This window comes from Streptomyces sp. NPDC046859, from assembly GCF_040645135.1.
In the GTDB taxonomy this organism is placed as follows: domain Bacteria; phylum Actinomycetota; class Actinomycetes; order Streptomycetales; family Streptomycetaceae; genus Streptomyces.
The window spans coordinates 168,505-223,793 of record NZ_JBEYXR010000009.1 but is presented as its reverse complement, the minus strand read 5'-3'; the positions used below and the strand labels follow the sequence as shown (position 1 = coordinate 223,793).

52 protein-coding genes, 2 pseudogenes and 1 riboswitch (2 of these 55 only partly in view) are annotated in these 55,289 nt (G+C 74.2%); of the genes and pseudogenes, 24 read left to right on the top strand and 30 right to left on the bottom strand.

All coding sequences use genetic code 11. From position 1 onward, the window contains the following. Nucleotides 1–28, top strand: partial view of an XRE family transcriptional regulator gene (locus tag ABZ899_RS16665; protein ID WP_361346174.1) — the final stretch only. Its footprint begins 545 nt before the window's first position; 28 of the gene's 573 nt are visible here — the last part of the coding sequence; its start codon lies off the left edge, out of view; the stop codon is at nt 26–28. Nucleotides 29–71: 43 nt separating this feature from the next. Further along, nucleotides 72–635 carry a YbaK/EbsC family protein gene (locus ABZ899_RS16660; protein ID WP_361346172.1) on the top strand — a complete coding sequence of 188 codons (564 nt, stop codon included), beginning with the start codon at nt 72–74 and terminating at the stop codon, nt 633–635. 23 nt (nt 636–658) lie between these two features. Here ABZ899_RS16660 and ABZ899_RS16655 read toward each other — a convergent pair whose 3' ends face one another. After that, nucleotides 659–1,756, bottom strand: coding sequence for a cation diffusion facilitator family transporter (locus ABZ899_RS16655; RefSeq protein ID WP_361346170.1), 1,098 nt, complete (start codon nt 1,754–1,756; stop codon nt 659–661). A gap of 87 nt (nt 1,757–1,843) precedes the next feature. Between ABZ899_RS16655 and ABZ899_RS16650 the strand changes: the two genes are divergently transcribed. Continuing rightward, nucleotides 1,844–2,203, top strand: a complete 360-nt coding sequence (locus ABZ899_RS16650) for a metalloregulator ArsR/SmtB family transcription factor (RefSeq protein WP_361346168.1) — start codon at nt 1,844–1,846, stop codon at nt 2,201–2,203. 16 nt (nt 2,204–2,219) lie between these two features. Here the strand turns inward: ABZ899_RS16650 and ABZ899_RS16645 are convergent, their stop codons facing one another. Both ABZ899_RS16645 and ABZ899_RS16640 read right to left on the bottom strand, forming a co-directional pair. Beyond that, a complete protein-coding gene (locus ABZ899_RS16645) occupies nt 2,220–3,443 on the bottom strand; it encodes a 4-hydroxybenzoate 3-monooxygenase (RefSeq protein ID WP_361346166.1) in 1,224 nt (407 codons plus the stop codon). 59 nt (nt 3,444–3,502) lie between these two features. After that, nucleotides 3,503–3,910 carry a CoA-binding protein gene (locus tag ABZ899_RS16640; RefSeq protein ID WP_361346164.1) on the bottom strand — a complete coding sequence of 136 codons (408 nt, stop codon included), beginning with the start codon at nt 3,908–3,910 and terminating at the stop codon, nt 3,503–3,505. Nucleotides 3,911–4,229: 319 nt separating this feature from the next. On the opposite strand from ABZ899_RS16640, the gene ABZ899_RS16635 reads away from it, so the two are divergent. The 6 genes from ABZ899_RS16635 to ABZ899_RS16610 all read left to right on the top strand — a co-directional run bounded on the left by ABZ899_RS16635 (nt 4,230) and on the right by ABZ899_RS16610 (nt 11,773). Further along, the gene (locus ABZ899_RS16635) at nt 4,230–4,946 is read left to right on the top strand and encodes a hypothetical protein (protein ID WP_361346162.1); all 717 of its coding nucleotides are present in this window, start codon (nt 4,230–4,232) and stop codon (nt 4,944–4,946) included. Next, nucleotides 4,943–5,503 (top strand): histidine phosphatase family protein, encoded by a 561-nt coding sequence (locus ABZ899_RS16630; protein ID WP_361346160.1) that lies wholly within the window; start codon nt 4,943–4,945, stop codon nt 5,501–5,503. Before ABZ899_RS16635 ends, ABZ899_RS16630 begins: the two co-directional genes overlap by 4 nt. A 70-nt stretch (nt 5,504–5,573) precedes the next feature. Then, nucleotides 5,574–6,200, top strand: coding sequence for a YigZ family protein (locus ABZ899_RS16625; RefSeq protein WP_361346158.1), 627 nt, complete (start codon nt 5,574–5,576; stop codon nt 6,198–6,200). Between the two features lie 102 nt (nt 6,201–6,302). Continuing rightward, nucleotides 6,303–7,460: an aromatic acid exporter family protein gene (locus ABZ899_RS16620; RefSeq protein WP_361346157.1), complete on the top strand. Its 1,158-nt coding sequence runs from the start codon at nt 6,303–6,305 to the stop codon at nt 7,458–7,460. A 132-nt stretch (nt 7,461–7,592) separates the two neighbouring features. After that, nucleotides 7,593–8,756, top strand: coding sequence for an exonuclease SbcCD subunit D (locus ABZ899_RS16615; RefSeq protein WP_361346155.1), 1,164 nt, complete (start codon nt 7,593–7,595; stop codon nt 8,754–8,756). After that, entirely contained in the window at nt 8,753–11,773 is a 3,021-nt protein-coding gene (locus ABZ899_RS16610) for an SMC family ATPase (RefSeq protein ID WP_361346153.1), read from the top strand. The genes ABZ899_RS16615 and ABZ899_RS16610 overlap by 4 nt, the downstream gene beginning before the upstream one ends. Here ABZ899_RS16610 and ABZ899_RS16605 read toward each other — a convergent pair. Continuing rightward, complete coding sequence (locus tag ABZ899_RS16605; RefSeq protein WP_361346151.1) at nt 11,767–12,213, bottom strand: Lrp/AsnC family transcriptional regulator; 447 nt, start codon at nt 12,211–12,213, stop codon at nt 11,767–11,769. The genes ABZ899_RS16610 and ABZ899_RS16605 overlap by 7 nt on opposite strands. Nucleotides 12,214–12,346: 133 nt before the next feature. Here ABZ899_RS16605 and ABZ899_RS16600 point away from each other — a divergent pair, with 133 nt between their 5' ends. From ABZ899_RS16600 to ABZ899_RS16590, 3 genes are read left to right on the top strand one after another with little or no spacing between them, the layout of a single operon-like run. Continuing rightward, nucleotides 12,347–12,829, top strand: coding sequence for a rhodanese-like domain-containing protein (locus tag ABZ899_RS16600; RefSeq protein ID WP_361346149.1), 483 nt, complete (start codon nt 12,347–12,349; stop codon nt 12,827–12,829). A 56-nt stretch (nt 12,830–12,885) separates the two neighbouring features. Next, nucleotides 12,886–13,416, top strand: coding sequence for an immunity 21 family protein (locus ABZ899_RS16595; protein ID WP_361346147.1), 531 nt, complete (start codon nt 12,886–12,888; stop codon nt 13,414–13,416). 41 nt (nt 13,417–13,457) lie between these two features. Then, complete coding sequence (locus ABZ899_RS16590; RefSeq protein ID WP_361346146.1) at nt 13,458–14,291, top strand: SDR family oxidoreductase; 834 nt, start codon at nt 13,458–13,460, stop codon at nt 14,289–14,291. A gap of 9 nt (nt 14,292–14,300) precedes the next feature. Here ABZ899_RS16590 and ABZ899_RS16585 read toward each other — a convergent pair whose 3' ends face one another. Together ABZ899_RS16585 and ABZ899_RS16580 are read right to left on the bottom strand one after the other, a co-directional pair. Further along, nucleotides 14,301–15,989 (bottom strand): DUF885 domain-containing protein, encoded by a 1,689-nt coding sequence (locus ABZ899_RS16585; RefSeq protein WP_361346144.1) that lies wholly within the window; start codon nt 15,987–15,989, stop codon nt 14,301–14,303. A 77-nt stretch (nt 15,990–16,066) separates the two neighbouring features. Beyond that, a complete protein-coding gene (locus tag ABZ899_RS16580; RefSeq protein ID WP_062668111.1) occupies nt 16,067–16,558 on the bottom strand; it encodes an Lrp/AsnC family transcriptional regulator in 492 nt (163 codons plus the stop codon). A 93-nt stretch (nt 16,559–16,651) separates the two neighbouring features. Between ABZ899_RS16580 and ABZ899_RS16575 the strand changes: the two genes are divergently transcribed. Then, nucleotides 16,652–17,866 carry a PLP-dependent transferase gene (locus ABZ899_RS16575; RefSeq protein WP_361346293.1) on the top strand — a complete coding sequence of 405 codons (1,215 nt, stop codon included), beginning with the start codon at nt 16,652–16,654 and terminating at the stop codon, nt 17,864–17,866. 73 nt (nt 17,867–17,939) lie between these two features. Here the strand turns inward: ABZ899_RS16575 and ABZ899_RS16570 are convergent, their stop codons facing one another. The 5 genes and pseudogenes from ABZ899_RS16570 to ABZ899_RS16550 form a co-directional block, all read right to left on the bottom strand. After that, nucleotides 17,940–19,400 (bottom strand): GNAT family N-acetyltransferase, encoded by a 1,461-nt coding sequence (locus tag ABZ899_RS16570; protein WP_361346142.1) that lies wholly within the window; start codon nt 19,398–19,400, stop codon nt 17,940–17,942. Nucleotides 19,401–19,520: 120 nt separating this feature from the next. After that, nucleotides 19,521–22,175, bottom strand: coding sequence for a DUF6493 family protein (locus ABZ899_RS16565; protein WP_361346140.1), 2,655 nt, complete (start codon nt 22,173–22,175; stop codon nt 19,521–19,523). After that, nucleotides 22,172–23,569: an SWIM zinc finger family protein gene (locus ABZ899_RS16560; protein ID WP_361346138.1), complete on the bottom strand. Its 1,398-nt coding sequence runs from the start codon at nt 23,567–23,569 to the stop codon at nt 22,172–22,174. Before ABZ899_RS16560 ends, ABZ899_RS16565 begins: the two co-directional genes overlap by 4 nt. Nucleotides 23,570–23,711: 142 nt before the next feature. Beyond that, a pseudogene (locus tag ABZ899_RS16555) lies at nt 23,712–25,282 on the bottom strand (alkaline phosphatase D family protein). A gap of 221 nt (nt 25,283–25,503) precedes the next feature. Beyond that, nucleotides 25,504–26,994 carry a PLP-dependent aminotransferase family protein gene (locus ABZ899_RS16550; RefSeq protein ID WP_361346137.1) on the bottom strand — a complete coding sequence of 497 codons (1,491 nt, stop codon included), beginning with the start codon at nt 26,992–26,994 and terminating at the stop codon, nt 25,504–25,506. Between ABZ899_RS16550 and ABZ899_RS16545 the strand changes: the two are divergent. Then, a pseudogene (locus tag ABZ899_RS16545) lies at nt 26,985–27,878 on the top strand (DMT family transporter); the annotation flags it as partial. The gene ABZ899_RS16550 and the pseudogene ABZ899_RS16545 overlap by 10 nt on opposite strands. Nucleotides 27,879–27,920: 42 nt before the next feature. On the opposite strand, the gene ABZ899_RS16540 reads toward ABZ899_RS16545, so the two are convergent. Then, a complete protein-coding gene (locus tag ABZ899_RS16540) occupies nt 27,921–28,751 on the bottom strand; it encodes an alpha/beta fold hydrolase (protein WP_361346135.1) in 831 nt (276 codons plus the stop codon). A gap of 191 nt (nt 28,752–28,942) precedes the next feature. Between ABZ899_RS16540 and ABZ899_RS16535 the strand changes: the two genes are divergently transcribed. After that, on the top strand, nt 28,943–29,827 hold the full coding sequence (locus ABZ899_RS16535) for an RNA polymerase sigma-70 factor (protein WP_361346133.1): 885 nt from the start codon (nt 28,943–28,945) through the stop codon (nt 29,825–29,827). A 166-nt stretch (nt 29,828–29,993) separates the two neighbouring features. Continuing rightward, a complete protein-coding gene (locus ABZ899_RS16530; protein ID WP_361346131.1) occupies nt 29,994–30,755 on the top strand; it encodes a GntR family transcriptional regulator in 762 nt (253 codons plus the stop codon). A 64-nt stretch (nt 30,756–30,819) separates the two neighbouring features. Here ABZ899_RS16530 and ABZ899_RS16525 read toward each other — a convergent pair whose 3' ends face one another. From ABZ899_RS16525 to ABZ899_RS16515, 3 genes are all read right to left on the bottom strand, one after another. After that, the gene (locus ABZ899_RS16525; RefSeq protein WP_361346130.1) at nt 30,820–31,977 is read right to left on the bottom strand and encodes an ROK family protein; all 1,158 of its coding nucleotides are present in this window, start codon (nt 31,975–31,977) and stop codon (nt 30,820–30,822) included. Nucleotides 31,978–32,088: 111 nt separating this feature from the next. After that, on the bottom strand, nt 32,089–32,751 hold the full coding sequence (locus ABZ899_RS16520) for a response regulator transcription factor (RefSeq protein ID WP_361346128.1): 663 nt from the start codon (nt 32,749–32,751) through the stop codon (nt 32,089–32,091). Between the two features lie 14 nt (nt 32,752–32,765). Then, a complete protein-coding gene (locus ABZ899_RS16515; RefSeq protein WP_361346126.1) occupies nt 32,766–33,935 on the bottom strand; it encodes a histidine kinase in 1,170 nt (389 codons plus the stop codon). Between the two features lie 108 nt (nt 33,936–34,043). On the opposite strand from ABZ899_RS16515, the gene ABZ899_RS16510 reads away from it, so the two are divergent. Genes ABZ899_RS16510 through ABZ899_RS16500 form a run of 3 tightly spaced genes read left to right on the top strand, consistent with a single transcriptional unit; the run spans nt 34,044 to nt 36,129 of the window. Beyond that, the gene (locus tag ABZ899_RS16510; RefSeq protein WP_361346124.1) at nt 34,044–34,964 is read left to right on the top strand and encodes an ATP-binding cassette domain-containing protein; all 921 of its coding nucleotides are present in this window, start codon (nt 34,044–34,046) and stop codon (nt 34,962–34,964) included. A gap of 2 nt (nt 34,965–34,966) precedes the next feature. Then, nucleotides 34,967–35,674, top strand: coding sequence for an ABC transporter permease (locus ABZ899_RS16505; RefSeq protein ID WP_361346122.1), 708 nt, complete (start codon nt 34,967–34,969; stop codon nt 35,672–35,674). Between the two features lie 41 nt (nt 35,675–35,715). Next, nucleotides 35,716–36,129 (top strand): hypothetical protein, encoded by a 414-nt coding sequence (locus ABZ899_RS16500; protein ID WP_361346120.1) that lies wholly within the window; start codon nt 35,716–35,718, stop codon nt 36,127–36,129. Nucleotides 36,130–36,133: 4 nt separating this feature from the next. Here the strand turns inward: ABZ899_RS16500 and mug are convergent, their stop codons facing one another. After that, on the bottom strand, nt 36,134–36,679 hold the full coding sequence (gene mug / locus ABZ899_RS16495) for a G/U mismatch-specific DNA glycosylase (RefSeq protein ID WP_361346118.1): 546 nt from the start codon (nt 36,677–36,679) through the stop codon (nt 36,134–36,136). A gap of 13 nt (nt 36,680–36,692) precedes the next feature. Then, a complete protein-coding gene (purB, locus tag ABZ899_RS16490; RefSeq protein ID WP_361346117.1) occupies nt 36,693–38,135 on the bottom strand; it encodes an adenylosuccinate lyase in 1,443 nt (480 codons plus the stop codon). A 308-nt stretch (nt 38,136–38,443) separates the two neighbouring features. Between purB and ABZ899_RS16485 the strand changes: the two genes are divergently transcribed. Then, nucleotides 38,444–39,226, top strand: coding sequence for a hypothetical protein (locus tag ABZ899_RS16485; RefSeq protein ID WP_361346115.1), 783 nt, complete (start codon nt 38,444–38,446; stop codon nt 39,224–39,226). Nucleotides 39,227–39,279: 53 nt separating this feature from the next. Here the strand turns inward: ABZ899_RS16485 and ABZ899_RS16480 are convergent, their stop codons facing one another. The 6 genes from ABZ899_RS16480 to ABZ899_RS16455 form a co-directional block, all read right to left on the bottom strand. Beyond that, nucleotides 39,280–40,062 carry an SGNH/GDSL hydrolase family protein gene (locus tag ABZ899_RS16480; RefSeq protein ID WP_361346113.1) on the bottom strand — a complete coding sequence of 261 codons (783 nt, stop codon included), beginning with the start codon at nt 40,060–40,062 and terminating at the stop codon, nt 39,280–39,282. Between the two features lie 70 nt (nt 40,063–40,132). Next, nucleotides 40,133–41,146 (bottom strand): hemolysin family protein, encoded by a 1,014-nt coding sequence (locus ABZ899_RS16475; RefSeq protein WP_361346111.1) that lies wholly within the window; start codon nt 41,144–41,146, stop codon nt 40,133–40,135. Beyond that, nucleotides 41,143–42,486: a hemolysin family protein gene (locus ABZ899_RS16470; RefSeq protein ID WP_361346109.1), complete on the bottom strand. Its 1,344-nt coding sequence runs from the start codon at nt 42,484–42,486 to the stop codon at nt 41,143–41,145. Before ABZ899_RS16470 ends, ABZ899_RS16475 begins: the two co-directional genes overlap by 4 nt. A gap of 144 nt (nt 42,487–42,630) precedes the next feature. Beyond that, nucleotides 42,631–43,056, bottom strand: coding sequence for a GNAT family N-acetyltransferase (locus ABZ899_RS16465; RefSeq protein ID WP_361346108.1), 426 nt, complete (start codon nt 43,054–43,056; stop codon nt 42,631–42,633). 71 nt (nt 43,057–43,127) lie between these two features. Continuing rightward, nucleotides 43,128–45,701: an ABC transporter permease gene (locus ABZ899_RS16460; RefSeq protein ID WP_361346106.1), complete on the bottom strand. Its 2,574-nt coding sequence runs from the start codon at nt 45,699–45,701 to the stop codon at nt 43,128–43,130. Nucleotides 45,702–45,704: 3 nt separating this feature from the next. Then, nucleotides 45,705–46,550 carry an ABC transporter ATP-binding protein gene (locus tag ABZ899_RS16455; protein ID WP_361346291.1) on the bottom strand — a complete coding sequence of 282 codons (846 nt, stop codon included), beginning with the start codon at nt 46,548–46,550 and terminating at the stop codon, nt 45,705–45,707. Between the two features lie 211 nt (nt 46,551–46,761). Between ABZ899_RS16455 and ABZ899_RS16450 the strand changes: the two genes are divergently transcribed. Beyond that, entirely contained in the window at nt 46,762–47,001 is a 240-nt protein-coding gene (locus tag ABZ899_RS16450; protein ID WP_062668086.1) for a hypothetical protein, read from the top strand. A 4-nt stretch (nt 47,002–47,005) separates the two neighbouring features. Then, complete coding sequence (locus ABZ899_RS16445; protein WP_361346105.1) at nt 47,006–47,380, top strand: fic family toxin-antitoxin system, toxin component; 375 nt, start codon at nt 47,006–47,008, stop codon at nt 47,378–47,380. A gap of 5 nt (nt 47,381–47,385) precedes the next feature. Here ABZ899_RS16445 and ABZ899_RS16440 read toward each other — a convergent pair whose 3' ends face one another. The 4 genes from ABZ899_RS16440 to bioB all read right to left on the bottom strand — a co-directional run bounded on the left by ABZ899_RS16440 (nt 47,386) and on the right by bioB (nt 51,391). After that, nucleotides 47,386–48,087, bottom strand: a complete 702-nt coding sequence (locus ABZ899_RS16440) for a class I SAM-dependent methyltransferase (RefSeq protein WP_361346103.1) — start codon at nt 48,085–48,087, stop codon at nt 47,386–47,388. A 92-nt stretch (nt 48,088–48,179) separates the two neighbouring features. Then, entirely contained in the window at nt 48,180–48,896 is a 717-nt protein-coding gene (gene bioD / locus ABZ899_RS16435; RefSeq protein ID WP_361346101.1) for a dethiobiotin synthase, read from the bottom strand. A gap of 1 nt (nt 48,897) precedes the next feature. Then, nucleotides 48,898–50,187, bottom strand: a complete 1,290-nt coding sequence (locus ABZ899_RS16430; protein ID WP_361346099.1) for an adenosylmethionine--8-amino-7-oxononanoate transaminase — start codon at nt 50,185–50,187, stop codon at nt 48,898–48,900. Then, on the bottom strand, nt 50,180–51,391 hold the full coding sequence (gene bioB, locus ABZ899_RS16425; RefSeq protein ID WP_361346097.1) for a biotin synthase BioB: 1,212 nt from the start codon (nt 51,389–51,391) through the stop codon (nt 50,180–50,182). The genes ABZ899_RS16430 and bioB overlap by 8 nt, the downstream gene beginning before the upstream one ends. Nucleotides 51,392–51,537: 146 nt before the next feature. On the opposite strand from bioB, the gene ABZ899_RS16420 reads away from it, so the two are divergent. After that, nucleotides 51,538–52,665 carry an 8-amino-7-oxononanoate synthase gene (locus ABZ899_RS16420; protein ID WP_361346095.1) on the top strand — a complete coding sequence of 376 codons (1,128 nt, stop codon included), beginning with the start codon at nt 51,538–51,540 and terminating at the stop codon, nt 52,663–52,665. A 54-nt stretch (nt 52,666–52,719) separates the two neighbouring features. Here the strand turns inward: ABZ899_RS16420 and ABZ899_RS16415 are convergent, their stop codons facing one another. Next, nucleotides 52,720–52,947 (bottom strand): DUF397 domain-containing protein, encoded by a 228-nt coding sequence (locus tag ABZ899_RS16415; RefSeq protein ID WP_361346093.1) that lies wholly within the window; start codon nt 52,945–52,947, stop codon nt 52,720–52,722. Between the two features lie 9 nt (nt 52,948–52,956). Next, a complete protein-coding gene (locus ABZ899_RS16410; protein WP_361346091.1) occupies nt 52,957–53,823 on the bottom strand; it encodes a helix-turn-helix transcriptional regulator in 867 nt (288 codons plus the stop codon). A 213-nt stretch (nt 53,824–54,036) separates the two neighbouring features. On the opposite strand from ABZ899_RS16410, the gene ABZ899_RS16405 reads away from it, so the two are divergent. After that, on the top strand, nt 54,037–54,495 hold the full coding sequence (locus ABZ899_RS16405) for an ATP-binding protein (protein ID WP_361346089.1): 459 nt from the start codon (nt 54,037–54,039) through the stop codon (nt 54,493–54,495). 160 nt (nt 54,496–54,655) lie between these two features. Here ABZ899_RS16405 and ABZ899_RS16400 read toward each other — a convergent pair whose 3' ends face one another. Then, complete coding sequence (locus tag ABZ899_RS16400; protein ID WP_361346087.1) at nt 54,656–55,129, bottom strand: C40 family peptidase; 474 nt, start codon at nt 55,127–55,129, stop codon at nt 54,656–54,658. Nucleotides 55,130–55,132: 3 nt separating this feature from the next. After that, nucleotides 55,133–55,289, bottom strand: a riboswitch (cyclic di-AMP (ydaO/yuaA leader) (it continues 51 nt past the right edge of the window).

Genomic DNA, 55,289 nt, shown 5'->3' with positions numbered 1-55,289 from the left:
GGCCGTCTCCGTGCCGCCCGCACGCTGAGACGTCCCTCCGGCGGCCGCCGAGCGCCTGTTAGCGTGCGGCCATGGACGCACCCATCGGGCACTTCGACAGCGCCACTCCCGCCCCCGAATGCCTCGACGATCTGATCGACCCCGTCGCCGAGGCCGTACGGAACTGGCGCGGCAGCGTCCCCGCCGAGCAGATCGTCTACGTCGACACCGACCCGCAGTGGGCCGACACGGCCGCCTTCGTCGAGCACTACGGGCGGGACCTCCTCGAGGCGTCCGCGAACTGCGTGGTCGTCGCCGGCAAGCGCGGCGGCGAGACGACACTGGCGGCCTGCCTGGTCCTGTCGACCACCCGCGCCGACGTGAACGGCGTGGTGCGCCGCCATCTCGGCGCCCGCAAGGCGTCCTTCGCCTCCATGGACACCGCCACCGGCGAGACCGGCATGGAATACGGCGGCATCACCCCGATCGGCTTGCCCGGGCTCTGGCCCCTGCTGGTCGACCCGGCCGTCGTCGACCTGCCGTACGTGCTGGTCGGCAGCGGCCGCCGGCGCGGCAAGCTCCTGGTCCCCGGCAAGGCGTTCGCCGAGCTGCCGAACGCGGTCGTGCTGGAGGGGCTCGGGATCGCCGCGGGCTGAGACACCGGCCGGGCGCCGCGGGTTCATGCCGTCATGTGGTGCGCGAGCACCTGGTGCGGGTCCTGCTCACCCGTCACCGGTGCCGGATCGGCGTGCACCAGGGCCGCCGTGAGCCGGGGGACGGCGTGCAGCAGCGCGTGCTCGGCGTCCACCGCGATCGCGTGCGCCTGACGCACCGTCGCCTCACCGTCCACGACCACGGCCACCTCGGCGCGCAGCCGGTGCCCGATCCAGCGCAGCCGCAGTTCGCCGACCTCCCGGACGCCCGCGACGTCCCTCAGGGCCCGCTCGGCCCGGTCCACCAGGGCCGGGTCCACGGCGTCCATCACCCGCCGGAACACCTCACGGGCCGCGTCCCGCAGCACCAGCACGATCGCGGCCGTGATCGCGAGCCCCACGACCGGGTCCGCCCACTGCCACCCCAGGGCGGCGCCGCCCGCGCTCACCAGCACCGCCAGCGAGGTGAAGCCGTCGGTGCGGGCGTGCAGCCCGTCGGCGACGAGCGCCGCCGAGCCGATGGCGCGTCCGACCCGGATGCGGTACCGGGCCACCCACTCGTTCCCGGCGAAGCCGATGAGCGCCGCCACCGCCACCACCGGGATGTGCTGCACGGGCTCCGGGTCCAGCAGCCGGGCGGCCGCCGTCCAGCCCGCGAAGACGGCGGACGCGGCGATGGTGAGGACGATGGCCAGGCCCGCGAGATCCTCGGCCCGGCCGTATCCGTAGGTGAAGCGGCGCGTCGCCGCGCGCCGGCCCAGCACGAAGGCGATGCCGAGCGGGACGGCCGTCAGCGCGTCCGCGGCGTTGTGCACGGTGTCGCCGAGCAGCGCGACCGACCCGGAGACGGCCACCACGACCGCCTGGGCCAGCGCCGTCACCCCGAGGACCAGCAGGGAGACCCACAGGGCCCGCATCCCGCGGGCCGAGGACTCCAGTGCCGGGTCCAGCCTGTCGGCCGTCTCGTGGGAGTGCGGTCGCAGGAGGTGGGCGAGGCGGTGGCGCAGGGACGTCCGGGTGGGGGAGTGCGGCTGCTCGTCCCTCGGCGGGTGCGCGTCCCCGGGCGGGTGCCCGTGCCGTTCATGGCGGTGCCCGTCGTGCCCGTGCGCGTGACCGTCGCTCACGGTGATCCCCTTCCGATCCGCTGCGCTTCGATGCGCTCCGACGCGCGGAGGTGGACGGCCGGCCGCCCACGGGGCCATTATGTGCGTATGAGCGCACGCATGCACCTGTCAGCTGCGCACGGTGCGCATCCGCGCAGCCCGGGCGAGGAGCAGTTCGCCCTGGCCGCCGAGATCCTGGCCCTGCTCGGGGACCGCACCCGGCTGACCCTGCTGCACGCCCTCACGGCCGGGGAGGCGGACGTCACGACGCTCACCGAGGCGTGCGGGGCGGCCCGGCCCGCCGTCAGCCAGCACCTGGCCCGGCTGCGGCTCGCCGGCCTGGTGGACACCCGCAAGGAGGGGCGGCGGGTGGTCTACTCCCTGCGCGACGGCCATCTGCGCCGCCTCGTCGACGAGGCCCTGAACGTGGCGGACCACCGGCTCAGCGACCGGCCGCCGCACGACTGAGGCGTAACGGCGCGCGTCAGGAGGTGACGGGCTGTCCGAGGTACTGCTCGGCGAACGCCCGCGCCGCCACCGGGGAGTCGAAGACCCGGCGCAGCCGGGCCAGGGTGGTGCCCGCGCGGTACGGGTCGCCCGAGGAGACGCCGTGGTACACCTCGGACAGCCACTGCGAGAACTCCTGGTAGTCCCACACCCGTTCGAGACAGGTGGCGGAGTAGGAGTCCAGGCCGGCGGAGTCGCCCTTCGTGAGGTGGGCGACGAGCCCGTCGCCGAGCAGGAAGGCGTCGTGCAGCGCGAGATTCATGCCCTTGGCGGCTATGGGCGCGGTCAGATGGGCCGCGTCGCCCGCCAGCAGGAGCCGCCCGGACGCCATCGGCTCGACCACGTAGTTGTGCATCTCCAGGACGCGCTTCTCCACCAGCCGCCCCTCGACCAGGGGCGGAGCGCCGTCCGCCCCGAGGCGCTGCCGGAGCTCCGCCCACACCCGGTCCGCCGGCCAGTTCTCCGGGTCGTCGCCCGGCGGGCACTGGAGGTAGTAGCGGGTCACGTCGGCACTGCGCGGCATATGGCCGGCGAACCCGCGCGGATGCATGCCGAACACGACGCAGTCGGCCGACGGCGGTGCCTCGGCGAGCAGGGCCAGCCATCCGATGCCGTAGTCGCCGCGGGACGTCCGGGTGCGGCCCGCGGGCAGCGCGGCCCGTGTCACCCCGCGCGCCCCGTCGCACCCGGCGACGAAGTCGCACCGCACCACCTCGCGCCGCCCGGTCAGCGGGCAGACGTACGACACCGAGGGCTGGTCGCCGTCCACGTCGTGCACCCGGACGTCCCGCACGCCGAAGCGGATCTCGCCGCCGCGAACGTCCGCGTACTCCCGGACCAGGTCCGTCACCAGGGACTGCTGCGGATACACCCAGTGGTGAGTGCCCGTCAGCTCGGTGTACGCGAACCGGTGGCGCCGCCCGTCGAACCGGAACTCGCACTCCGTGTGCCGCTGGGCCCGCTCCAGCAGGGTGTCCGCGAGCCCGCGCCGCTGCAGCCCGCGTACGGCCCACTCCTCCAGGACCCCGGCGCGGGGCCGCTGTTCGATGGAAGCACGGGTCTCGGTCTCCAGGACCAGGCAGTCGACGGAGGCGGCCCGCAGGATGTTGCCGACGGTCAGGCCGGCCGGGCCGGCGCCCACGATGACCACCGGAAACCGGTGCGGAGCAGGGGGGTTGGGGTGGGGGGAGGTCGAAGTCACCCGAGCATTATGGAGGGGGGCCGCCAGGCGGGGGAGAGGTGGGCGGCCGGCCGGCCGGGTCAGCCGAGGCGGGGTATCTCGATCGCCGGGCACCGGTCCATGACCATGTCCAGGCCCGCCGCGCGCGTGCGGTCGTACGCCTCCTCGTCGATGACGCCGAGCTGGAACCAGACCGCCTTGGCGCCCTTGGCGACCGCGTCGTCGGCGACCGCGCCGGCGAGGTCGCTGTTCACGAAGACGTCGACCACGTCCACCTCGAAGGGGATGTCCGCCAGCGACGCGTAACCCTGCTCCCCATGGACCGTCTCGGCCTTCGGGTGGACCGGCACGATGCGCTTGCCGTGGCGCCGCAGCACGTCGGCCACGCCGTACGCCGCCCGCCGCCGGTTGGAGGACAGACCCACGATGGCCCAGGTGTCGCCGAGCTCGCCGAGGATCCTGCGGACCGTCGCGTCGTCTCCGTACACCGCCGGTCTCCTTCTGTGTCGTCTCGTCCCACTGCCTTTCCCAGCGACAACGGACGGCGGGCCGTGACGATTCCCGCCGCTGGCGGGCACCGGAAGCCTGCCCGAACGCCTGTCCGGGCAGGCCGGTGCGCAGTACCGTGCGGGCAGTCCGCACGGCAGGGGGTGGCGATGCCCGGGTTCCACAGGTCCCACGCGCGCGTGGGCGGGCCGAGGCCCCATGGCTGACCGGTCCGGCGCCGAGGACCCCGGCGCGCGGCACGCCGAGGGGGAAGCGCGTCGGACCGCTGCGGACGGCCGCTCGGGCGCCTACGCTCGCTCCGTGCTGCGCATCATCGACGCCCGAACCGGCCAGCCTGTCGACGCCGCGCCCGCCCGGCGGGGCCTGACCCGCGTCGAGGCACATACCGAGGGCTTCGACGTCACCGCCCTGCGGGTCCTGCTCGTCGCGGACCTCCTCGTGCGCGCCCTGGAACTCGGGGGCACGCCCGTCTGGGCGCTGCTCGACGAGGAGCGGCAGCAGGCGGAGCTCAGGGCCGGAGCCGCGGCGCTCGGCATCCGGCCCTTCGAGGACGGCCGGGACGCCGCGTCGGGGCTGGGCGAGACACAGGTCCTGCACGTCGTGCGCGAGGGCGGCGCGCAACCCGACGGCGTGCGGGTGGCCGTCGCCGCCGTGCAGGCGTCCGCACCGCCCGAGGACGCCGACCCCGCCGTCCTGCGCCTCGCGCTGCTCGGCAGGCGCCGGGGCGTCCCGGTGACGCTCGACACGGACACGCTCGACGAGGCCCACGCCACCCTGGCGCGCTGGCGGGGCGCCGTCGCCGACTGGGCCCGGCGTCCGTCGCGGCCCGTGCCCGAGGAGGTGCGGACGGAACTGCGCACCGCCTGGGAGGACGACCTGGACGTGCCCGGGGTGCTCGGCGTCCTGCGCCGCGTGGAGAGCGCGGACCTGCCGGACGGCGCCCGCTTCGAGACGTTCGCCCACGCCGACCGCCTTCTCGGTCTCGACCTCGCGCGGGACCTGGGAAGCCCGCTGTGACCCCGCACATCGCGGTGCCCCCGCACATCGGGGCGGGCCCCCTGCGCCGGCTCGTCGTCCTGCGGCACGCGAAGTCCGCCTGGCCGGACGACCTCCCCGACCACGAGCGGCCGCTCGCCGCGCGCGGCCGCCGCGACGCACCGGTCGCCGGGCGGCTGCTCGCCGAGGCCGACTGCCTGCCGGACCTCGCCCTGTGCTCCACCGCCGTGCGCGCCCGGCAGACCTGGGACCTCGCGTGCGCCCAGTGGGGGACGCCCCCGCCGGTGCGGCACGACCGGCGCCTGTACGCGGCGGGCGCCGCCGAGCTGCTGGCCGTCGTGCGGGAGGTGTCCCCGGAGGTCGTGACGCTGCTCCTGGTCGGGCACAACCCCGGTCTGGAGGAACTCGTCCTCGAACTCGCGGGGGACGGCCTCGACGACCTGCTGGAGGAGGTCGGCGCGAAGTTCCCGACCGCCGCGGCGGCCGTCCTGGCCTGGCACGGACCCGGCTGGCGCGACCTGACGCCGGGCACGGCCCTGCTGACGGACGTCATGGTCGCGCGGGGCAGGAAGGACTGACGGGCGGGCGGGCACGCACGCGCGTGCCTGGCCGGGCCGGGCGGCCCGAGGGGCGGCTTAGGCTGGTCGGATGCAGGACGAGTACCGCACCGTCGCCCGCGCCGGTGTGCACGAGACCGAGATCAACCGCTCGCGCTTCATCTGCGCGCTCGCACCGGCCGCCACCGAGCGGGAGGCCCAGGACTTCGTCGCAGGGGTCCGCAAGGAGCACGCGGACGCCACCCACAACTGCTGGGCCTACGTCATCGGCGCCGACGCCTCCGCCCAGAAGGCGAGCGACGACGGCGAGCCCGGCGGGACGGCCGGGGTCCCCATGCTCCAGATGCTGCTGCGTCGCGACATGCGGTACGTCGTCGCCGTCGTCACCCGCTACTACGGCGGCGTGAAGCTCGGGGCGGGCGGCCTGATCCGGGCCTACGGGGGAGTGGTCGGCGAGGCGCTGGACGCCGTCGGCACGCTCACCCGGCGCCGCTTCCGGCTCGCCACCGTCACCGTCGACCACCAGCGCGCGGGCAAGGTGCAGAACGACCTGAGGTCCACCGGCCGCGCGGTGCGCGACGTGCGGTACGCGGAGGCCGTCACCCTAGAGATCGGGCTCCCCGACGCCGACGTGGAGGCGTTCCGCTCCTGGCTCGCCGACACGACCGCGGGTACGGCCGTCCTCGAGCTCGGTGGCGAGGCGTACGGGGACGCCTGACCCGGTGCGCCCCTCCGTGCGCGTGACGGCGGCCACAGGGCCTGCCGATCGGGCCATGGCCCGCATTCATTCCGGCATATGTGGCACCTGCTGGGCATGGGGATGAGTGAGACGGCCGTGCGCGCCCGCCGCGGGGCCCGCGGCGTGGGAGAGTCGGCCCGGCGGGCGTGGACCGGGCCGGGACCTGAGCGGGACGTGGCGATCCAGGCCGGCAAGGCGGCCCTGGCGGCCTGCGTGGCGTGGGCGGTGGCCGGATGGTGGCTGAAGGCGCCGAACGCGTTCGTCGCGGCCTGGGTGGCCATCGTGCTCGTGGAGTCGACGGTGTTCCGGTCGATCGCGCACGGGCTGCAGCAGCTCGCGGCCATCGCCATGGGGACGGTCGTCGCCACCGGTGTCGCCCTGCTGCTGGACTCCGCGATGCTGGCCATGGCCCTGGTGCTCCCGGTCGTGGTGCTGCTCGGCAACTGGGGACGGCTCGGCAGCCAGGGCGTCTACGCCGCCACGGGCGCGCTGTTCGTGCTGACGAGCGGCCCGGTGACCCTCATGGCGTCGACCACCCGGATCGCCGAGGCCGGTTTCGGCGCGGTGGTCGGCATCGCCGTGAACGCGCTCATCCGTCCCCCCGTGTACCTGCGCGGCACGCGTGTGGCCCTGGAGGAGGCGGCCGGGGAGGCCCGGCGGATCCTGGAGGCGGTGGCGGACCGGCTGGCCGCCGGCGAGTGGGACAGCGAGCCGGCCCAGGAACTGCACGATCGGGCGCTGCGCCTGTTCCGGCTCGTGGACCAGGCCCGCTCGGCCGTCGGCTGGAGCCGCGAGAGCCTGCGGATCAACCCGCGCCGCCGCAAACTGGCGGAGGGGACGCCCGGCCAGGAGTACGACGACGCGGTGACCGTCCTCGACTACGTCGCCGTCCACACCTCCGGCGTCACCCGCGCGGTGCTGGAGTCCAGCGACGGCGGACGGGCGCACTCACGGCCGGGCCCGGCGGTCAGTGAGGCATACGCCGACTTCCTGCGCGGCAGCGCCCGCGCGATCTGCCTCTACCCCCGCAGCCGGTTCGCGCCGGGCGGCTACGACGCGGAGGTGGACGAGGAACTGCGCGAGGTCGTCGACGACATGCGCCGCACCCTGGACGCCCTGCACCGCAGGCTGCCCGACGGCGCCCTGGAGGACCTCGACGCCCTGGCCACCTACGGCACCCTGCTCACCCAGGCCCGCCGCCTCGCGGACCAACTGGTCACCCAGGAACGCGTGTCCTGACATGTCTGAAATGCCGTACGTGGTACGGAGCGTGACCGGCCGGCGCGGGTGGGGATGCGGGAGCGTGCGAGACCGGGCGATACGGGAGTAACCGCCTGCGTTGTCGGACCCGGCCGATAGGCTCGGGGGATCATGAGACTGCTGCACACCTCCGACTGGCACCTCGGCCGCGCGTTCCACCGGGTCAACATGCTCGGCGCGCAGGCCGAGTTCATCGGGCACCTCGTCACGACCGCGCGCGAGCGCGAGGTGGACGCGGTGGTCGTGTCGGGGGACGTGTACGACCGGGCGGTGCCGCCGCTCGCCGCCGTCGAGCTGTTCGACGACGCCCTGCACCGGCTCGCCGACCTCGGCGTGCCCACCGTGATGATCTCCGGCAACCACGACTCCGCGCGCCGCCTGGGCGTCGGCGCCGGACTCATGGGCCGCGCCGGGATCCACCTGCGCACCGATCCGGCGACCTGCGCCACCCCCGTCGTGCTGGCGGACGACTTCGGCGACGTCGCCTTCTACGGGCTGCCCTATCTGGAACCCGCCCTCGTCAGGGACGGATTCGGCGTCGAGAAGGCCGACCACGAGGCCGTGCTCGCCGCCGCCATGCGGCAGGTCCGCGCCGACCTCGCCACGCGCGCGCCCGGCACCCGGTCCGTCGTCCTCGCCCACGCCTTCGTCACCGGCGGCGAGCCCAGCGACAGCGAGCGGGACATCACCGTCGGCGGCGTGGCCGTGGTGCCGGCCGGTGTCTTCGACGGCGTGGACTACGTGGCCCTCGGGCATCTGCACGGCTGCCAGACCATCTCCGAGCGCGTCCGCTACTCGGGCTCCCCGCTGCCGTACTCGTTCTCCGAGGCCGGGCACCGCAAGAGCATGTGGCTCGTCGACCTGGACGCCGGCGGCGCCGTCACGGCCGAGCGGATCGACTGCCCGGCGCCGCGCCCGCTGGCCCGGATCCGGGGGACGCTCGAGGACCTGCTCGCCGACCCGGCCCTGCGCCGGCACGAGGACTCCTGGATCGAGGCGACCCTCACCGACGCGGTGCGCCCCGCCGACCCCATGGCCCGCCTCGGCGAACGCTTCCCCCACACCCTCAGCCTCGTCTTCGACCCCGAGCGCACGCCCGGCGAGCCCGCGGTGTCCTACGCGCGGCGGCTGGCCGGACGCGGCGACCAGGAGATCGCGGAGGACTTCGTGACCCATGTGCGCGGCACCGGTCCCGACGCACGGGAACAGGCCGTGCTGCGGGACGCGTTCGACGCCGTGCGCGCCGACGAGGCCGTGCGGGAGGTGGCCCGGTGAGGCTCCACCGCCTGGACCTGACGGCCTTCGGCCCCTTCGGCGGCACCCAGACCGTCGATTTCGACGCGCTCTCCCACGCCGGGCTGTTCCTCCTGCACGGACCGACCGGAGCCGGCAAGACCTCCGTCCTGGACGCCGTCTGCTACGCGCTCTACGGTTCCGTGCCGGGTGCCCGGCAGAGCGGCCAGGGCCTGACCCTGCGCAGCGACCACGCGGCGGCCGGCACCCGCACCGAGGTCCGCCTCGAACTCACCGTCGCCGGACGCCGCCTGGAGATCACCCGCCAGCCGCCCTGGGAGCGCCCGAAGAAGCGCGGCTCGGGCACCACGCTCGACAAGGCCCAGACCTGGCTGCGCGAGCACGACCCCCGCGCCGGGACCTGGAAGGACCTCAGCCGCTCCCACCAGGAGATCGGCGAGGAGATCACCCAGCTGCTCGGCATGAGCCGCGAGCAGTTCTGCCAGGTCGTGCTCCTGCCGCAGGGCGACTTCGCCCGCTTCCTGCGCGCCGACGCCGAGGCGCGCGGCAGACTGCTGGGCCGCCTCTTCGACACCCACCGCTTCGCCGAGGTCGAGAAGCGCCTCGCCGAACGGCGCCGCACCACCGAGTCCCGCGTCCGGGACGGCGACGCCGCACTGCTGGCCGACGCCCACCGCATGCAGCAGGCGGCCGGCGACGCCATGGAGCTGCCTTCCCTCGCCCCCGGTGAACCCGGCCTCGCCGAGGCGGTCCTCGGTGCCGCCGCCGTCGCCCGCAGCACCGCCCGCGAGGAACTCACCGTCGCCCGGTGCAGGCTGAAGGCCGCCGAGGACGCGCAGGTCGACGCCGACCGCGCGCTGGCCGACGTACGCGAAGTGGCGCGGCTGCAGCGGCGGTTCGCCGAGGCGCAGGAGCGCGCCCGGGCACTGCGGTCACGGGCGGACGCGCAGCGCGAGGCGCAGGCCCGCATGGAGCGGGGCCGCAAGGCCGAGGCGGTGGCACCGGCGCTCCAACTGCGTGACGCCGCCGACGCCGAGCACCGCAAGGCGGCCGCGGCGCGGGCACACGCGCGGGACCTGCTGCGGGACGCCCTCGGCGCCGACACGCGCCTGCGAACCGCGTTCGACGACGGCGGCGCGGCCGGATTCGCGGGCGCCGCACGCCGGGCCGCCGAGGAGCTGGGCGGCCTCGAGTCGGCGCGCCGCGGCGAGCGCCGCCTGACGGAACTCGTCGCCGAACGCGCCGAACTGGACCGCCAGGAGCGGGCCGACGACGACGTCCGGACCGAGGCGGAGAGCTGGCTCACCGGCTGGGAGGAGACCCGGGTCCGCCTCCAGTCGGCGATCGAGTCCGCCCAGGAGGCCGCGCACCGCGCCGACCAGCTCGCCGCACAGCGCGAGCCCGCCCGGCAGCGACTCGCCGCCGCCCGCCTGCGCGACCAGCTGGCCGACGACACGGAGACGGCCGCCGCCCGCGCCGCGCAGGCCCAGGAGCGGGCCCTGGCGGCCAAGGAGCACTGGCTGGACGTCAGGGAGCGCCGCCTCAGCGGCATCGCCGCCGAACTGGCCGCCCAGCTGCGGGACGGCGAGGCCTGCGCCGTGTGCGGCGCCACCGAACACCCCGCGCCCGCCCGCAAGGACGCCGGCCACGTCGACCGCGAGGCCGAGGCACGGGCGCTGGCCGCCACCCGGGACGCGGAGGAGCGGCTCACCGAGGCCGAGCAGCGCCTCGGCACCGTACGCGAGGCGCTGGCCGCCGCCACCGCCGAGGCCGGCGACCTGCCCACCGACCGCCTGGCCGAAGCCGCCGACGAGGTGGAACGGCAGTACGCCCTGGCCCGCAGGGACGCCTCGGCACTGCACGCGGCGCACGAGGAACTGCGCCGCGCCGAGGCGGAACACGAGCGGCGCACCGCCGCCCAGCAGCAGGCGGCCGTCCGGGCGGCGGCCCGCATCGGGCACCGCGAGCGGCTGGACCGCGAGCAGTCCGGCCTGGAGGCGGAGCTGACCCAGGCCCGCGGCACCGCGACCAGCGTGGCCGCGCGCGCCACCCAGCTGGAGCGGCAGGTGGCCCTCCTCACCGACGCCGCCGACACCGCGCGCGCCGCCGAGGACACCGCCCGGCGCCTCAAGGACGCCGACGCCCGGCTGGCCGACGCCGCCTTCCGGGCCGGCTTCGACACCCCGCAGGACGCGGCCGCCGCCCTGCTCGACGACGCGACCCACCGCGAGCTGCAACGGCGCCTGGACGCCTGGCAGTCCGAGGAGTCCGCCGTCCGCGCGGTCCTCGCGGAGGCCGACACCGTGGCCGCCGCCCGGCGCCCCGCCGCGGACCTGGCGGCGGCGGAGCGCGCCGCCGAGGCCGCGGCCCGACGGACCCGCGACGCGGCCTCCGCCCGGGACGCGGCCGCCCGCCGCTGCACCGAACTCGACCGCCTCTCCACGCGCGCGGCGAGCGCGGTACGGCAGCTCGCCCCGCTGCGCACGGAGTACGAGCGGGTGGCCCGGCTCGCCGCCCTCACCGCCGGCACCTCGGCGGACAACGAACGCCGGATGCGGCTGGAGTCGTACGTGCTGGCCGCCCGGCTGGAGCAGGTCGCCGCCGCCGCGACCGTACGGCTCCAGCGGATGTCGTCCGGCCGCTACACCCTCGTCCACTCCGACGACCGCACCGGCCGCGGCCGCAGCGGCCTGGGCCTGCACGTCGTCGACGCCTGGACCGGACGGGAACGCGACACGGCGACCCTGTCGGGCGGCGAGACCTTCTTCGCCTCCCTCGCGCTCGCCCTCGGCCTCGCCGACGTCGTCACCGACGAGGCGGGCGGGGTGCGCCTCGACACCCTCTTCATCGACGAGGGCTTCGGCAGCCTCGACGACCAGACCCTCGACGAGGTCCTGGACGTCCTCGACTCACTGCGCGAACGGGACCGCAGCGTCGGCATCGTCAGCCACGTCGCCGACCTGCGACGGCGTATCCACGCCCAGCTCGAGGTCATCAAGGACAGGACGGGGTCGGTGCTGCGGCAGCGCGGTCACTGACCGACCGGGCGCCGCGGCAGCGGCGAGGAGTACACCACGCTGGTCGTCACCGAGCCCAGGGCGCCGATCCGGCCGGAGACCTCCTCCAGGTGCCGCATCGAGCGGGCCGTGACCTTGATGACGAAGCAGTCGTCGCCCGTGACGTGGTGGGCCTCCAGCACCTCCGGTGTCGCGGCGACCAGGTCGTGGAAGGGCTTGTAGTTGCCGTGCGGGTAGCGCAGGCGGACGAAGGCCAGGATCGGCAGCCCCAGCCGTTCGGGGTCGACGACGGCGGCGTAGCCCTGGATGACGCCCGCCTCCTCCAGGCGGCGCACCCGCTCGGTGACCGCGCTCGCGGACATGGAGACGGCACGGGCGAGCTCGGCGTAGCTGGCGCGGCCGTCCCGCTGCAGGACGTCGAGGATGCGCCAGTCGGTGGCGTCCGGGGAATACGCGGTCATAGGCGAGGAATAGCAGGGGATTCGTCGGCGGATCAAGCGAGGTGCCGGGGAACGGACCTTCAGGGAGGCAGTCGGCGCCCGTAGATTTCCGATCATCCGATCAAGGCCGACGATCCATCCGAAGGGCACGACCATGACCGCCGCCGTCCCCGCCGTGAACCCCGTCCTGCGGGTCGCCCCCGCCGCCCCCGCCGAAGCCGCCGCCCACTTCCGGGCGAGCCTCGCCTTCCACGCGGACGTGTCCGACGTCGCCGCCGCGCTCGCGGCCGGCACCGACCCCGGCTTCGTCGTCCTCGACTCCCGGTCCACCGCGTCCTGGGACCAGGGGCACGTCCCGGGCGCCGTGCATCTGCCCACCGCGCTCATCCCGGAGCAGGCCGGGGACCTCCTCGACCCGTCCGTGCCCGTGGTGACGTACTGCTGGGGACCCGGCTGCAACGGCGCGACCCGCGCCGCGCTCGCCCTCGCCGAACTCGGCTACCAGGTCAAGGAGATGCTCGGCGGATTCGAGTACTGGGTGCGTGAGGGCTTCGAGTTCGAGACGTGGGAGGGCCGGGGACGCCGGCCCGCCGACCCGCTCACCGCCCCTACGACGGACGAGAACTGCGGTTGCTGAGACGCCAGTTGGACACCCCGCGTCGAGCGGAGGCCCGGCGTGTAGGTTCTGCTGGCATGGTGACATTCGCGGAACCGGGCACGCTGGAGTGGATCGAGTCGGGCGGAGGCCCGCTGATAGCCGTGCCGGAGACGGTGCTTCCGTTCTGGGCCGGCGCCGACGGCGACGAGACCGCCTCGGACTACGACCGGGCCTGCGAGGTCGACGCCGCCGTCGGTCTCCTCCCGGTCGGGGACGGTGCGGCCCTGGTCCTCGGCGACGAACCGGCGTCCACCGCCTACCTCCCGGACCACGGCGTCTTCGTCCGGTGGTGCGCGGCCGACTCCGAGGCGGACCTGCTCGCCGGGGTCCCGTCCGCCCTGGCCACGGCGGACTGGGGGCACGAGGTCCACTGGAAGGTGCCCGGCCCGGTGGTGCTGTTCGACTCGGCCTGGCCGGGGCGGGAGACGGAACGGACCGAGCATCTGCGGGTCGGTCTCACCCCGGGCACGTACGCGGTCCGCGCCGCGCACGCCCGGCCGGGCCCCGAGACCTGGATGATCCTGGTCCGGCTGCGGCGGCTGCCGCACGGGAACCCCCTTCGATAAGCGGGTGCGCGGTCCGGAACCGGCACGCATGATGGTCTGCCATGCCGCGACTTCCGCACCCCAGCCCCGAGGAACTGCGCCGTGACCCGCTGCCGTTGCGCGGCCGCACCGCCCTGGTGACCGGCGCCAGCCGGCGCGGTGGCATCGGGCACGCCGTCGCCCGCCGGCTCGCCGCCCACGGCGCCAGCGTCTACCTGCACCACCACGTCCCGCACGACGCCGCGATGCCCTGGGGCGCCGACCGCCCCGAGGATGTCGTGGCGTCCGTGCGCGAGGCGCTCGGCGACCCCGGCGCACGGGTCGCCGCCGGTCCCGGCGACCTCTCCGACCCCACCGCGCCCGCCGCAGTCGTGGCCACGGCCGCCTCGGCGCTCGGCGGACGGCTGGACATCCTCGTCGCCAACCACGCCCTCAGCGGCAGCGACGGCACGCTCGACGAGATCGACGCCGCGATGCTCGACGCGCACTGGGCGGTCGACACCCGCTCGGTGCTGCTCCTCGTCCAGGCCCACGCCCGGCTCCGGCCGGCCGGTCCCGGTGGGCGCGTCGTCATGATGACCTCGGGGCAGGACATCGCGGGTGGCATGCCCGGCGAGATCGCCTACGCCCTGCAGAAGGGCGCCCTCGCCTCCATCACCCGCTCCCTGGCCGGCCCGCTCGCCGCGCGCGGGATCACCGTGAACACCGTCAACCCCGGGCCCGTCGACACCGACTACCTCACCGGTGCCGCGTACGACGCCGTCGCGGCCCGCTTCCCCGCCGGGCGTTGGGGGATGCCCGACGACCCGGCCCGCCTCATCGCGTGGCTCACCACGGACGAGGCGGGCTGGATCACCGGCGAGGTGATCAACTCCGAGGGAGGGTTCCGCCGTTGACCCCCGGCTCTACAGCGCGGCCAGCTCCTCCACCAGGTCGTCCAGGCCCAGCGAACCCTGGGACAGGGCCGCCATGTGCCACGCCTTGAGGTCGAAGGCGTCGCCGTGCCGCTGCCGCGCCTTCTCCCGGCCCTGCAGCCACGCCCGCTCACCCAGCTTGTAGCCGATGGCCTGGCCCGGGATGGTCAGGTACCGGGTCAGCTCGCTCTCCACGAAGTCCGCCGGACGGCTGCTGTGCGCGCCGAAGAACTCCTGCGCCAGGTCGGGCGTCCAGCGCTCACCCGGGTGGAACGGCGAGTCCGCCGGGATCTCCAGCTCCAGGTGCATGCCGATGTCGACGATGACCCGCGCGGCCCGCATCATCTGCGCGTCCAGGTAGCCGAGCCGGTGCTCCGGGTCCGTGAGGAAGCCCAGCTCGTCCATCAGCCGTTCCGCGTACAGCGCCCAGCCCTCGGCGTTCGCGCTGACCAGGCCGATGGTGGCCTGGTAGCGGGAGAGGTTCCCGGCGACGTACACCCACTGCGCGAGCTGGAGGTGATGGCCCGGCACCCCCTCGTGGTACCAGGTCGAGACCAGGTCGTAGACCGGGAAACGGGTCTGGCCCATCGTCGGCAGCCAGGTGCGGCCCGGCCGGGAGAAGTCCTCCGACGGAGCGGTGTAGTACGGGGCCGCCGCACCGCCGGGCGGGGCGATGCACGACTCCACCTTCCGCACCGGCTCGGCGAGTTCGAAGTGCGTGCCGTCCAGCTTCTCGATGGCCTCGTCCATCAGGCCCTGCAGCCAGTCGCGGACCTCGTCGACGCCCTCGATGTGCCGGCCGTGCTCGTCGAGGTGCGCCAGCGCCACCCACGGGGTCGCCGCGCCCGGCAGGATGCGCTCGGCCTCCTTCTTCATCTCGCCGAGCAGCCGGTGGTACTCGGACCACCCGTAGGCGTACGCCTCGTCCAGGTCCAGGTCGATGCCGTTGAAGTAGCGCGCCCAGCGGGTGTAGCGCTCCCGGCCCACCGTGTTCGGCGCGCCCTCGATCGCGGGCGTGTACACGTCCCGCATCCAGTCCCGCAGCTCGGCCACGGCCGCCGTCGCCGCCCGGGCCGCCTCGTCCAGCTCCGCGCGCAGCGTCTCGGGTCCGGCGGCGGCGAAGTCCTCGAACCAGCCGCGCCCGCCCTCCGGACCGGCCCACTCGGTGAGCTGCTCGACGAACGTCGCGGTCGGCCGCGGGGCCGCGTACAGCTTCCGCTCCAGGCCCAGCGCCAGGGACTCCCGGTAACCCGCGTAGGCCGCCGGCACGGCGCGCAGCCGCTCGGCGATCGCCGCCCAGTCCTCGTCGGTCTCGCTCGGCGTCACCGTGAAGATCTCGCGCACCGAGTGGGCGGGCGTGGCCATGTTGCCGACCGCGCGCAGACCCTCGTCGGCGTCGTGCACGGCGAGTTCCGCGGTGAGCCGCTCGCGCAGCAGACGCGCACACCGGCGCTCGATGTCGCTGTCCGCGCCGGGCCCGCGCTCGGCCTCGTCGAGCCGGGCCAGCGTGGCACGCTGGAGCCCGGCGAGCGCATCCTGGCCGGCCGGGGACAGATCGGGCAGCCTGCTGCTGCTCTCCTTCACGCCCAGGTAGGTGCCGGTGAGCGGGTCGAGGGCGATGAGGTCGTCGACGTAGGCGTCGGCGACCTCACGGGGCAGTGGAGTGTTGGTGTCGGACATGCCGCCATCCTCGTACGGCGGCCGCCCCGCGTCAGCCCGGATCGCGTCGGCGGCGGCCGCCGCCGGCCCGATTTCGCTCAGGGCGTGCCCCTCGGCGCGCCGGGTGGCAACAGGGGCCCGCAGTCCCACTGCTGGAAGATCAGCCGTGTCTCCACCCGCGCCACCTCGCGGTGCGCGGTGAACTCGTCGAGGACCAGGCGTTGCAGATCCGTCATGTCCGCGACCGCCACATGGACGAGGTAGTCGTCGGGACCCGTCAGGTGGAAGACGCTCCGGGACTCCGGCAGCGCCCGGATCCGCTCCACGAACGGCCCGACCAGCTCCCGGCGGTGCGGCCGGACCTGCACGGACAGCAGGGCCTCCAGGCCGCGGCCCAGCTTGGCGGGGTCCAGGCGGAGCTGGTGGCCGAGGATCACACCCGAGCGGCGCAACCGCGTCACCCGGTCGAGGCACGTCGACGGCGCCACCCCGACCTGCGCGGCGAGGTCCCGGTAGGTGGCCCGGGCGTCGTTCTGCAGGAGCCGCAGCAGATGCAGATCGACCGGATCGAGTACGACAGATTCCGCCATCGGCCGAACGTAACACGGGATCCGGCCGCATGGATCCGGTCACTGTTCACCCTTCCGCTCATGGACCCTTCGAACAGGGAGGCGTACGAGCGGATGTCCGGGTACGACGACGCACGCACCGCAGCAAGAGCACTCGCCACCGAGGCCGTGCACGCCGGCCGCGACGACCTCGCCCGGCAGGGCCTGCACGCCCCGCCGATCGACCTGTCCACCACCTACCCCTCCTACGACAGCCGCGCGGAGGCCGCCCGCATCGACGCCTTCGCGGCCACCGGCGCCGAGCCGGACGGGCCGCCCGTGTACGGCCGGCTCGGCAACCCGACCGTCGCCCGCTTCGAGACCGCCCTCGCCCGGCTGGAGGGGACCGACGCGGCGGTTGCCTTCGCCAGCGGCATGGCCGCCCTGAGCGCGGTGCTCCTCGTCCGGGCCTCCCTGGGGCTGCGCCACGTCGTCGCCGTACGCCCGCTGTACGGCTGCAGCGACCACCTGCTGACCGCCGGGCTGCTCGGCTCGGAGGTGACCTGGACCGACCCCGCGGGCATCGCGGACGCGCTGCGCCCGGACACCGGTCTGGTGATGGTGGAGTCCCCGGCCAACCCGACGCTCGCCGAGGTCGATCTGCGGGCCGTCGCCCACGCCTGCGGCTCGGTGCCGCTGCTCGCCGACAACACCTTCGCCACGCCCGTCCTGCAGCGTCCCGCCGAGCACGGCGCGCGGCTGGTGCTGCACAGCGCTACCAAGTACCTCGGCGGGCACGGTGACGTGATGGCGGGGGTGGTGGCCTGCGACGAGGAGTTCGCCGGGCGGCTGCGGCAGGTGCGCTTCGCCACCGGCGGCGTTCTGCACCCGCTGGCCGGCTACTTGCTGCTGCGCGGCCTCGCCACCCTCCCGGTGCGGGTCCGCGCCGCCTCCGAGAACGCCGCCGAACTGGCCCGCCGGCTCTCCGCCGACCCGCGTGTCGCCCGGGTCCACTATCCGCGCATCGGCGGTGCCATGGTCGCCTTCGAGGTGAAGGGCGACCCGCACGAGGTCATCGCCGGCGTCCGCCTGATCACTCCCGCCGTGAGCCTCGGGAGCGTGGACACCCTCATCCAGCACCCGGCGTCCATCAGCCACCGCATCGTCGACGCGGACGACCGCCGGGGCGCCGGTGTGAGCGACCGGCTGCTGAGGATGTCCGTGGGCCTGGAGGACGTCGACGACCTGTGGGCCGACCTCGACCGGGCGCTGGGCGCGATGCCGGCCGGTGCCCTCGCCTCCGCGGACGGCGGGGCCGCCGGCAGGCCGGCACCGGCCGGCGCCCACTGACCCCGGCACGGGCCCCGCTCTCGTCGACCTGACGGGGGAGAGCGGGGCCCGTGCCGGTTCACTCACCGGCGCGTCACGGCGCCGACGTGTCGCCCAGGTCGCCGGTGCCCGTGAGGTGCGGGGCGGCCGGCCGCGGGGCGTCCAGCCGGGCGGTGATCACCAGGGTGCCCTCCTCGACCTGGTAGTCGAGGGGGAGGCCCAGGGAGCGCATCGCCGCGACCATGCCGGTGTTGGACGCCTGGGTCACGGCGTAGACGCTCTCGCAGCCCGCCTCGACGGCCATCGCCACCAGCCGGGCCAGCAGCTCGAAGCCGATCCCGCGCCGCTGCCAGGAGTCCTCGACGAGCAGCGCGACCTCCGTCTCGTCGCCGTCCCAGAGCAGGTGGCCGAGACCGACGACGCGGCCGGAGGCCGTCTGCACGGCGAGGGTACGGCCGTAGCGGGGGCTCAGCAGGTGGTTCAGATAGCGGTCGGCGTCCTTGACCGGCCCGTGGTAGCGCATCGAGAGCGTCCGTGCCGAGCACCGCTCGTGCATCTCCTTGGCGGCCTGCAGGTCGCCGGTGTCGGCCCGGCGCACGGTGATCGCGTTGCCCTCGGGGAGCGTCAGCACGTCGTGGCTGGCCGGGACGCGCGGACCGAGCCGGGCGTCCAGCTCCACCAGCGCCCGCGCCCGCGCGAACTCGGTCGGTGTGAACGGCAGATGCGGACGCTCCACCGTGATCACCCCGCCCTCCGGCGCCCGCAGTCGCATCACGGTCTCCTCCAGCACGCCCTCCACCGGTACCGGCGACGGTCCCCGGCCTCCCGCGGCGGGCGCGCCGGGCAACTGGCGGATGGTGCACCGCCCCAGCAACTGCCGCAGTGCCAGCGGAAGTTCCGCCGCGTCCAGCGCGGTCCGGGTCGCGAGGCCCAGGACGCGGGTCGGCGCGTCCACCAGGTCGTGGGTGTCGGCCCGCTCGATCCAGGTCCGGGTGCCGCCGGCCGTCGCGACCGCGCCGACCAGACCGTCCCCGTCCACGTCGCCCGGAGCCCGCAGCAGGAACTCGTCCACCGTGCCCTGGGCGAGCGGATGCGTCTGGAGGCTGAGGATGTCGACGCCGAGCCGCGCGAGTGCCGTGCACAGCGCGGCCAGGGAGCCCGGCTCGTCCTTCACCGTGGTCCGCATCCGCCACAGGACGCTCTGCGCGCGCCGCGGCGGCACGGCCCCGGCCGGGTCCGTGTCCGGCTCGGACTGCCCGGCGCGCTCGGGTGAGCGCGGCCGGGCACCGGTATCGCTCGAAGGCGGTGCGTGACCGTGGCGGCGTGTCCAGCGTGCGCGGACACCCGCCGCCACCAGCAGCGTCGCCGCCACGGCCGACAGCGCCGCGGCGAGGGGGAGGAACGAGGCGTCGGATCCTCGTTCGAGTAGATGGGTCATGACGCCGGTCACGGCCGCCGTCGTCAGCAGGGCGGCGAGGCGTACGGCGTCGCGTCGCCCGGCGTGGACCGGGCGGCCGTTCTTCGCTCGCGTCACATCACATATGTCTCGGCTCATGCACCCACTGTGAAGGAATGGTGTTGCGTGATCACGAACGTTTTGTGACCGATCGGTAAAGACCTGCTTTGTCCCTATTTCTATTATTGTGTTGTCAATCTCCCGCTGTGTGGCCGGAGTTCAGGCGGCCGGCTCCGTCGTCAGCGCGGCGCGCAGCCTCCGGGCCTGTCCGACCAGGCGGGACGACCCACGGCGGTCGGCGGTGTGGGCCAGATGAGGCACCTCCCCGCGTGCCCCGGTTCGCTCGGCGCACTCCGCGGCGACGGCCAGCAGATCCGCGAGCCCCCGTGCCGGAGCCGCCGCCGCGCCGGTCGCCATGTCCGCCAGCAGCACCGGCAGGGTGTGCCGCAGCGTCTCCCAGACGGTGCCGTACGCGCCCGTGGACATCGCCGTGCGCATCGAGTCGACGAGCCGTGTCGGCTTCACGGCCCCGCGCCGGGCCAGATCGCCCAGATCCGCGCCCAGTCCGGCCGCGTCCAGCTGCCCGCGCGACGCCAGCACCAGCAGGGCGTCGACCGACGCGAGGCGGTCCTCCGGATGCCGCGCACCGAGCCCGTGCGCCACGGCGAGGCGTACCGCCTCACCGGCCTCCCCGTCCGACTCGGCGAGCAGCGGCAGGATCGCCGCCTCCCCCCGGCTGTCGTGGATCGCGGTGAACGAGATGTCGCGCAGCATCCGGACCGCCACCAGTTCCGGCGCCTCGGGGAGCACCGCGAGCCAGTGCGGGCGCATACCGTCGTGCCAGTGGTAGCAGGACCAGCGCGCCGGATCGCCGCTCACCGGCAGGCCCAGGGCGCGGAATCCGTCCGGGAGGCCGTGCAGGAACTCGGGTATCTCGTCCGCCTCCAGGAGGACACGGTCCTCCCACGTCCGGCGTGTGAACACCCCCGTGGAGGGTGCCGAGGCCAGCCACTCGGCCAGCCGCGCCCCCTCCGCCGTACCCAGCGCGGCCGCCCGCTCCGCCGCGGCGCCGGCCCGCGCCGGGTCGCCGCGCCGGACCCGGAGCAGCGCCTGCGCGAAGTCGGCCCCGGACACCCGCGCCCCGAGGCGCCCGTACTCCTCGAGACGTGCCACCAGGTCCTCCGGGTCCAGCAGTCCCGTGCTCCAGGTCGGCGTCGACAGCAGGAACGGCAGGGGCTCGGTACGGATGCGGAAGGCCAGCTCCCAGGCCCGGGTCTCGAAAGCCCGGGCGAGCGGGGCGTGGCCGCACTGGGCACTCGCGGTCCCGCGGGCGAGGGCGTTGCGGAGGGCGGCGGTGGGGACCGCGCCGGCCAGTGTGGCCAGGAGCAGTTCCAGCGCGTGCCACGGCCCGACCAGCCCGTGGGGGCCGGTGAAGGACGCCTCCACCCGATGGCGCACCGAACCCCGCTCGTACCACCAGCGCTGGGCCAGCACGGGTGCCAGTGCCTCCAGCAGCCCCTCCCGGTCCCGGTGTGTCTCGCGCACCAGCCCGTCGAGGGTCCGCTCGAACGCCGCCACGTCGCCGCCGGCCACCAGGAGCGCGCCCACCTCCTCGGCGAGTTCCGTCGCGGTCGCGGGCGCGGGAGTCAGCCGCACCGGCCGCGGCGCGGGCGGCAACACCTCCTCGTAGGCGGGCGCCTCCGGCGCGTCGAGGGCGACCCCGAGGGCGTCCGCGGCCCGCTTGCGCAGGGCCGGGATCAACTGCTCCGCCGCCGATCGCAGTTCGTCGCGGACCGGGCCCGCGCCGATCGCCCGCCGGTGCCGCTCGACCAGCTTCAGGGCCCGCTCCTGCACCTCCGAGTCCTCGTGCGCGAACGCCTGGGCGACGGTGGGCAGCAGCTCGTCGGCCGTCGACGTATCACGGGCCAGCACTTTGCCGAGCAGGATCAACTGGGCGCGGACCAGCTTCTTCTCGGTACGGAACAGCACGGCGCCCGACATCTCGGCCAGCCGGCGTGCGGGCAGCTCACCGTCCAGGGCCAGCGACGCCAGCACCGACTGCGCGTGCGCGGCCACCATGGACGGCCCGTCGGACGCCAGGGCCAGCCAGTCGGCGACGCGCTCCCGCTCCTCCTCACGCGTCAGCGCGAACGCCTGCAGCATGCGCAGGAACACCCGGTGATCGGAGGCCGGCCCGCCCCGCAGCAACCGGGCGACACAGGCGTCGACCGTCGCCCTGCGGTCCAGGGCCCCCTCGGCGGTGAGCCGGGCGAGCGCCCCGCTCCAGCTGTTCTCCCCCTCGCCCGCCGACCAGGAGAGCCGGCCCCCGATGTCGGCGGTCTCGAACAGCGCGCTCACCAGCGCCGTCAGGTGCGGATCCTTGCGCAGCCGGTCCAGGACCGTGTCCCCGCGCTGCCAGAGATGACCGATGTGATCCACCCAGCCGTGCACATACGCCTCGGTCGTCGGCACGGGGCACCCGGCCAGCCGCACCAGACCCGCCATCAGCTCGTACGGCACCCGGGAGGTGACCGGCCGGGCCGCCAGGCGGTGCGCCACGTCGGCGAGCCACGCCGGGGACCGGTCGCCCAGCAGGTCGATGAGAACCCCGGGGGAGGCGGCCCACCAGCGCATGTCGGCCGCGGCGATCCAGGCTGCCACCCCCGCCGCCCCGGTCTGGCACGCCGTACCCGCCGCGTGGAGCGCCGGGTAGACCCGGCGCGCCTGCGCGGTCCACGGATCGGCCCGCAGCTCCTTGCGCACCGCGCGCAACTCGGGGAACTCGGCCCGCCGTTCGGCGTCCGTCATCCCGTCGAGGAGGCTCACCACCTCCGCCGGACGCCCTGCCCGTACCGCTTCGACCAGCGAACTCATCGCGCACCCCCGTCGGCCTTCGCCATGTCGCGCTCCTCGACACAGACACCTCGCCGCACCATCCGGACCGCCAGCGCATGCTTGCAAGGACCGCGCCCGCCCCGGTACTTGGCCCACCACAGACAGCTGCAGCCGAGCACCCCGGACTCGTCGCGCACCCGGTGCACATGCCCGTCCTCGGCCGTCACCGTGCCCACATCGCCCCGGAGCGCGACCGCCCCGGCCGCCACCAGGGCCCGCGCCGCCCGCAGCCTCGGGTTGTGACGCTCCGCCCGCTCGGCGTCGTACGGCAGTTCCCGGTGGAAGTACGCCGCTTCCGCCGTGTCGTAGCCGACCCGGCCGGACGTGCCGAGACGGACCAGGGCCGCCCGCACCCGCTCGGCCGTGAGCCCCGAGGCGGCCGCCAGGTCGGCGACGTCGATCCGGGGCTCCCACCCCAGGAGCACCGCGACCAGTTCCGCGTCCGCGGCGGCCTCGTCGGTGGCGAGCGCGTCGAGGACGCCGCCCTCCCCGGAGAAGCCGCGCGCGGCGTCCGGCGACAGGGTCAGGGTCAGCCGCATCCCGGGAAGCACCGCCTCCCACGCGCTCGCCGTGCCGGCCGACCCGCCGGTGAGCGCGGGGCCGTACACCCGCAGCGCGGTCGCGTGCCGCAGCACCCGCTGGAGCGCGACCAGCCGCTCGGGGCCGGGCAGGCACACCGCGCCCGGTACCACACGGGTGGTCGGCCGCAGGCTCCTCCCGGCGGGCACGACCCAGCGCGCCCCGCCCGACGCGCCGCGCGGGAGCGAGCGCAGGAACCGCACCGCCTCGGCCGCCGGCAGCTCCGCCCGCAGATCGAAGCCGGCCGCCATGACCTGGGCCTCCGCGAAGCCGCGCAGCCACCGGTCCGGCAGGGGCACCTTCTTCTCCACGACCGGGCCGTCGACGGTGGTCACCGCCAGCTCCTCCGGCCCCACCCGCAGATGGAGCGGATCGTCCGCGCCGATCCGCGACAGCGCCTCCCGCAGCGGGTTGTTGACGTCGACGTTGGTGGTGCCGTGCCCCACCTCACCGCCGTCGAGGCCCGGTTCCAGCACGTCCAGGCGCGCGTACACCCCGCAGCAGCCGGAGAAGGACTCGAAGCGCAGCCGGTCCCCGTTGCCCGTCACCACCGGGTCCAGGGAGGCGGCCGACTGCCGCTGGTAGTACCGGGTGGCCGCCACGTCGGCCACCGCGAGCAGCCCGGCGGACGCCACGTGGGGCGATGTCAGGAAGCCCGTGAAGAACCGGGGGTGGTCCTCGACGCCGGAGGGCGTCGCGCCCCGGGACGTCTCGAGTCCCAAGTGCTGTCCGTCCGCCGCGGACCGCAGCGCGGAGGGTCGGCGATAGGCCACGGCCTGGAGAGATCGCGTCATGGGAAAGACCGTAGGGGCGACCACTGACAATCGCTCCGGCCTGCGAGGACGCCGCCGGTTCAGCGGTGTCGCCGCGTCCGGCGGCCGCGCCGCGCACCGGGGGATGACGCCGGTGCGCGGCACGTCTTCCAGGGTAGAGGAGTCACTGACCGACGCGGCCCGGCTGCAGGACCTTGGTGAACAGCACGGCGCCGTCCGACTCGCGCAGGCGCACGGTCAACTCGCCGCTGCCGCCGTCGATGTCGACCTCGCCGAAGAACTGGTAGCCGCCGGCCGGCCCGACGTTGGACACCGCCGGTGCCTTCACGAAGACCCGCTCCGGGCCGAAGGTGCCGTCGAGGGCGCTCGCCGGGAACGCACCCGCGTTGAGCGGGCCGGAGACGAACTCCCAGAACGGCTCGAAGTCGCTGAAGGCGGCCCGCGACGGCTGGTAGTGCTGCGCCGACGTGTGGTGCACGTCGGCGGTCAGCCACACCGTGCCCGTGATCCGGTGGTGCTTGATGAACCGCAGCAGTTCGGCGATCTGCAGCTCCTGCCCGAGCGGAGCCCCCGGATCGCCCTGCGCGACGGCCTCGATGTCCGGCCTGCCGTCCCCGGTGTCCGGCACCACCAGGCCCAGCGGCATGTCCGAGGCGATCACCTTCCACACCGCCCGGGAGCGGGCCAATTCCCGCTTGAGCCATGCCAGTTGCTCGGCGCCGAGGATGCCCTGGGGGTCGGTGGGCTGGTCGCCGGGGGAGTTGGCGTTGCGGTAGCTGCGCATGTCGAGCACGAACACGTCGAGCAGCGGGCCGTGGTTGATCACCCGGTGGACGCGGCCCGCCGGGCGACGCGGTGCCGACATGGGGAAGTACTCCGAGAAGGCCCGCCGGGCGCGGGCGGCCAGGACGTCGACGTTCCTCTCGGTGTAGCGGGCGTCGCTGAGGATCTCACGGGGTACCAGTTGTTCAGCACCTCGTGGTCGTCCCACTGGACGATCGAGGGCACCTGGGCGTTGAAGCGCCGGAGGTTCGCGTCGAGCAGGTTGTAGCGGAAGTTGCCGCGGAACTCGGCCAGCGTCTCCGCCACCTTGGACTTCTCCTCGGTGGTGACGTTCCGCCAGACACGGCCGTCGGGCAGCGTGACGGACGACGGGATCGGGCCATCGGCGTAGATGTTGTCGCCGCTGCACAGGAAGAAGTCCGGGTCGAGCCGCGCCATCGCGTCGTAGATGCGGTAGCCGCCGAAGTCCGGGTTGATGCCCCAGCCCTGTCCGGCCAGGTCGCCCGACCACAGGAAGCGCACCCCGTCCCGGCGCCGTGCGGAGGCCGTGCGGAACGTGCCGCCGACCGGTTGGCCCGTGCGGCGCGGGTCGTCGGGGTCGGCGAGCAGCACCCGGTAGTGGATCTGCTCCCCGGAGGGCAGGCCGTGCAGCCGTGTCGTGCCCGTGAAGTCGGTGCCGGCGCCCAGCAGCGGGCCGTGCCAGCGGCGCGTCCTGCGGAACGACTCGGTGGCGGACGTCTCGACGATCATCCGGGCCGGGCGGTCGGAACGCACCCACACCAGACCCGAGTCCGTGGTCACGTCGCCCGTCTGCACGCCCCAGCCCGCTCTCGGCCGCCCGGACCGGGCGAAGGCCGGTGCGGAGCCGAGTGCCGTGGGCAGGGTGAGGGCCGCCGACGCGGCCAGCGAGCCGCGCAAGACACCGCGGCGGTCCGGGAGCGGAAGGGACATGGCAAGCCTCCAGGGGCGTGATCCGGCCGGTGTGCAGAGCCACAACTACTGGTGCGCCTGGGCGCCGGCGGAAACCACAAGTGAACAACCGGTCCCGGCCGGGAGGGAACCGGGCGTTCACCCGGACGGCCGGGGGACGCACGGTTCCGGCCGCACGGCGAACGCCTCATGGGCGCCCCGGAGACGCACGCCCTCAGCCGTCCGCCGGGCGCGCCGCCGTCTCAGCGCGGCGCGACCGCCTCGGCCATCAGCCGCACCCCCGCCCGTATCCGCGTGGGCGGCAGGTGCGCGTACCCCAGCACGAGGCGCACCCCCTCCTCCTCGCCGCACCCGGTACGCGCGTGCGTGTAGTGCGTCAGCGGGTGTACGGCCACTCCGGCCGCCGCCACGCGCGCGAGGAACCGCTCTTCGGGGCCGTACCGCGCGGGCAGTGCGGCGATGACGTGCAGCCCCGCGGCGATGCCGGTGACGCGTACGCCGGGGAAGTGCTCGTCGAGCGCCGCGACGAGCGTGTCGCGGCGCTCCCGGTACACGCGCTGGCAGCGGCGCAGCTGCCGGTCGTAGTCGCCGCGCTCCACGAACCGCGCGAACACCGCCTGGTCGAGCGTGGGATGACCGAGATCCATGGTCCGCTTGCGCTCGACGACCTCCTCGGTCAGGGCCTCCGGCACGAGGAGCCAGCCCAGCCGCAGCCCCGGCGCGAGGGATTTGCTGACCGACCCGGCGTAGGCGACGCGTTCCGGATCGAGTCCCTGGAGCGCCCCGACGGGCGCCCGGTCGTAGCGGAAGTCGCCGTCGTAGTCGTCCTCGAGCACGAAGCCGTCCACCGACCGTACCCAGTCGAGCAGTTCGGCACGTCGCCGGGCCGAACAGGCGATGCCGGTCGGGAACTGGTGGGCGGGTGTCGTGACGACGCACCGCACCCCCGACCCCCGCAGCCGGCCCAGCGCCGGGCCCTCGCCGTCCAGGGGCAGCGGCACCACCCGCACCCCGGCGGCGGCGTACAGGGCGGCGTGCTGCGGGCTCCCGGGGTCCTCGACACCGACCTCGTGGATGCCGCGCGCCTGCAGCACGAAACCGAACACCGCCATCGCCTGCGACACCCCGGACAGCACCACGATCCGCTCGGGGTCGGCGACCACGCCCCGGCGGCGTGCCAGGAGCGCGGCCAGCGCGGTACGCAGCCGGGGCAGCCCGCGCGGGTCCGGGTAACCGAGGTCCCCGTGGGGGAGTTCGGTCAGGACGGCGCGGTGTGCCGCCGCCCAGGCGGCCCGCGGGAACAGCGACACGTCCGGCGTCCCGGGCAGGAAGCCGGCCCGGTCCCCGGCGGGGCGGGGCGCGCGGTCCCGCGCGCGGGGCGGGGCGGCCCGGGCGGCCCCCCCGACCCAGGTTCCGGCGCCCCGGCCGCTGCGCAGATACCCCTCGGCCGTCAGTTGCTCGTACGCCTCGGTGACCAGCCCGCGCGACACCCCGAGGTCGGCGGCGAGATCCCGGCTCGACGGCAGCCGCGTATCCGGAGCCAGCCGTCCCGACCGCACCGCCTCGCGCAGCGCCTCCTGCAGCGACCGTCCCCGCGCGCGGGCGGGTGCCGCGACCGCGGGCAGCAGGACCTCCCAGGCGGCCGAGGGCGCCGCCCGCCGCGAGCCGTCGGCGGCGGGCGACCCGGCGTGCCGCGCAGTGTCCCGCGCGGAATTGGTCTCCGATGACGTCATGGAAGTGGACCTTAAACCGGGCCACCGCGATTCCTAGCGTCACTGCCATGAACGCCACCACCACGCGCGGCGCCCTGCTCGCCGCGCTCGCCTGCGTCCTCGTCGGAGGATCCTTCACCGCCAACAGCCTGCTCGGCGACTACCCGTACGCCGGCGGCCAGTTCCTGCGCTACGCGCTCGCCTGCCTGCTGCTGGTGCCGCTCGCCGGCCGCGGCGCCGCCGCCCGGCTGCGCGCGCTCACCGCCCGCCAGTGGGTGCGCCTCGGGCTGCTCGCCGCCGTCGGCATGCTCGGTTTCAACCTCGCCGTCCTCGCCGCCGAACGCACGGCGGAACCCGCCGTCCCCGGTGTGTTCGTCGGCTGCGCCCCCGTGGCCGTGGCCGTCCTCGTCCCGCTCCTGGACGGCCGCCGCCCGCAACGGGCCGTCCTGTACGGCGCGGCGCTCGTCGCGGTCGGCGCGTTCACCGTGCAGGGGTGGGGCCGCACGGACGGCACCGGCATCGCCTTCTCGGTGTGCGCCCTGGTCGGCGAGGTGGGCTTCGCGGTCCTCGCCGTACCCGTGCTGCGGCCCCTGGGGCCGCGGCTGCTGTCCGCGACGGTCTGCGGGGTCGCGGCCGTCCAGGCCGCGCTGGTCGGGCTGCTCGCGGACGGCACCGCCTGGCTGCGCCGGCCCGACGCGACCGAGACCGCCGCGCTGCTGTGGCAGGCGGCGATCGTCACCGTCGTCGGCTTCGTGTGCTGGTACATGGGCATGCAGCGCATCGGCGCCGAACGGGCCACGCTCTTCTCCGGTCTCATCCCGGTCGCCGCCGCCTGCACCGCCCCGCTGGCCGGGACCGGCTCCTACGGCCTCGTCCAGGCCCTCGGCAGCGCCCTGGTCGGCGCCGGAGTCGTCCTGGGCTCCGGCGTGCCGCGGCCGCGCCGGCGGTCAGCGGCTGCCGTCGAGGATGACGCGCGCGACCAGGGCCGGGTCGTCGTTCATGGGGCAGTGACCGCAGCCGGGCAGCCGGACGAGTCGCGCCCCGGGGATGACCCGCTTGGCGCGCACGCCCTGACGGGGTATGAGCAGCCTGTCCCGGCTGCCCCAGGCCAGAGTCACCGGGATGCCGGGGACGTCGTCCAGGAACTGGACGGCCCGGCCGGACCTCAGGGTCTGCTCGAAGCCCGTGGCCCCGGCCAGCGCGAGAGTCTCGGCGACCACGGCCTCCGGTGAGCGGCGGCCGGGGCGGGCGTAGATGGTGCTCGTCAGCGCCGTCCGGCCGGCCGCCGACCGGGACAGCCGCTCGACCAGCGGCAGCGGCATCCGCCGGGAGATGTGCCGCATCGCGAGCAGGACGCCGAAGGCGTAGCGCCGCTCGGCCGGGGTCCAGAAACCGGCGGGGGACAGGGCCGTGACGGACCGGGCGAGCTTCTCGCGGCCGAGCTCCAGGGCGATCAGCCCGCCCAGCGAGTTGCCCGCGACGTGCGGTCGGTCCAGTTCCAGGGCCTCGCAGAGGGCGCCGAACACGGCCCTCGTCGTGGCCAGGTCGTAGGCGAGCCCGTCCGGCAGCCCGGGGGAGGTCCCGAAGCCGGGCAGGTCCACCGTGACCACCTCCCGCTCGGTCGCGAGGATGTCCACCACCGGGTCCCAGACCTGCCGGTGGTGACCGATGCCGTGCAGCAGGAGCAGCGGCTCGCCGCGGCCCACGCGCGCGTAGTGGACGGTCACGTCGCGTGGCCCGAGGGGGGAAGCGACCTGGAAGGAGACGGTGGCGGACATGGCGGTGCTCCTACTCTGAACCCGGCTGGACACGCCGACGGACGGCCGTAGACAGCTTGTCAGCAATAGCTACCGACGGGTAGACCCCTGCGGCCGGTGGGTGGTTCCGACGTCGGTCACCGGGGGGCATCACGTCCCCGGCCGTCCGAATCGCCTGGACACGTCCCACCGTGTCGGGATGGGATGGTGCCGTGACCACCGATGCCGAGACCGATGTCTTCGAAGAGCACCGCCCCGCCCTCCTCGGGGTCGCCTACCGCATGCTCGGCCGGGTGGCCGACGCGGAGGACGTGGTCCAGGAGGCATGGCTGCGCTGGTCCCGGGACGACCGGTCCGAGGTGCGCGAACCACGCGCCTACCTGGTGCGCGTCACCACCCGCCTGGCCATCGACCGCCTGCGCCAGGTCAAGGCGCGCGGCGAGACCTATGTCGGCCCGTGGCTGCCGGAGCCGTACGTCACCGACTTCGGCGACCACGTCCCGGACACCGCCGAACGGGCCGTCCTCGCCGACTCGGTCTCCGTCGCCGTCCTGGTCGTCCTGGAGAACCTGTCGCCGCTGGAGCGGGCGGTGTTCGTCCTCCGCGAGGCATTCGGCTACCCCTACGCCGAGATCGCCGCCATGCTCGACCGGGGCGAGGCGGCGGTGCGTCAGCTCGCCGGGCGCGCCCGCCGGCACGTCGAGGAACGGCGGCCCCGCTACGAGGTCGACCCCGCCGAGCGGCGCGACCTGACCGAGCGGTTCCTCGCCGCGGCGGCCGGCGGCGACCTGGAGGGGCTCATGTCGCTGCTCGCGCCGGACGTCCGGCTCATCGGCGACAGCGGAGGCAAGGCCAAGGCGCCGCTGCGGGTCCTGGAGAGCGCCGACCACGTGGGCCGTTTCCTCGCGGGCGTCGCGCGGAAGGGCATCGCCGACGCCTCCTTCCGGTTCCTGGAGGTCAACGGCGGCCCCGCGCTGCTGGTCCTGTCCGGCGGCAAGCCCGACAGCGTCTTCCAGGTGGACGTCCTGGACGGGCGGATCCAGGTGGTCTACGTCGTCCGCAACCCCGACAAGCTCAAGGCTCTCCCAAGCGCCTGAATGACGCCCGACACCGACGTGATGACGTGATCACGAGCAGTGAGCGGTCCGGGTGATTGGTCTTGACCAAGGGTGAGGGCCGTCCTATGGTCGCTGACAAGTGCAACAACCTTTAATAAACAAGGCGCTGAAACGCCGCCGGGCCACGGCGATTGCGGAGGACAGGGTGGGGACCACGCAGCTGGAAACGGTGCCGGAACCGAAGTACTGGCATCTGAGGACCGTGCTCAGCGAGGCACTCGAGTCGGAGTTCTCGGTGGGCGAGATCCTGCCCAACGAACGGGACCTGGCGGCCCGCTTCGGCGTCGCCCGGGCCACGCTCCGCCAGGCGCTCGAACAACTCGAACTCGAAGGCAGGCTGCAGCGCCGCCGCGGTGTCGGCACGACCGTCGCCCCGCCGCGCGTGGGCGTGGCCGTGGGCACCGAGCAGCACGCCTGGCCGGGGTCCGCCGAGGACGGCTGGCAGGCCACGGACTGCGCCCTCGCCGCGCCGCCCGCCGCGGTCGCCGACGCCCTGGTGACCGGCACCGCCGAGCCCGTGCACACCGTCCGCCGCTCCCGGGTGACACGCGGTCAGCCGGTCGCCGCCGAACTGCTCTACGTCCCGCAGTCCTCGGTGCCCGACCTCTCCGCCATCGACGCTCCTTCGGGCGCGGCCCGCGCGCGTGCCGTGCTGCGTGAGCTCCAGCGCCTGGAGCTGGAGGGCCAGGAGAGCGCCGTCGAGCTGGGCTCGGCCCGCGCCGACGACGCAAGGGAGCTCGACCGGCTGCCCGGGGCGCCGGTGCTCGTGGTGACGACCCGTTACCTCGCCCGCGGCAGGGTCGCCGCGCTCTCCGTCGCCACCTACCGTGCCGACACCTGCCGGCTGACGTTCGGCGACACCGGAGGCGTGGAGATACACCAGGACCCGGAGCGCCGGGCCTCCTGACGGTTCGACAGCCGACGGTCCCGCGCCCCGGAGCCCGGCTCCGCGGCGCGGGACGCGGGCACGCTCACCGGCGGCCCGTGACCGTCCCCTCCACCGCGAACAGTTGCTCCTCCACATGGTCGAGGGCGAGCCGCAGCGCGCCCGTCGCCACGGCCGCCTCACCGAGCAGGGACAGGGCGACGTTCGGCGGGCGCAGGCAGTAGCGGGACAGCTCACGCCGCAGCGGCTCCAGGACACCGTCCAGGCCGGCCGCCCAGCCCCCCACCACGACCAGCTCCGGGTCCAGGGCGAGGACCAGGGCGGCCACGTCGTGGACGAGACGCTGGATGAACCGTTCGACGGCCTCCAGAGCACGCGGATCGCCGTCCCGGGCCTGGGCGAACACCGCCGCCACGGCCCGCTCGTCGAGCGGGCGCAGCGGCTCGTCCGTGGTCGACAGCAGGGTCTCCGGCGTCGCCTCACGGCCCAGCATGTGCAGCGCGCCGATCTCCCCGGCCGCACCGCCGAACCCGCGGTGCAGCTTCCCGCCGATCAGCGAACCGGCCCCCGGGCTCAGCCCCGCCAGCACGAACACCACGTCGTCGGAGTCGGTCGCCGACCCCTTCCAGTGCTCGGCGACCGCCGCCGCGTTGGCGTCGTTCTCCACCAGCACCGGGCACTTGAAGGACCGGCTCAGCCGCTCGCCCAACCGCAGCCCGGTCCAGCCGGGCAGCGCCGCCCCCAGCCGCACCGTGCCGTCGGCCTCCACGATGCCCGGCGTCGCCACGCCCACGGCCCGCAGCGAGCCGCGCGCGACCCCCGCACGGCGCAGCAGCTCCACGACCGCCGTCCGGACCTTCTCCAGCCGCTCGTCGGCCCCGGCCGCCTCGTCGACGTCCTTGGCGGTGGCGCCCATCACCCGGCCGTCCAGGTCGGCGAGCAGGGCGGCGACCCGGTGCGCGCCGATGTCCAGGCCCAGCAGATGACCCGCCTCGGCACGGAACCGGAACCGCCGCGCGGGCCGGCCCTGCCGGCGGGCGACACTGTCGTCGGCCGCCTTCTCGACGACGTAACCCGCTTCGATCAGCCCCTCGACGACCCCCTCGACGGTGGGGCGGGACAACCCTGTCACCCGGGTGATCTCCGTCAGCGTGGCGGCATCCGTGGCACGCAGCGCGTGCAGTACCACCGCGGAGTTGATCCTTCGCAGCAGCGAGGGATCCCCACCGGTCAGCTGCCCCAAAGGTCCGTCCTCCCAGCTCGTGCGCGTGTGGGGCGGATGCTACTCGTCGGCGCCCACCCCTGCGAGTGCCGGGCGTCACAGGGAACGGGGGCCGCCCGCCGCCCGGTCCCCTCACCCCGGCGCGACGAACCCCGACTCGTACGCCGTGATCACCGCCTGCGTGCGGTCGCGCGCCCCCAGCTTCGCCAGCAGGGCGCTCACATGCGACTTCACCGTCTCCGTGCCCACGACGAGCCGCGCGGCGATCTCGGCGTTCGACAGCCCACGCGTCATCAGGCGCAGGACGTCGGCCTCCCGCTCGGTCAGCCGGGCCCGCTCCAGCGCCGCCCGCGCCGCGCGGTTGCCGCCGCCGTCCCCGTAGCGGGCGGCCAACTGGCGCACCGAGGCGGGGAACAGCAACGACTCGCCCGCGGCGACCAGTCGCACGGCGTGCACGATCTCGGCCGGGCGGGCCCGCTTCAGCAGGAAACCGTCCGCTCCGGCGCGCAGCGCCTCGTAGACGTACTCGTCGTTCTCGAAGGTGGTGATCACGACGATCTTCGGCGGCTCGGCGACCGTGCGCAGGACCGCGCGCGTGGTCTCGATGCCGTCCAGCAGCGGCATCCGCACGTCCATCGCGACCACGTCCGGGCGCAGCTCACGCACCAGCGGGATCACCGCCGCCCCGTCGGCGGCCTCCCCGACGACCTCGATGTCGTCCTGCGTCTCGAGCACGGCCCGCAGGCCCGCGCGTACGAGGGGTTCGTCGTCGACGAGGAGCACGGTGACCGGCATCCGGCCAGCCTAGATCACCTCAACGGCAGCTCGACGTGCACCTGCCAGGCGTCCCCGACAGGTCCGGCGCTCGCGTGGCCACCCAGCAGGGCGGCGCGCTCGCGTATGCCCCGCAGGCCGCTGCCCCTTCCCGGCTCGGGTGACTCCGCGGGCAGGGGATTGCGCACGTCGAGGCGGAGGGTGGCGTCCTCGACGCTGACGCGGATCCGGGCCGGGACAGGCCCCGCGTGCCGCAGCACATTGGTCAGCGATTCCTGGAGGATGCGGTAGCCCTCCCGGGAGACCGGTCCCGGCACGCCCTCCAGAGGCCCCGTCAGATCGGCGTCCACCTCGGCGCCGGACGCCCGCGCCGACTCCAGCAGACGTCCCGCGTCCGTCAGCGTCGGCCGGGAGCCCGCGGGCCTGCCGGAGTCCCGCAGGACGCCCAGGACGCGCTCCAGGTCCTCCAGAGCGGCCCGGCCCGTCTCCTCGATGGCGTCCAACGCCCGCCGGGTGAACGCCGGATCGTCCGCGGCACGGGCCGCCCCGGCCTGGAGGACCGCAGCGGTCAGCGCATGCCCGATCGAGTCGTGCAGCTCACGGGCGATGCGAGTGCGCTCCAGAAGTCGCTCGGTGCGCTCCTCCAGGGCGGCCAGCCGCTCGGCCGGGGAGGGACCGAGAAGCCGCACGGCCAGGGCCGTGATCAGGTGGCCCGCGGACCACACGGCCGCCGCCAGCACCGCGAGCAGCACGGGCACGAGCAGGATGTGCCACACGCGCGCCGGGCCGAGCGGGGGCACGATCACGCTCCCCGGCCCGGAGCCCGCGGCGGCCGGCAGCAGATCCGCCACGGCGAAGAGCAGTTGGGCGATCAGCGTCATCGAGGCACAGCCGAGGAGGAACCGCGACTCCAGCCACAGTACGAGCCGCCACCGGTCCGCCCAGGTCGCGGACGGGGCGACGACGATGCCCGCGCTGTCGCTGTCGTGACGGTGCCCGGTCAGCAACAGCCGTGCCTGCAGCCCCTCGACCGTGCGCACGGCCGGCACCAGCCCGGCGGGGACGAGCGCGGCCGCGGCCACCAGCCAGATCCACCACTCCTCCCGGATGAAGATCAGCATCGCCGGCCACACGACGGTCAAGAAGAGGTGCAGCAGCCGTGTGTACGTCACCGCCCGGCCGAACGGGCGCAGCAAACGGGCCATCGCGTCATCGTGCCAGGCACCACCGACAACGGACCTCCCCCGCGCGGGGGAGACGATCTCCACCCGCGGGGGAGGCCACGCCCCACCTCCGCCGGTCAGGCTGAGGTCATGACCAGCATCGAAGTCCAAGCACTCACCAAGGAGTACGGCACCGGACGAGCCGTGGACGACCTGACCTTCACCGTCCTCCCCGGCCGCGTCACCGGTTTCCTCGGCCCCAACGGCGCCGGCAAGTCCACCACCCTGCGTCTCGTGCTCGGTCTCGACCGGCCCACCTCCGGGACGGCCACCGTCGGCGGCCGCGCCTACGCCACCCTGCGGGACCCCCTGCGCACGGTGGGCGCCCTGCTCGACGCCGGTGCGGCGCACGGCTCCCGCACCGGCCGCGACCATCTGCGCGTCCTCGCCGCGAGCAACCGCATCCCGGCGCCCCGGGTCGACGAGGTGCTGGCGCGGACGGGGCTCACCTCGGTGGCGCGGCGCAGGGTGAAGACGTACTCCCTGGGCATGCGCCAGCGGCTCGGCATCGCGGCGGCGCTCCTCGGTGATCCCGAGGTCGTGCTGCTCGACGAGCCGTCCAACGGCCTCGACCCGGAGGGCATCATCTGGATCCGCCGACTGCTGCGCCGCCTCGCGGGGGAGGGCCGCACGGTCCTCGTCTCCAGCCATCTGATGAACGAGACCGCGACGTTCGCCGACCACCTGGTGGTCCTGGGCCGCGGCCGGCTGCTGGCCGACACACCGGTGCGGGACTTCATCAGCGCGCGCGTGGAGCCACGCGTGCGGGTCCGCACCAGTGACGCCGAAGCGCTGGAGTCGCTGCTCGCCCGGCACGGCCTCGACGCCGACCGGCACCAGGACGGGCACTGGACGGTACGTCACGCGCGCGTGGACGCCGTCGGGCGCCTCGCCGCGCAGGCGGGCGTCCCGCTCCTCGAACTCGCCGCCGAGGAGGGCACGCTGGAGCAGGCGTACCTGGATCTCACCTCGGAGGCGACCGAGTTCACCGCGCAGCGGCAGGAGGTCTGACGATGGCGCACGCACCCGTACTCCACTCGGAGTGGCTCAAGATCCGTACGCTGCGGTCCCTGCCGGCCGCTCTGGTCGCGCTGTTCGCGGTGACCACGGCGTTCTCCGCGCTCGCGGGGGCCGACACGGGCGACGACCCGGGCTCCGACCCGCTGTTCACGGCGCTGTTCGGGGTCCTGCCCGGTCAGATCGCCGCCGTCTCCTTCGGCGCCCTGGCCATGGCGGCCGAGTACCACGGGGGAGCCCTGCGGGTGTCGCTGGCCGCGGTCCCGCAGCGCGGGCGCTGGTACGCCGCGAAGCTGACGGCCGTCGCCGTGCCGGTCCTTCTCACCGGCCTCGTGACCGCCGCGACGGCGCTCGCCGCGGCCCGCGCGGACGGCCTGACCGGCTCGGAGCAGGCGCGCGCGATCATCGGATGCGGCCTCTACCTCATGCTCATGGCCCTGTTCGCGGCCGGTCTGACCGCCGTGTTCCGCAGCGGCGCGACCACCCTCTCCCTCCTGATCCCGTTCGTCCTCGTGGTGTCGTTCGTCGTCGGCGACTCGGTGGGCACCGTGGCCGACTTCCTCCCGGACAAGGCGGGACAGACCGTCCTCCACCGGACGTACGACGGCTCCCTCGGACCGTGGTCCGGGCTCGCGGTGACCGCGCTGTGGGCGGCCGCCGCGCTCCTCGCGGGGGCGTGGAGCGTGCGGCGCAGGGATACCTGACGGCACGCCAATTGTCAGTGGGGGCGGCGATACTGCACCCCATGGACGTCGTGAAGGACCTGGCCCTGACCGACTCGTTGTGCGCACGGGAGTTCCCCGCCGAACGCGACGGGGCGGGCCCCGCGCCGGGCGGCCCCGGCTACTTCCTGGTGGTGCTCGGGGCCGTCGGCGACGGCACGGCCGCCGATCTGTACGCCCACGAGGCCGCGCTCATAGAGCGGTTCGAGGCGCGCTGGGGGGAGGGGGCGCGCTGGGGGAGCGTGACGCTGCTGGAGCGCGGAGCCCGAGGGGAGGAGATACCCGAGCCCTGGGCCGAGCTCGGCACCCGCGCGGACGACCTGCGGACCTGGCGGGCGCCGGGCACCGGCCGCTGGGTCGGCCTCGCCGTCGCCGACCGGGACCCGGAGGCGGACCCCGAACTCCTGCTGTTGGTGACCGACAGGGACCCGCCCTGACGGATCAGTCCTCCGCAGCCACCCGCAGCCGGGCGAACTCCTCCGCCATCGTCGCCGCCGTCCAGTGCGCGTTCAGCCCGCTCGGGTTGGGCAGCACCCACACCCGCGTCCCCCCGATCGTCCGCTCCTGCGGACCCACCCGCGCCCCGCGGTCGTCGAACGCCGCCCGGTAGGCGGTCACCCCGACGACGGCCAGCCAGCGCGGCCGCAGCCGCTCCACCTTGGCGGCCAGCAGGCGGCCGCCCTCGCGGTACTCCTCGGCGCTCAGCTCGTCGGCCCGCGCCGTCGCCCGCGCCACGACGTTCGTGATGCCGAGCCCGTACGACGGCAACTCCCCCTGCTCCGACGGCTTCAGCAGGCGCGGCGTGAAACCGGACAGGTGCAGGACCGGCCAGAAGCGGTTGCCGGGGCGGGCGAAGTGGTGGCCGGTCGCGGCCGTCATCAGACCGGGGTTGATACCGCAGAACAGCACGCGCAGGCCGTCCGCGACCACGTCGGGGACGAGGCGGTCGCGGGCGGCCTCCAACTGCTCGGCGGTGAAGCGCGGCATGCCGTGCGCCACGTCAGAGGATCGCGCCGGGCGTGTAGCCCGCGGCCTCCGGCCGCTGCTTCACGATCTCCTCGATCCGGCCCACGACCACACCGACCTGCGCGGCGGCGGCGCCGGTGAACGACAGCTTGTCGGCCATCAGCGCGTCCAGCGCCGCCCGGTCCAGCGGGATGCGCTCGTCGGCGGCCAGCTTGCCGAGCAGTTCGTTGCGTTCGGCGCCCTGCTCCCGCATTGCCAGCGCCGAGGCGACGGCGTGCTCCTTGATCGCCTCGTGCGCGACCTCACGGCCCACGCCCGCGCGCACGGCGCCCATCAGCACCTTGGTGGTGGCGAGGAACGGCAGGTAGCGGTCCAGTTCGCGGGCGACGACGGCCGGGAAGGCGCCGAACTCGTCGAGGACCGTCAGGAACGTCTCCAGCAGGCCGTCCAGCGCGAAGAAGGCGTCCGGCAGGGCGACCCGGCGGACCACCGAGCAGGACACGTCGCCCTCGTTCCACTGGTCGCCCGCCAGCTCGCCGGTCATCGAGGCGTAGCCGCGCAGGATCACCATCAGGCCGTTGACCCGCTCACAGGACCGGGTGTTCATCTTGTGCGGCATCGCGGAGGAGCCGACCTGGCCCGGCTTGAAGCCCTCGGTCACCAGCTCGTGCCCGGCCATCAGCCGGATCGTCTTGGCCAGCGAGGACGGCGCCCCGGCCAGCTGCACCAGCGCGGTCACCACCTCGTAGTCCAGCGAGCGGGGGTAGACCTGGCCGACCGACGTGAACGCCTGCGAGAAGCCCAGGTGCGCGGCGATCCGGTCCTCCAGCTCCGCGAGCTTCACCGCGTCCCCGCCGAGCAGGTCGAGCATGTCCTGAGCGGTGCCCACCGGACCCTTGATGCCACGCAGCGGGTAGCGGCCCAGCAGCTCCTCGACCCGGCCGTACGCCACGAGGAGCTCGTCCGCGGCGGTCGCGAAGCGCTTGCCGAGGGTGGTCGCCTGGGCGGCGACGTTGTGGGAGCGGCCGGCCATGACCAGCTCGGCGTACTCACCGGCCAGCTTGCCGAGACGGGCCAGCACGGCCACCGTCCGGTCGCGCATCAGCTCCAGCGAGAGGCGGATCTGCAGCTGCTCGACGTTCTCCGTGAGGTCACGGGAGGTCATGCCCTTGTGCACGTGCTCGTGCCCGGCGAGCGCGTTGAACTCCTCGATCCGCGCCTTCACGTCGTGCCGGGTGACCTTCTCGCGCTCGGCGATGGACGCCAGGTCCACGGTGTCGAGGACACGCTCGTAGTCGGCGATCGCCTCGTCCGGCACCTCGATGCCGAGGTCCTTCTGGGCCCGCAGCACGGCGAGCCAGAGCTGACGCTCCAGCTTCACCTTGTGCTCGGGGGACCAGAGCGTGGCGAGCTCGGTGGAGGCGTAGCGTCCGGCGAGGACGTTCGGGATGCGGGGCTTGGGGGGCGCAGAAGTCACGTGCACGGAGTTTACCCGGCGCCCTCCGGGCCCCGGGCGCCGCTCCGGCCGGGCACCCCAGGTCAGGGGCGCGACCCCGGGTGCCGGTTCCCGGCGGGCGGCCGTGGCGGGTCGATCGGGTGAATTCCCCGCCGGTGCCCGCGTCCCGGTTTCCCGGGGCCTTCACAACTCGTTCATAGTCTGCAGGTCGTGGCGAGTTCGCAGCTGCGCGTCACCTTTGCCACGACGTCTCGAATTCCGGCGAGCGATGAATTCGTGTCGATGACCGACGTCGGCTTCCCATTCCGTCCGAAAGAAAGACAACGAGAATGCGACAGGCTCTGACCAGGGGATTGATCGTGGCCGCCGCCGCGACGAGCGCCCTGTCCCTGTACGGCACCAGCGCGTCCGCGGCCCCCCGTGTACCGGGCACCGTGGTGAAATCCGCCGTCGTCCTGCCGGGTCACGCGAAAGCGCCGGACCCGGACGGGCTGCATCAGCTGGACGGCAAACTCGGCGCGATGGACGAGCAGCTCGACGGCGTGGACAAGAGGATCGACGAGCTGGAACTGCCGGGCGCCACCCCGGAGGCCACCCCCTCCGGCCAGGGCACCGGCTCCTACGGCTCCGACGAGCCGTCCAGCGCGAGCTACGGCTCCGACGAGCCGTCCAGCGCGAGCTACGGCACGGACGAGCCGAGCGGCTACGGCTCCGACAAGCCGTCCGACGAAGGCCACGGCTACGGCTACGGCGACGAGCCGTCCGAGCCCACCGGCCACGGAAACGGCTACGGGTACGGCTACGGCTACGGCTACGGCTACGGCGAGGAGCCCGACAAGACGGACGAGCCCAGCGGGCACGGGCACGGCTACGGGTACGGCGACGAGCCCGGCACCCCCGAGCCCACCCCCACCCGGCCCGGCCCCACGCCCCACGAGCCCGGACCGGCGCCCTCGCAGGCGCCGCCCGCCGGGCCGGACCGGCCGCACCTGCCCGAGACCGGCATCGGAGGCGTCGTCGGAGGCATCGCGGTCAGCGGCGCACTGCTGATCGCCGGCACCGTGCTGTACCGGCGCAGCCGATCCGCGTCGCGCGGCTGGTCGCGCGGCTAGAGGAGTGACGCCCCTGCCTCGACCCGGCGGGGGCGTCATCACGCACCGCTGTCCTACGCGCCCGGCCCGTCGTAGGGCAGCAGCTCGGGGCGCTTCGCCGGCCGTCCGTCGCCCGAGGACCGTCCGGTCAGGCGCCGCCCGATCCAGGGCAGCAGGTGCTGACGCGCGAAACGGACGTCCATGACCCGTCGCGCCACCCAGCGCGGCGGGACCGCGGCCGGCAGCGGCGTACGCCACTCGGTGTCGGCCGGGTCGTAGCCGAGCGCCTGCCACACGGCCTCCGCGACCCGGCGGTGCCCTTCTGCCGTCAGGTGCAGCCGGTCCACGTCCCACAACCGCGGGTCGCCCAGCGACGGCGCCCCGTACAGGTCGACGACGATCGCGCCGTGGCGCTCCGCCAGCTGGTCCACGCAGGCGAACAGCTCCTCCATGCGGGGCCGGAACCGCTCCAGGACCGGCCCCTGCCGCCCCGGGCTGCGCATCAGCACCAGCTGCCGGCAGGCCGGCGCCAGCTTCTCCACGGCCTCCTCGAGCAGGCCGCGCACCCGGCCCATGTCGCACTTGGGCCGCAGGGTGTCGTTGAGCCCGCCGACGAGGGTGATCACGTCGGCGCCCATCGCGGCGGCCACGTCGACCTGCTCGTCGACGATCTGCCCGATCAGCTTTCCGCGCACGGCGAGGTTCGCGTACCGGAAGCCGGGGGTCTGGGCGGCCATCCGGCCGGCGAGGAGGTCGGCCCAGCCCCGGTACGAACCGTCCGGGAGAAGGTCCGACATGCCCTCGGTGAAGGAGTCGCCGACGGCGACCAGGCTGCTGTGAGTGGGATTCGTCTGCATGGCGACGGAAATGGTATCCCGAGCTCCATACCCAGCGGTCGGTCGGCCCGGGAACCACTCTCCGGCCTCGTCAGGCGCGCTGTCCGAACAGCTCCCGCAGCACGTCCTCCATCGTCACCAGCCCGGCGAGCCGCCCGTCGCCGCCGAGGACGGCCGCGAGGTGCGTACGGCTGCCCCGCATCGCGGTGAGCACGTCGTCCAGCGGTGTGCTCTCCCGGACGCGCGCGATGGGCCGCATGTCCCGGATCTGGAACGGCACGTCCCGCGGGGAGGCGTCGAGCGCGTCCTTGACATGGAGATAGCCGACGATTCGGCGGCCCGAGTCGACCACCGGGAAGCGCGAGAAGCCCGACTGCGCCGACAGCCTCTCCAGCTCCTCCGGTGTGATGCCCACGTGCGCGTAGACGACCCGCTCCAGCGGAAGCGCCACGTCGCGTACGGGCCGGCGGCCCAGCTCCAGCGCGTCGTGCAGACGCTCGCGCGCCCGCTCGTCGATGAGACCGGCCTCACCCGAGTCCCGCACCATCCGGGCCAGCTCGGAGTCCGAGAAGGTCGCGGTGACCTCGTCCTTGGTCTCCACGCGCAGCAGCCGCAGCAGCGTGTTGGCGAACGCGTTGATCGTGAAGATCACCGGCCGCAGCGCACGGGACAGCGTGACCAGCGGCGGACCCAGCAGCAGGGCGCTGCGCACCGGCTCGGCCAGGGCGATGTTCTTCGGCACCATCTCGCCGAGGAGCATGTGCAGATAGGTGGCCAGCGTCAGCGCGATCACGAAGGAGACCGCGTGTCCGGCGCCCTCGGGGACGCCCACCGCGTGGAACACGGGCTCCAGCAGATGTGCGATGGCCGGCTCCGCGACGATGCCGAGCACCAGGGTGCACAGAGTGATGCCGAGCTGCGCCGCGGCCAGCAGCGCGGACACGTGCTGCAGCCCCCACATCACGCTCTTGGCGCGGCGGTCCCCTCGCTCGGCGTAGGGCTCGATCTGGGAGCGGCGCACCGAGATCAGGGCGAACTCGGCGCCCACGAAGAAGGCGTTGACGACCAGCGTCAGCAGGCCGATGAACAGCTGTACGGCGGTCATCGCCCGTCCTCCTGCGTCTCGTGCTCCGCCGGTTCGTCGAGCGGGGCGTGCAACAGCACCCGCGCGGCCCTGCGGCCCGCGGCGTCCACCACCTGCAGCCGCCACCCGGCGACCTCGACCTCGTCGCCGACGGCCGGGATCCGGCCGAGCTCGGTGGCGATGAGACCGGCCAGGGTCTCGTAGGGGCCCTCGGGCGCCTTCAGGCCCACGCGCGCGAGCTGGTCGATGCGCGTCGAGCCGTCGGCCGAGTACAGCGCCCGTCCCAGTTCGTCGGTGCCGGCGGGGGCGATGTCGGGCGTCTCGTGCGGGTCGTGCTCGTCGCGGACCTCGCCGACGACCTCCTCGACGATGTCCTCCAGCGTGGCCACGCCCGCGGTGCCGCCGTACTCGTCGATGACCACGGCCATGGTGCGCTTGCCGGAGAGACGGTCGAGGAGCCGGTCCACGGTGAGGGTGGTCGGGACCAGCAGCGGCTCGCGCATCAGCTCGGACACCGGGGTGCGCGGCCGTTCCTCGGCGGGCACCGCGATGATGTCCTTGATGTGGGCGGTACCCACCACCGAGTCGAGGTTGCCCCGGTAGATCGGGAAGCGGGAGAGGCCCGTCGCGCGGGTCGCGTTCGCCACGTCCTCGCAGGTGGCCTGGACGTCGAGGGCGACGACCTGCACGCGCGGGGTCATCACGTTCTCCGCCGTCAGGTCGGCGAGGTTCAGCGTCCGCACGAAGAGTTCGGCGGTGTCCGCCTCCAGGGCACCTTCCCGGGCGGAGTGCCGGGCCAGCGCGGCCAGCTCCTGGGGGCCGCGCGCGGCGGCCAGCTCCTCGGTCGGCTCGACACCGAACCAGCGCACTATGCGGTTCGCCGTGTTGTTCAGGTGGGTGATGAAGGGGCGGAAGGCCGCGCTGAACCAGCGCTGGGCGTTGCCCACGCGTTTGGCGACGGCCAGGGGGGAGGAGATCGCCCAGTTCTTGGGGACGAGTTCACCGACGACCATCAGGACGACCGTCGACAGGGCTGTGCCGATGACCAGCGCGATCGAGCTCGCCACCGAGCGGGAGATGCCCATCGACTGCAGCGGGCCCGCGAGCAGGGCGGCGATGGACGGTTCGGCGAGCATGCCGACGACCAGGTTGGTGACGGTGATGCCGAGCTGCGCGCCGGAGAGCTGGAAGGTCAGGTTCCGTACGGCCTTGAGGGCGCCCGCGGCGCCGCGCTCGCCGCGCTCCGCGGCCCGCTCCAGCTCGCCGCGCTCGACGGTCGTCAGGGAGAACTCGGCCGCGACGAACGCGCCGCACGCCAGCGACAGCAGGATCGCCACCAGAAGGAGGAGCACTTCGGTCATCGGGTCACCTCCGTCCCATGGTCGGACGGGGAGGGAACATACGCGCGATGTCTACAACTGGGAGGCTCGCCCATGGGCGGAGGCTCACACCTTTCACTGGAGGACCGAAGTGACGCTCCAATAGTAAAGGATCGGCAAAAGCGGTCAGGCCGCGAGGTGCTTGACCCACCGCCGCCATTCGTCCTCGGGCGTGTACCCCGCTGCGCGCCAGGCATGATGCGCACGCGTGTTCCGTTCCAGGACCATCGCGTCGCCGCGGCGGCCGCCGAGCCGTACGAACCGCTCCTCGGCGGCGGCCAGCAGCGCCGAGCCGATCCCCTGACGGCGCCGGTCCGGGTGCACCGCCAGCCGGTACAGATGGCAGCGCCAGCCGTCGAAGCCCGCGATCGCCGTGCCGACCAGCTCGCCGTCCAGCTCGGCCAGGACCAGCGCCTCGGGGTCGCGGGCGACGAGCCGCTCGACGCCGTCCCGGTCGTCGCTGATGCTGGTGCCCTCGGCGGCCGTCTTCCAGAAGGCCAGCACGGCGTCCAGATCGCGGGCGGTGGCGGGACGCGTACGAAGATCACTCATGCTCCGATCCCACCACCGGGGCCGGAGCGCCGCACGGGATTCCGCCATACGGACGCCCGGGCCCCGGGCCGTCACTCGTGCGCGATGGCCGCCAGCACGTTCATGCGCGAGGCGCGCAGCGCGGGCAGCAGCGCCGCCACGACCCCCACCACCGCCGAGCCGATCACCACGGCGACGATCGTGCCCCACGGGATCGCCAGCGCCGTCATGCCCTGCAGGGCCAGCACCTGCTGCGCGCACACGCCCCACACCAGGCCCAGCCCGAGCCCGAGGACGGCGCCGAACACGGCGATCACCACCGACTCCAGCCGGATCATCCGGCGCAGCTGGCGCCGGGCCAGCCCGATGGCCCGCAGCAGCCCGATCTCCCGGGTCCGCTCCACCACCGACAGGGCGAGCGTGTTGACCACGCCGAGCACCGCGATGACGATCGCGAGACCCAGCAGGGCGTACACCAGGTAGAGCAGCACGGCGATCTGGTCGTGCACCAGCTCCTTGTAGTCGGCGACGTCCCGGACCTGCACCTGGGGATACGGCTCGAGAGTCCCCTCCAGAGCGGCCCGCAGCGCGTCCGCGTCCGTGCCGGGGGCGGCGTTCACGTACACGGCCGCGTCCTGGCCGCCCGGCGCGTACTTCTCCAGCGTGGCCAGGCCGAGGAAGACGCCCCCCTGCGCGCCGAAGCCGTCGACGGAGTCCTGGTCGGTGAGGGCCCCGACCGTCAGCCTGGCCCGGCGGCCGTCCTGGAACTCGACGGACAGCGCGCTGCCGACCCGCACCCCGTGGTCCTGGGCGAAGTCGCGGTCCATCCCGAGGTGCCCGTCCGCGAGCGCCGCCGCGGAGTCCCCGCGCGCGTAGGTGAGATGGGCGACCTCGTCGAGTTCGGGCTCGTACCCGGCGGCGGTGGTCCGCACCCGGTCCCCGTCGGGCAGGCGCAGCGCGATCGTCGTGAGCTGCGAGCGGACGACCAGCCCGGCGCCCTCGGTCGCCTGGATCCGGTCGGCGATCTCCCGGGGGAAGGGGACGAAGTTGCCGTCCTGCACCACGAAGTCGGCCCCGAGGGTCTTGTCGATCTGCTGGTCGAACGACGTCGACATCGAGGCGCTCGCCACCGACATCCCGCCGACCAGGGCCAGGCCCACCATCAGCGCGGCCGCGGTGGCACCCGTGCGGCGCGGGTTGCGCAGCGCGTTGCGCTGGCTCATCCGGCCGACCGGCCCGAACAGCACCGGGAAGGCGCCGCCGAGCACCCGGATGACGGGACGCACCAGCAGCGGGCCCGCGACGACCGTGGCGACGAGAGTGAGCAGCACGCCGGCGCCGAGCAGGGACGCGGCCGTGGACGTCCGCGAGGACACGGCGGCGCCCGCGAGCGCGGCCGCTCCCACCGCCCCGACGGCCGACCCCGCCACCGCGCGCAGCCGCAGCGGGCGTCCGACGTCCGCGATCTCCGCGTCCGCGAGGGCCGCCATCGGGGACACCCTGGCCGCCCGGCGCGCCGGAAGGTAGGCCGCGACGAAGGTGACGCCCAGTCCGACGACGTAGGCGGCGACCGGTGTGCCCCAGCCGATCACCATCTCGCCGGTCCTGATGCGCATGCCCAGCAGGCCCATCAGCTCGATGAGCCCGACGGCCAGGCCGATGCCGGCCGCCAGCCCCGCCGTCGAGCCGACGAGTCCCAGCAGCAGTGCCTCGGTGAGGACCGAGCGGCGCACCTGGCGGCGGTCCGCGCCCAGCGCGCGCAGCAGCCCCAGCTCACGGGTGCGCTGGGCGATCAGCATGGAGAACGTGTTGACGATCAGGAACACGCCGACCAGGACGGCGACCGCGGCGAAGCCGAGCATGACGTACTTGATGACGTCGAGGAACGTGCCCAGCTGCTCGACGTCCGACTTGGCCTGCTCGTCGGCGGTCCGCAGATCGTAGGCCGCGGCATCGGCCCCCAGGGCCTCGGCCGCCCGCCGCTCGACCTCCGCGTCGGTGACGCCGTCGGCCGCGTCGAGCGTGATGCCGGTGGCCTTGTCCGCGTCGCCGAGCAGTCTCGTCCGCGCGGTGGCCGAGTCGAGGAAGACCAGCGCGGCACCGGGGTTGGTGGTGGTGAAGGTGGCGATGCCGACGACGTGGACCGGGAAGGAGCCCTGCGGTCCGACGACGGTGAGCCGGTCCCCGATGCGCACGTCCGCCCGGTCCGCGGTGTCCGCGTCGAGCAGCGCCTGCCCGCCGCCCGTGGGGGCGTGCCCGGAGGTGAGCTCGACCGGGCTGCGCTCGGTCGGGTTCCAGACGGCGGCCAGCGTCGGCGCGCCCGTGGTCGGGCTCACCCGCCGGCGGTCCGCGTCGACGACGGTGATGCCGTCCACGTCGACCTCCGCCCGGGCCGCCGCGACACCGTCCACCCGGGCGAGGCGCCCGGCCAGCGCGGCCGGCAGGGTCGGTGTGCGCCCGGAGGAGATCGTCTCGTCGAACGACTCCTTGGGGGTGACGGTGACGTCCGCGGCCGTCGAGGCGAACAGGCGGTCGAAGGTGCGGCCGACGGTGTCCGAGAAGATGAGGCTGCCGACGACGAACGCCACCGACAGGAGCACCGCCAGGGCGGACAGCGCGAGCCGTCCCTTGTGGGCGAGGAAGCTCCTGAGTGTCGCCTTGATCACCGGTCAGCCCTTCCCGAGCGCCGGGCCCTCCCCGGCCTCTACGCCCGGGGCGCGCCCGCCGTCCTCGAAGGCCCCGCGGATCACGTCGAAGCGTTTCATCCGTTCCAGCACGGCCTCCGCCGTGGGGCGCCGCATCTCGTCGACGATCCGCCCGTCCCCGAGGAACAGCACCAGATCGGCGTGGGCGGCGGCCCCCGGATCGTGGGTGACCATGACGACCGTCTGCCCCAGCCGGTCGACGGCCTCGCGCAGGAACCCGAGCACCTCCAGGCCGGCCCGCGAGTCCAGGTTGCCCGTGGGCTCGTCGGCGAAGATCAGCTCCGGCCGGGAGGCGAGCGCGCGGGCGCAGGCGACGCGCTGCTGCTGGCCGCCGGACAGCTGGGAGGGGCGGTGCCGCAGCCGGTCGCGCAGCCCGAGCGTGTCGACGACCTGGGCCAGCCACGCCTCGTCGGGCCGGCGGCCCGCGATGTCCATGGGCAGGGTGATGTTCTCCGCCGCGGTCAGCGTCGGGATGAGGTTGAAAGACTGGAACATGAACCCGATCCGGTCCCGCCGCAGCCGGGTCAGCTCACGGTCCTTCAGCCCCGTGATCTCGGTGTCGCCGAGCCAGACCCGTCCTGCCGAGACGTCGTCCAGACCGGCCAGGCAGTGCATCAGCGTGGACTTCCCCGACCCCGAGGGCCCCATCACCGCCGTGAACCGGCCGCGCGCGATGTCCACGTCCACCGCGTCGAGGGCGAGCACGGCGGTCTCGCCGGAGCCGTACGCCTTGGTCAGCCCGCGGGCGCGGGCCGCCACTCCTTCGGCCGGCGCGGGACCGGGGACGTACTCCGCAGTTGCTGTGGACAAGGCCGCCTCCTCACGGGACGCCACGGCGGCCGCCGGGACGCCGCCCTTCTCGGTGCCGCCGAGCCTAATGTGATCCACCCCACACCGGGTATCCTCCTGCGGTGCCGCGCCGCCTCCGACCCAGGTGGGGGACCCGGGACCGGTGTAAGGGGCACCCGCTGCCGCCGGGAGGACGCTTGCCGTGCTAGCGCCCGCGCGCTAGCTTCGAAGTATGGCGAAGACCCAGCTGAACGTGAGAGTGGACGAGGGCACGGCCCGCGCCGCCCGCGAACGCGCCCTGGCCCGCGGGATGAGCGTGAACCGCTACATCGAGGAGCTCGTCCGCCAGGACACCGGCGAGGTCGGCCACACCTTCGTGGAGGCGGCGGCCGACTTCATGAAGCAGTACGAGTCGGTCTTCGCCGAGGAGTTCGGCACCGACCGCGAGGGCCCGCGCGAAGGGCGCCACTGATCCGTTGAGCCCGCTGACCATCGATCTCGCCTGGCTGCTCATGGTTGCCGAGAAGCGCACACCGGGCGACCCCCGGGTCACCGACTGGGGCGCCCTCGTCGCCGCCGTCGCCCGTCATCAGGCCGAGATATTCGACGTCCCCGTCTACGGCAGCCCTCAGGCCCGTGCCGCCTCCCTGCTGCAACTGCTCATGCACGTCCCCGCGTTGGAGCGCTCGAACGCGATGTTCGCCGCCGCGGTCGCCTACGCCTACCTCGTGGCCAGCGGCCTCAAGGTCGTCACCTCGCCCGAACAGGTCCGCGACCTCGCCCGCCTGGTGCACAGCGGCGAGGCGTCCGTGCAGGACATCGCGCGGGAACTGGAGAGCTGGAGCCTGTGAGCGCCCTACCGGCCGGGTGACGTCCCACCCTCGGCCGCCCGCCACGCCGTGCCCAGCACGCAGTACGACGACGGCAGGGCCGGTCCCTTCTCCGGGACCATCACCCGCCGGTACGGGCCGAGTTCGAGACCCGCGTCCCGCAGCGCCGCCACCGGGTCGCGCGAGACATGGCAGCCGCCGCTGACCAGCGGCCACACCGTACGGTCCAGCACGCGCTGGGTGCGGAGCATCACCGGCCCGCCGCCCCGGCCGTGCTCGAAGAACCGCACGCTCCCGCCGGGCCGCAGCACCCGGCGCACCTCGGACAGTGCCCGCGGCACGTCCCGCACACTGCACAGCACCAGCGACAGCACCACCGCGTCGAAGCCCTCGCTCTTGACCGGCAGCGCCTCCGCCGTGCCCGGCGCCACGTCCACGGGCACCTCGGCGCGCAGCGCGGCCTCCACCGCCAACCGCCGCAGCGTCCGCTCCGGTTCGATGGCGACCACCTCGGAGACCGTGGCCGGGTAGTGCGCGAAGTTCAGGCCGTTGCCCGCGCCGATCTCCAGCACCCGGCCCGACAGCCCGCCCAGCAGCCGCTCCCGGATCCGGGCCATGCCCATCCGGCTCTCGGCGCCGAGGCTCACCTTGGCGTAGCAGCGGGCGAACACCGGGTGGTGCACGGCGTCGCGTGGGCGGGCGCCCGCACGGGCGGATCGCAGGGCCATGGGACCTCCCGGGCAGTACGGGACTCACTCCCGATTCTCCCCCGAACGACGCGGACGCACCCCCGCCGCGCGCAACAGCCCCCCGCGACGCCTCAGTGCGCCGTCCGCTCCCGGAACCCGTCCGCGTCCCACCGGCCGAACAGCCGGGGCGCCAGCCAGTCCGGAGCGGCCGCCCGGAACCCGGCGGGCGGCAGCCCGCCCGCACCCGCGGGCACCGCGCCCAGCAGCGGCGCCCCCGCGACCTCAGGGAGATCCGCCACGTTGCAGCGGGACGCCAGGTCCGGTTCGCCGGGCCAGCTGCCGATCACCACACCCAGCGGGTCGAGCCGCCGGCGCCGCAGCTCACGGGCCGTCAGCTCCGTCGTGTTGAGGGTGCCGAGACCGGCCGACGCCACCACCAGGACGGGGGCCGCCATCAGCTCGGCCGCGTCCGCCAGGGTGCCGCCCGCCTCGTCGAAGCGGACGAGCAGCCCGCCGGCCCCCTCCACCAGCACCAGGTCGTGCTCGGCGGCCAGCTTCGCGGCGGCCTCGGCGACCTCCGCGGGACGGACAGGCGCCCGGCCCGCCCGCCGCGCGGCCGTCGCCGGGGCCAACGGGTCGGGATAGCGGGCGATTTCGGCCGTGGTCACCTGACCGGCGAGCCGTGCCACCTCGGCCGCGTCCCCGTCCTCGTCCGGGCCCACGCCCGTCTGCGCGGCCTTGAGCACCGCGACCGTACGGCCCGAGGCCAGCGCCGCCGCGGCCACCGCCGCGGTCGTGACCGTCTTGCCGACCTCCGTGCCCGTGCCCGTGACCACCAGTACCGGCATCTCAGCCCTCTCGTGCGGCCGCGCACACCGCGCGGGCGATCCGTGCGACGTCGGCGTCGCCCGTGACGTACGGCGGCATCGTGTAGACCAGGTCGCGGAACGGCCGCAGCCACACTCCCTCGCGCACGGCGGCCGCCGTCGCCGCCCCCATGTCCACCTCGTGGTCCAGTTGGACCACACCGATCGCGCCGAGGACCCGTACGTCCTTGACGCCCGGCAGATCCGCCGCGGGCGCCAGACCGGACCGCAGCCCCGCCTCGATCCGCCCGACCTCGGCCCGCCAGTCCTGGCCCAGCAGCAGCTCGATCGACGCGCAGGCGACCGCGGCCGCCAGCGGGTTGCCCATGAAGGTCGGGCCGTGGGCGAGCACCGGCACCTCGCCGCGCGAGATGCCGTCGGCGACGCGTGCCGTGCACAGCGTCGCCGCCATCGTGAGATAGCCGCCGGTCAGCGCCTTGCCGACACACATCACGTCCGGGGTCACCGCCGCGTGCTCCGCCGCGAACAGGGCGCCCGTGCGCCCGAAGCCGGTCGCGATCTCGTCGAACACGAGCAGGACGCCGTGCGCGTCGCACGCCTCCCGCAGCACCCGCAGATACGCCGGGGAGTGGAACCGCATCCCGCCGGCGCCCTGCACCACCGGCTCGACGATCACCGCCGCCAGCTCGTCCGCGTGCCGCTCGATCAGCGACCGCAGCCGTTCGGCGTACGCCTCGTCGTACTCGGCCGGCGGCGCGTCGGCGAACACCTGGCGCGGGAGCACACCCGCCCACAGCTCGTGCATCCCGCCCTCGGGGTCGCACACCGACATCGGCTGCCAGGTGTCGCCGTGATAGCCGCCGCGCCAGGTCAGCAGCCGCCGCTTGCCGGGCCGTCCCAGCGAACGCCAGTACTGCAGGCACATCTTGACCGCGACCTCGACCGACACCGAGCCGGAGTCGGCCAGGAAGACGTGCTCCAAGCCGTCGGGCGACATGTCGACAAGGAGCTTCGCCAGCCGTACGGCGGGCTCGTGCGTGAGCCCGCCGAACATGACGTGGCTCATTCGCCCGAGTTGCTCGTGCGCCGCCTCGTTGAGGACCGGGTGGTTGTAGCCGTGGATGGCCGACCACCACGACGACATGCCGTCGACCAGCTCGCCCGAGCCGTCGGCGAGCCGCAGCCGCACCCCGCTCGCCGACTCCACGACGAGCGGTTCGGCGCGGCCCGGCATCGGGCCGTACGGATGCCAGACGTGCCGCCGGTCGAGGTCCAGCAGCTCGGGCACGCCCAGGCCGGGCAGCTCAGGCATTGGGCGCGAGGTCCGTTCCGGCGCCCCGCCGGCGGACGGCGACCAGGTCGGTGCGCGGCTCGGCGGCCGGCGCGGGAGCGGCCGTACCGGGAGCGGACGTACCGCACACCCCGCCGTCCGCGTGCGAACTGCACCCGGCGCTCTCGTGGGACCCGCAGCCCGCGCTTCCCTGCGATCCGCAGCCGCCCCCGGCCGCGGTCGCCCGGTGCTCCGGCAGGGTCACCTGGTCGGCGCCCTCCACCTCGAAGCCGGCGTCCGCGATCATGTCCAGGTCGGCCTGGCCGGCCTGGCCCTCACTGGTGAGGTAGTCGCCGAGGAAGATCGAGTTGGCCAGGTGCAGCGCGAGGGGCTGCAGGGTGCGCAGGTGCACCTCACGGCCGCCGGCGATGCGCACCTCGACGTCCGGGCACACGAACCGGACCATCGCGAGGATCCGCAGACAGCGCTGCGGGGTGAGGTTCCACTCCTTGGCCAGCGGGGTCCCCTCGAACGGGATCAGGAAGTTGACCGGCACCGAGTCCGGGTCCAGCTCACGCAGCGCGTAGACGACGTCGACCAGGTCCTCGTCGCTCTCGCCCATGCCCGCGATCAGCCCGGAGCAGGCGGACAGACCGGCCGCGTGCGCCTTGTTCACCGTGTCCACCCGGTCGGCGTACGTGTGGGTGCTCGTGATCTCCCCGTACGTGGACTCCGAGGTGTTGAGGTTGTGGTTGTAGGCGTCCGCGCCGGCCTCGCGCAGCCGCTCGGCCTGCCCGTCCGAGAGGAGCCCGAGGCAGGCGCACACCTCGACGCCGTCGTTCTGGTCCTTGATGGCCTTGATGGTCTCGGAGACCCGGTCCACGTCACGGTCGGTCGGGCCGCGCCCGGACGCCACCAGGCACACCCGCTTGGCGCCACCCGCCAAACCGGCGGCCGCGGCCTGGGACGCCTCGTCCGGCTTCAGCCAGGTGTACTTGAGGATGCCGGCGGTGGAGCCGAGCCGCTGCGAACAGTACGAGCAGTCCTCCGGGCACAGGCCCGACTTGAGGTTGACCAGATAGTTCAGCTTCACCCTCCGGCCGAACCACTTCCGGCGCACCTTGCCGGCCGCGGCCACCACGTCGAGCAGGTCGTCGTCGGAAGTGGCGAGAACGGCGAGTGCTTCCTCGCGGGTCGGCAGCTCGCGCCGAAGCCCCTTGTCCACCAGCGTGTTCAGCAGGTCCATGGGAGGTGATCCTGACGTACGGAGGGGGCCCGAGCCAAGGTGAGTTTGCACAACCCTGTCGATTCGATGTGTGGGTATTGCCACACCGTGGGCGGCGGTCCCGGCCGCTAGTGTCTGTGCACTGCCTACAAAAGCCCGGAGGAGCCATGGCGTTCGGCTGGATCGACGAACAGGCGGACCAGCGCCGCCGCGCCGGCCTGGTACGGACCCTGCGCCCCCGCCCCGCCGACTCCCCGCTCCTCGACCTCGCGAGCAACGACTACCTGGGCCTGGCCCGGCACCCCGAGGTGGTCGAGGGCGCGGCGCGCGCCGCGCGGACGTGGGGCGGCGGCGCGACCGGCTCCCGGCTCGTCACCGGTACGACGGAACTGCACGCCGAGCTGGAGCAGGAACTGGCCGCCTTCTGCGGCTTCGAGGCGGCGCTCGTCTTCTCGTCCGGCTACGCGGCCAACCTCGCCGCCGTCACCGCGCTGGCACCGCACGGCTCGCTGATCGTCTCCGACGCGGGCAACCACGCCTCGCTCATCGACGGCTGCCGGCTGGCCCGCGGCACCACCCAGGTCGCCGCGCACGCCGACCCGGACGCCGTGCGCAAGGCGCTGCGCACGCACGACGGCCCCGCGGTGGTCGTCTCCGACACCGTCTTCTCGGTCGACGGCGACGCCGCCCCGCTGGCCGCCTACGCCGAGGCGTGCCGGGAGCACGGTGCCGGGCTGGTCGTGGACGACGCGCACGGCCTCGGCGTCCTCGGGGACGGCGGCCGGGGCGCTCCGCGCGCGGCCGGTCTCGCGGGCGCGGGGGACGTCGTCGTGACCGTCACGCTGTCCAAGTCGCTCGGCAGCCAGGGCGGTGCCGTGCTGGGCCCGGCCCGGGTGATCGACCACCTGGTCAACGCCGCCCGGACGTTCATCTTCGACACGGGGCTGGCCCCCGCGCCGGCGGGTGCCGCCCTGGCGGCCCTGCGGCTGCTGCGCCGTGAGCCGGAACGGGCGGCGCGGGCCCGCGCGGTGGCGGGCGAGCTGCACACCCGGCTGACGGCCGCGGGTCTGGAGGCGGTGCGTCCGGACGCCGCGGTCGTCTCCGTACGGGCGCCGTCCCCGGAGGGGGCCGTGCGGTGGGCGGCCGAGTGCCGTGCGGCGGGTCTCGCCGTGGGCTGCTTCCGTCCGCCTTCCGTACCGGACGGCATCTCACGGCTGCGGCTGACCGCCCGCGCGGACCTCTCCGAGGGACAGATCGAACGCGCTGTACGGGTCATCGGTACGACACGACCATGAGTCGGCGTGACACGGCCGGGCGGCACCGGAGCGGGCAGAAGTGATCAGGAACGATCAGGTCTGGAGCGCGGCCGTGAAACCCGACCAGCTCTCGAGGGAGAAGAGCAGCGCGGGTCCTGCCGGGTCCTTCGAGTCGCGCACGGCCAGCAGCCCGGTCCAGGGACCGGAGTGCGGCCGGGCCGTCTCGACGCAGTTGTTCGCGCCCGTGCTGTAGCTGCTGCGCAGCCAACGGGCGTCCGCCAGTTCGGTGCTCGACCTGAGGTTCCGAGGCAGTGCGGTCATGGTGCCTCCTTACGCGCCGCCACCTATCGCGGCGATGTGATCCAGCGATTCCTCGGGTGAAAGGGCGTGGAGCCGAAGGGTGTCGAAGGCCTCCGTGTAGGCCCGGAGGTCTTCTTTCCGTTCGAGATAGAGGCTACTCGTCAAGTGGTCGAGAACCACCACGTCCAGATCAGAAGTGCTCGAAAATGAGAAGATAACGAAAGGTCCGGTGATGCCGACATGCTCACCGGCCGTGAACGGCAGGACTTGCAGGCTCACTTGGGGCAGCCGCGCCGCCTCCAGCAGGCGCTCCATCTGGCGCCGCATCACCTCGGGGCCGCCGACCTCCCGGCGCAGCACCGCCTCGTCCAGCACGGCGCTGAGCCGCAGCGGTGGATCGGCCCGCAGCACCTCCTGCCGGGCCAGCCGGACCGCGACCAGCGCGTCGAGCCGGTCGTCGGCGCCGTCGTCCGTCCCGCCCGTCGCCGCCCGGGTCACCGCCCGCGCGTACTCGGGCGTCTGCAGCAGCCCCGGCACCACGGAGGTCTCCAGGGTGCGCATCGCGCTCGCCTGGGACTCCAGGCTGATGAAGTCCCGGTAGGTCGGCGGCAGGACCCCGCGGTAGGCGTGCCACCAGTGGTGCCGACCCGCCGCGTCGGAACCGGCCAGCGCCAGCAGCACCTCCCGCAGCCGGGCGTCCCGTACGCCGTAGGCGTCGAGCAGTAATCGCACATCGGCCGGTTTCACCCCGCTGGCGCCCGTCTCGATACGGCTCACCTTGGACTGGTGCCAGCCCACCAGGCGGGCCGCCTCACCACTGGTGAGCCCGGTCCCGGTGCGCAACGCACGCAGTTCCGCGCCCAGTTTCCGGCGGCGTACCGCCGGGCCGTGCTGCATGGGCAACTCCTTACTCCGACCGGGCCGCCCAAATACGGTCTGCCGTCGCAGAGTTCACCGCTTCGAGCGACAGATATATGCATATCTTGGTGGATCGGCACCCGTGACCGTCGCGGTGGTGGCAGTCTGGCGGCGAAGCACCAGTCCGGGACCGTACTCGAACCCTCCGCTCCGTGTCGGACTGCGGTCCCGTCGGAAAGGGACGACGTCGCCATGGCAGACCATCTGGAAGCATCCGTCACTCTGCCGAGCGATCCCGCCTCGGTCTCCGCGGCCCGGTCCTACGTCATCACCACGCTCGCCGAGTGGGGGCTGCCATCGGACACGGACGCGGCGGAGACCATCCGGCTCATCGTCTCCGAACTGACCACCAACGCCGTCCAGCACACCCTCGGGCAGTCGCCCACCTTCACGGTGGACCTCGAACTCGACCGCGACGAGCAGCTGCGCATCGGGGTGACCGACAGCCATCCGCGGTTCCCCAAACGGCTGCCGGCCGCCGTCCAGCAGGACAACGGCCGGGGCATGGTGATCATCCGCTGGCTGACCGCCGAGTGCGGCGGCCGAATGCAGGTGTGGCCGACCCGCGAGGGCGGCAAGACGGTCTCCATCGAGCTGCCGTGGACCGTACCGGCCTCGCCGGTCGCGGTCGCGACGCCGCAGGAGCCGTAGGAGCGCCGCGTGGCGCCGCAGGAGGCGCCGCGCGGCGCGTTCCGCCCCCGCCGGCCCCGGGAGGCCCCGGAGGCGCCGGAGGGCCCGGCCCGTGCCGGACGCCCTCCGCGCTCCGGGAGGGCGCCGGCGGGGGTGGGGGCGCCGTGGGCGCCCCGCGGGGTCACTTCACCCGGCCGTACCAGACGCTCCTCGTCCAGATCTTCTGCAGCCTGACCACGTCACCGCTCTTGGGGGAGTGCCAGATCTTGCCCTTACCGGCGTAGATGCCCACGTGGTAGACGTACGACCCCGAGTGGAAGAACACCAGGTCACCGGCCTTGCGATGCGAGGCGGAGATGTGGCGGGTCTTGTTGTACTGCTGGGCCGCCGTGCGGGGCAGCTTCTTGCCGGCCTTCTTGAACGAGTACAGCGTGAGCCCGGAGCAGTCGAACCGGTTCGGGCCGGTGGCGCCCCACTTGTACGGCGACCCCTTCTTCGAGGCGGCGATCCGAAGTGCCTTCGTCGCCGGTGTGGCGGCCTCCGCCTCCGAGGTGAGACCGGGCGCCACGATCGAGCCGCCCACCGCGGCGAGAGTGAGGGCCGAGGCCGTACCGGCCCTGGCCATGAGCGACGGGACACGATTGAGCGCAGTCATGCGCAACCCTTCGTCAGCCGCCTGTGAAGGATGACCTGTCGGATTCGGGCTGGCGAAGTTGCCCGGCCGCGTCGCGGCTTCACCCCAAGGGTTGCTCGATTCGAACGAACGTCCGTACCGGCGACCCGTCTTGCTCGGGTCCTCCACTCCTGCCGATCCA

Excerpts from the sequence above, each read along its gene's own strand:
- ABZ899_RS16650 (WP_361346168.1), top strand. The coding sequence starts at position 1,844 with ATGAGCGCACGCATGCACCTGTCAGCTGCGCACGGTGCGCATCCGCGC.
- ABZ899_RS16415 (WP_361346093.1), bottom strand. The coding sequence starts at position 52,947 with ATGACCGCACTGCCTCGGAACCTCAGGTCGAGCACCGAACTGGCGGAC.
- ABZ899_RS16625 (WP_361346158.1), top strand. The coding sequence starts at position 5,574 with ATGCAGGACGAGTACCGCACCGTCGCCCGCGCCGGTGTGCACGAGACC.
- ABZ899_RS16590 (WP_361346146.1), top strand. The coding sequence starts at position 13,458 with ATGCCGCGACTTCCGCACCCCAGCCCCGAGGAACTGCGCCGTGACCCG.
- ABZ899_RS16570 (WP_361346142.1), bottom strand. The coding sequence starts at position 19,400 with ATGAGCCGAGACATATGTGATGTGACGCGAGCGAAGAACGGCCGCCCG.
- ABZ899_RS16500 (WP_361346120.1), top strand. The coding sequence starts at position 35,716 with ATGGACGTCGTGAAGGACCTGGCCCTGACCGACTCGTTGTGCGCACGG.
- ABZ899_RS16485 (WP_361346115.1), top strand. The coding sequence starts at position 38,444 with ATGCGACAGGCTCTGACCAGGGGATTGATCGTGGCCGCCGCCGCGACG.
- ABZ899_RS16475 (WP_361346111.1), bottom strand. The coding sequence starts at position 41,146 with ATGACCGCCGTACAGCTGTTCATCGGCCTGCTGACGCTGGTCGTCAAC.
- ABZ899_RS16515 (WP_361346126.1), bottom strand. The coding sequence starts at position 33,935 with ATGGCCCGTTTGCTGCGCCCGTTCGGCCGGGCGGTGACGTACACACGG.
- ABZ899_RS16410 (WP_361346091.1), bottom strand. The coding sequence starts at position 53,823 with ATGCAGCACGGCCCGGCGGTACGCCGCCGGAAACTGGGCGCGGAACTG.
- mug (WP_361346118.1), bottom strand. The coding sequence starts at position 36,679 with ATGCCGCGCTTCACCGCCGAGCAGTTGGAGGCCGCCCGCGACCGCCTC.
- ABZ899_RS16420 (WP_361346095.1), top strand. The coding sequence starts at position 51,538 with ATGGCGTTCGGCTGGATCGACGAACAGGCGGACCAGCGCCGCCGCGCC.
- ABZ899_RS16660 (WP_361346172.1), top strand. The coding sequence starts at position 72 with ATGGACGCACCCATCGGGCACTTCGACAGCGCCACTCCCGCCCCCGAA.
- ABZ899_RS16600 (WP_361346149.1), top strand. The coding sequence starts at position 12,347 with ATGACCGCCGCCGTCCCCGCCGTGAACCCCGTCCTGCGGGTCGCCCCC.
- ABZ899_RS16430 (WP_361346099.1), bottom strand. The coding sequence starts at position 50,187 with ATGCCTGAGCTGCCCGGCCTGGGCGTGCCCGAGCTGCTGGACCTCGAC.
- ABZ899_RS16615 (WP_361346155.1), top strand. The coding sequence starts at position 7,593 with ATGAGACTGCTGCACACCTCCGACTGGCACCTCGGCCGCGCGTTCCAC.
- ABZ899_RS16580 (WP_062668111.1), bottom strand. The coding sequence starts at position 16,558 with ATGGCGGAATCTGTCGTACTCGATCCGGTCGATCTGCATCTGCTGCGG.
- ABZ899_RS16550 (WP_361346137.1), bottom strand. The coding sequence starts at position 26,994 with ATGACGTCATCGGAGACCAATTCCGCGCGGGACACTGCGCGGCACGCC.
- ABZ899_RS16620 (WP_361346157.1), top strand. The coding sequence starts at position 6,303 with ATGAGTGAGACGGCCGTGCGCGCCCGCCGCGGGGCCCGCGGCGTGGGA.
- ABZ899_RS16565 (WP_361346140.1), bottom strand. The coding sequence starts at position 22,175 with ATGAGTTCGCTGGTCGAAGCGGTACGGGCAGGGCGTCCGGCGGAGGTG.
- ABZ899_RS16480 (WP_361346113.1), bottom strand. The coding sequence starts at position 40,062 with ATGCAGACGAATCCCACTCACAGCAGCCTGGTCGCCGTCGGCGACTCC.
- ABZ899_RS16450 (WP_062668086.1), top strand. The coding sequence starts at position 46,762 with ATGGCGAAGACCCAGCTGAACGTGAGAGTGGACGAGGGCACGGCCCGC.
- ABZ899_RS16505 (WP_361346122.1), top strand. The coding sequence starts at position 34,967 with ATGGCGCACGCACCCGTACTCCACTCGGAGTGGCTCAAGATCCGTACG.
- ABZ899_RS16560 (WP_361346138.1), bottom strand. The coding sequence starts at position 23,569 with ATGACGCGATCTCTCCAGGCCGTGGCCTATCGCCGACCCTCCGCGCTG.
- bioD (WP_361346101.1), bottom strand. The coding sequence starts at position 48,896 with ATGCCGGTACTGGTGGTCACGGGCACGGGCACGGAGGTCGGCAAGACG.
- ABZ899_RS16400 (WP_361346087.1), bottom strand. The coding sequence starts at position 55,129 with ATGACTGCGCTCAATCGTGTCCCGTCGCTCATGGCCAGGGCCGGTACG.
- ABZ899_RS16520 (WP_361346128.1), bottom strand. The coding sequence starts at position 32,751 with ATGCCGGTCACCGTGCTCCTCGTCGACGACGAACCCCTCGTACGCGCG.
- ABZ899_RS16510 (WP_361346124.1), top strand. The coding sequence starts at position 34,044 with ATGACCAGCATCGAAGTCCAAGCACTCACCAAGGAGTACGGCACCGGA.
- ABZ899_RS16405 (WP_361346089.1), top strand. The coding sequence starts at position 54,037 with ATGGCAGACCATCTGGAAGCATCCGTCACTCTGCCGAGCGATCCCGCC.
- ABZ899_RS16585 (WP_361346144.1), bottom strand. The coding sequence starts at position 15,989 with ATGTCCGACACCAACACTCCACTGCCCCGTGAGGTCGCCGACGCCTAC.
- ABZ899_RS16605 (WP_361346151.1), bottom strand. The coding sequence starts at position 12,213 with ATGACCGCGTATTCCCCGGACGCCACCGACTGGCGCATCCTCGACGTC.
- bioB (WP_361346097.1), bottom strand. The coding sequence starts at position 51,391 with ATGGACCTGCTGAACACGCTGGTGGACAAGGGGCTTCGGCGCGAGCTG.
- ABZ899_RS16595 (WP_361346147.1), top strand. The coding sequence starts at position 12,886 with ATGGTGACATTCGCGGAACCGGGCACGCTGGAGTGGATCGAGTCGGGC.
- ABZ899_RS16540 (WP_361346135.1), bottom strand. The coding sequence starts at position 28,751 with ATGTCCGCCACCGTCTCCTTCCAGGTCGCTTCCCCCCTCGGGCCACGC.
- ABZ899_RS16465 (WP_361346108.1), bottom strand. The coding sequence starts at position 43,056 with ATGAGTGATCTTCGTACGCGTCCCGCCACCGCCCGCGATCTGGACGCC.
- ABZ899_RS16440 (WP_361346103.1), bottom strand. The coding sequence starts at position 48,087 with ATGGCCCTGCGATCCGCCCGTGCGGGCGCCCGCCCACGCGACGCCGTG.
- ABZ899_RS16470 (WP_361346109.1), bottom strand. The coding sequence starts at position 42,486 with ATGACCGAAGTGCTCCTCCTTCTGGTGGCGATCCTGCTGTCGCTGGCG.
- ABZ899_RS16575 (WP_361346293.1), top strand. The coding sequence starts at position 16,652 with ATGTCCGGGTACGACGACGCACGCACCGCAGCAAGAGCACTCGCCACC.